Origin of the sequence: Vibrio sp. 5S239, from assembly GCF_041439575.1 — a bacterium.
GTDB classification, from domain to species: domain Bacteria; phylum Pseudomonadota; class Gammaproteobacteria; order Enterobacterales; family Vibrionaceae; genus Vibrio; species Vibrio kanaloae.
This window is the reverse complement of record NZ_JBGOOM010000018.1, coordinates 1-57,671: the sequence shown is the minus strand read 5'-3', so window position 1 is coordinate 57,671 and position 57,671 is coordinate 1. Positions and strand designations below refer to the sequence as shown.

The 57,671-nt window shown below is 42.9% G+C and carries 53 protein-coding genes and 1 pseudogene (1 of these 54 running past the window's edge); 20 read left to right on the top strand and 34 right to left on the bottom strand.

Annotation, left to right across the window (positions count from 1 at the left end; all coding sequences use genetic code 11):
• The 8 genes and pseudogenes from ACED48_RS14325 to ACED48_RS14290 form a co-directional block, all read right to left on the bottom strand.
• Nucleotides 1–93: the 5' end (the start) of a hypothetical protein gene (locus tag ACED48_RS14325; protein ID WP_139151195.1), read on the bottom strand. It extends 207 nt beyond the left edge of the window; 93 of the gene's 300 nt are visible here — the first part of the coding sequence; the start codon lies at nucleotides 91–93; its stop codon lies off the left edge, out of view.
• A 751-nt stretch (nucleotides 94–844) separates the two neighbouring features.
• Nucleotides 845–1,042, bottom strand: coding sequence for a hypothetical protein (locus ACED48_RS14320; protein ID WP_017058079.1), 198 nt, complete (start codon nucleotides 1,040–1,042; stop codon nucleotides 845–847).
• Nucleotides 1,042–1,482: pseudogene (locus ACED48_RS14315) on the bottom strand (hypothetical protein); the annotation flags it as partial. The gene ACED48_RS14320 and the pseudogene ACED48_RS14315, both read right to left, overlap by 1 nt.
• A 122-nt stretch (nucleotides 1,483–1,604) precedes the next feature.
• Entirely contained in the window at nucleotides 1,605–2,648 is a 1,044-nt protein-coding gene (locus ACED48_RS14310) for a GMP reductase (RefSeq protein ID WP_017058077.1), read from the bottom strand.
• Nucleotides 2,649–3,259: 611 nt separating this feature from the next.
• A complete protein-coding gene (locus ACED48_RS14305; protein ID WP_017058076.1) occupies nucleotides 3,260–3,697 on the bottom strand; it encodes a PAS domain-containing protein in 438 nt (145 codons plus the stop codon).
• 1 nt (nucleotide 3,698) lies between these two features.
• A complete protein-coding gene (locus ACED48_RS14300) occupies nucleotides 3,699–4,703 on the bottom strand; it encodes a response regulator (protein ID WP_029627230.1) in 1,005 nt (334 codons plus the stop codon).
• Nucleotides 4,704–5,071: 368 nt separating this feature from the next.
• Complete coding sequence (locus ACED48_RS14295; RefSeq protein ID WP_017058074.1) at nucleotides 5,072–5,317, bottom strand: hypothetical protein; 246 nt, start codon at nucleotides 5,315–5,317, stop codon at nucleotides 5,072–5,074.
• Nucleotides 5,318–5,439: 122 nt separating this feature from the next.
• On the bottom strand, nucleotides 5,440–6,792 hold the full coding sequence (locus ACED48_RS14290; RefSeq protein WP_029627229.1) for an MATE family efflux transporter: 1,353 nt from the start codon (nucleotides 6,790–6,792) through the stop codon (nucleotides 5,440–5,442).
• 100 nt (nucleotides 6,793–6,892) lie between these two features.
• Between ACED48_RS14290 and ACED48_RS14285 the strand changes: the two genes are divergently transcribed.
• Nucleotides 6,893–7,867, top strand: a complete 975-nt coding sequence (locus ACED48_RS14285; protein ID WP_017058071.1) for a LysR family transcriptional regulator — start codon at nucleotides 6,893–6,895, stop codon at nucleotides 7,865–7,867.
• Nucleotides 7,868–7,957: 90 nt separating this feature from the next.
• Here ACED48_RS14285 and ACED48_RS14280 read toward each other — a convergent pair whose 3' ends face one another.
• The gene (locus ACED48_RS14280; protein WP_017058070.1) at nucleotides 7,958–9,358 is read right to left on the bottom strand and encodes an alpha-amylase family protein; all 1,401 of its coding nucleotides are present in this window, start codon (nucleotides 9,356–9,358) and stop codon (nucleotides 7,958–7,960) included.
• Between the two features lie 268 nt (nucleotides 9,359–9,626).
• Between ACED48_RS14280 and ACED48_RS14275 the strand changes: the two genes are divergently transcribed.
• The gene (locus ACED48_RS14275; protein WP_029627228.1) at nucleotides 9,627–10,547 is read left to right on the top strand and encodes a DMT family transporter; all 921 of its coding nucleotides are present in this window, start codon (nucleotides 9,627–9,629) and stop codon (nucleotides 10,545–10,547) included.
• 144 nt (nucleotides 10,548–10,691) lie between these two features.
• Here the strand turns inward: ACED48_RS14275 and ACED48_RS14270 are convergent, their stop codons facing one another.
• Both ACED48_RS14270 and ACED48_RS14265 read right to left on the bottom strand, forming a co-directional pair.
• The gene (locus ACED48_RS14270; protein WP_017058068.1) at nucleotides 10,692–11,108 is read right to left on the bottom strand and encodes a VOC family protein; all 417 of its coding nucleotides are present in this window, start codon (nucleotides 11,106–11,108) and stop codon (nucleotides 10,692–10,694) included.
• A gap of 236 nt (nucleotides 11,109–11,344) precedes the next feature.
• A complete protein-coding gene (locus ACED48_RS14265) occupies nucleotides 11,345–13,168 on the bottom strand; it encodes an ABC transporter ATP-binding protein (protein ID WP_017058067.1) in 1,824 nt (607 codons plus the stop codon).
• A 339-nt stretch (nucleotides 13,169–13,507) separates the two neighbouring features.
• On the opposite strand from ACED48_RS14265, the gene ACED48_RS14260 reads away from it, so the two are divergent.
• From ACED48_RS14260 to acnA, 6 genes are all read left to right on the top strand, one after another.
• Entirely contained in the window at nucleotides 13,508–15,601 is a 2,094-nt protein-coding gene (locus ACED48_RS14260) for a TonB-dependent siderophore receptor (protein WP_017058066.1), read from the top strand.
• A 75-nt stretch (nucleotides 15,602–15,676) separates the two neighbouring features.
• The gene (locus ACED48_RS14255; protein ID WP_017058065.1) at nucleotides 15,677–16,462 is read left to right on the top strand and encodes an ABC transporter ATP-binding protein; all 786 of its coding nucleotides are present in this window, start codon (nucleotides 15,677–15,679) and stop codon (nucleotides 16,460–16,462) included.
• 71 nt (nucleotides 16,463–16,533) lie between these two features.
• On the top strand, nucleotides 16,534–17,376 hold the full coding sequence (locus ACED48_RS14250) for an iron-siderophore ABC transporter substrate-binding protein (protein ID WP_029627227.1): 843 nt from the start codon (nucleotides 16,534–16,536) through the stop codon (nucleotides 17,374–17,376).
• Nucleotides 17,373–19,340 (top strand): Fe(3+)-hydroxamate ABC transporter permease FhuB, encoded by a 1,968-nt coding sequence (gene fhuB, locus ACED48_RS14245; protein WP_017058063.1) that lies wholly within the window; start codon nucleotides 17,373–17,375, stop codon nucleotides 19,338–19,340. The genes ACED48_RS14250 and fhuB overlap by 4 nt, the downstream gene beginning before the upstream one ends.
• 210 nt (nucleotides 19,341–19,550) lie before the next feature.
• Nucleotides 19,551–19,949: a DUF2061 domain-containing protein gene (locus tag ACED48_RS14240; protein ID WP_017058062.1), complete on the top strand. Its 399-nt coding sequence runs from the start codon at nucleotides 19,551–19,553 to the stop codon at nucleotides 19,947–19,949.
• 271 nt (nucleotides 19,950–20,220) lie between these two features.
• On the top strand, nucleotides 20,221–22,977 hold the full coding sequence (gene acnA / locus ACED48_RS14235; protein WP_017058061.1) for an aconitate hydratase AcnA: 2,757 nt from the start codon (nucleotides 20,221–20,223) through the stop codon (nucleotides 22,975–22,977).
• 342 nt (nucleotides 22,978–23,319) lie between these two features.
• On the opposite strand, the gene ACED48_RS14230 is transcribed toward acnA, so the two are convergent.
• From ACED48_RS14230 to ACED48_RS14220, 3 genes are all read right to left on the bottom strand, one after another.
• Nucleotides 23,320–23,571, bottom strand: coding sequence for a hypothetical protein (locus ACED48_RS14230; RefSeq protein ID WP_017058059.1), 252 nt, complete (start codon nucleotides 23,569–23,571; stop codon nucleotides 23,320–23,322).
• 859 nt (nucleotides 23,572–24,430) lie between these two features.
• On the bottom strand, nucleotides 24,431–25,444 hold the full coding sequence (gene tolA / locus ACED48_RS14225; protein WP_017058058.1) for a cell envelope integrity protein TolA: 1,014 nt from the start codon (nucleotides 25,442–25,444) through the stop codon (nucleotides 24,431–24,433).
• 352 nt (nucleotides 25,445–25,796) lie between these two features.
• Complete coding sequence (locus ACED48_RS14220; protein ID WP_017058057.1) at nucleotides 25,797–26,393, bottom strand: tyrosine-type recombinase/integrase; 597 nt, start codon at nucleotides 26,391–26,393, stop codon at nucleotides 25,797–25,799.
• A 153-nt stretch (nucleotides 26,394–26,546) separates the two neighbouring features.
• Between ACED48_RS14220 and ACED48_RS14215 the strand changes: the two genes are divergently transcribed.
• Nucleotides 26,547–27,086 carry a redoxin domain-containing protein gene (locus tag ACED48_RS14215; protein WP_017058056.1) on the top strand — a complete coding sequence of 180 codons (540 nt, stop codon included), beginning with the start codon at nucleotides 26,547–26,549 and terminating at the stop codon, nucleotides 27,084–27,086.
• A gap of 98 nt (nucleotides 27,087–27,184) precedes the next feature.
• On the opposite strand, the gene ACED48_RS14210 is transcribed toward ACED48_RS14215, so the two are convergent.
• From ACED48_RS14210 to ACED48_RS14200, 3 genes are all read right to left on the bottom strand, one after another.
• Complete coding sequence (locus ACED48_RS14210; protein WP_017058055.1) at nucleotides 27,185–27,550, bottom strand: helix-turn-helix domain-containing protein; 366 nt, start codon at nucleotides 27,548–27,550, stop codon at nucleotides 27,185–27,187.
• Nucleotides 27,551–27,582: 32 nt separating this feature from the next.
• Entirely contained in the window at nucleotides 27,583–28,167 is a 585-nt protein-coding gene (locus tag ACED48_RS14205) for an NAD(P)H-dependent oxidoreductase (RefSeq protein ID WP_017058054.1), read from the bottom strand.
• A 285-nt stretch (nucleotides 28,168–28,452) separates the two neighbouring features.
• Nucleotides 28,453–28,995, bottom strand: coding sequence for a cysteine hydrolase family protein (locus tag ACED48_RS14200; protein WP_029627226.1), 543 nt, complete (start codon nucleotides 28,993–28,995; stop codon nucleotides 28,453–28,455).
• Between the two features lie 89 nt (nucleotides 28,996–29,084).
• Here ACED48_RS14200 and ACED48_RS14195 point away from each other — a divergent pair, with 89 nt between their 5' ends.
• Nucleotides 29,085–29,996, top strand: a complete 912-nt coding sequence (locus ACED48_RS14195) for a GlxA family transcriptional regulator (protein ID WP_158006795.1) — start codon at nucleotides 29,085–29,087, stop codon at nucleotides 29,994–29,996.
• Between the two features lie 344 nt (nucleotides 29,997–30,340).
• Here the strand turns inward: ACED48_RS14195 and ACED48_RS14190 are convergent, their stop codons facing one another.
• Both ACED48_RS14190 and ACED48_RS14185 read right to left on the bottom strand, forming a co-directional pair.
• Nucleotides 30,341–32,731 carry a bifunctional diguanylate cyclase/phosphodiesterase gene (locus tag ACED48_RS14190; RefSeq protein ID WP_017058051.1) on the bottom strand — a complete coding sequence of 797 codons (2,391 nt, stop codon included), beginning with the start codon at nucleotides 32,729–32,731 and terminating at the stop codon, nucleotides 30,341–30,343.
• The gene (locus ACED48_RS14185; RefSeq protein ID WP_017058050.1) at nucleotides 32,728–33,780 is read right to left on the bottom strand and encodes an extracellular solute-binding protein; all 1,053 of its coding nucleotides are present in this window, start codon (nucleotides 33,778–33,780) and stop codon (nucleotides 32,728–32,730) included. Before ACED48_RS14185 ends, ACED48_RS14190 begins: the two co-directional genes overlap by 4 nt.
• Nucleotides 33,781–34,341: 561 nt before the next feature.
• On the opposite strand from ACED48_RS14185, the gene ACED48_RS14180 reads away from it, so the two are divergent.
• From ACED48_RS14180 to ACED48_RS14170, 3 genes are all read left to right on the top strand, one after another.
• Entirely contained in the window at nucleotides 34,342–34,803 is a 462-nt protein-coding gene (locus ACED48_RS14180; RefSeq protein ID WP_017058049.1) for a carboxymuconolactone decarboxylase family protein, read from the top strand.
• Nucleotides 34,804–34,916: 113 nt separating this feature from the next.
• Nucleotides 34,917–35,648 carry a helix-turn-helix domain-containing protein gene (locus tag ACED48_RS14175; protein WP_017058048.1) on the top strand — a complete coding sequence of 244 codons (732 nt, stop codon included), beginning with the start codon at nucleotides 34,917–34,919 and terminating at the stop codon, nucleotides 35,646–35,648.
• Between the two features lie 528 nt (nucleotides 35,649–36,176).
• A complete protein-coding gene (locus ACED48_RS14170; protein ID WP_017058047.1) occupies nucleotides 36,177–36,443 on the top strand; it encodes a DUF3081 domain-containing protein in 267 nt (88 codons plus the stop codon).
• A 168-nt stretch (nucleotides 36,444–36,611) separates the two neighbouring features.
• On the opposite strand, the gene ACED48_RS14165 is transcribed toward ACED48_RS14170, so the two are convergent.
• Both ACED48_RS14165 and ACED48_RS14160 read right to left on the bottom strand, forming a co-directional pair.
• Nucleotides 36,612–37,637 (bottom strand): zinc-binding alcohol dehydrogenase family protein, encoded by a 1,026-nt coding sequence (locus ACED48_RS14165; RefSeq protein ID WP_017058046.1) that lies wholly within the window; start codon nucleotides 37,635–37,637, stop codon nucleotides 36,612–36,614.
• Between the two features lie 155 nt (nucleotides 37,638–37,792).
• The gene (locus ACED48_RS14160) at nucleotides 37,793–38,560 is read right to left on the bottom strand and encodes a glycine betaine ABC transporter substrate-binding protein (protein WP_029627225.1); all 768 of its coding nucleotides are present in this window, start codon (nucleotides 38,558–38,560) and stop codon (nucleotides 37,793–37,795) included.
• 268 nt (nucleotides 38,561–38,828) lie between these two features.
• On the opposite strand from ACED48_RS14160, the gene ACED48_RS14155 reads away from it, so the two are divergent.
• Nucleotides 38,829–39,761, top strand: a complete 933-nt coding sequence (locus ACED48_RS14155; protein WP_017058044.1) for a LysR family transcriptional regulator — start codon at nucleotides 38,829–38,831, stop codon at nucleotides 39,759–39,761.
• A gap of 145 nt (nucleotides 39,762–39,906) precedes the next feature.
• Here ACED48_RS14155 and ACED48_RS14150 read toward each other — a convergent pair whose 3' ends face one another.
• From ACED48_RS14150 to ACED48_RS14120, 7 genes are all read right to left on the bottom strand, one after another.
• A complete protein-coding gene (locus tag ACED48_RS14150) occupies nucleotides 39,907–40,293 on the bottom strand; it encodes a hypothetical protein (protein ID WP_017058043.1) in 387 nt (128 codons plus the stop codon).
• A 161-nt stretch (nucleotides 40,294–40,454) separates the two neighbouring features.
• Nucleotides 40,455–41,282 carry a Cof-type HAD-IIB family hydrolase gene (locus ACED48_RS14145; protein ID WP_017058042.1) on the bottom strand — a complete coding sequence of 276 codons (828 nt, stop codon included), beginning with the start codon at nucleotides 41,280–41,282 and terminating at the stop codon, nucleotides 40,455–40,457.
• A 51-nt stretch (nucleotides 41,283–41,333) separates the two neighbouring features.
• Nucleotides 41,334–42,173 (bottom strand): arabinose operon transcriptional regulator AraC, encoded by an 840-nt coding sequence (gene araC / locus ACED48_RS14140; RefSeq protein WP_017058041.1) that lies wholly within the window; start codon nucleotides 42,171–42,173, stop codon nucleotides 41,334–41,336.
• Nucleotides 42,174–42,237: 64 nt separating this feature from the next.
• Nucleotides 42,238–42,750, bottom strand: a complete 513-nt coding sequence (locus tag ACED48_RS14135) for a hypothetical protein (RefSeq protein ID WP_017058040.1) — start codon at nucleotides 42,748–42,750, stop codon at nucleotides 42,238–42,240.
• Between the two features lie 48 nt (nucleotides 42,751–42,798).
• Nucleotides 42,799–44,286 carry an L-arabinose isomerase gene (araA, locus tag ACED48_RS14130; protein ID WP_371692196.1) on the bottom strand — a complete coding sequence of 496 codons (1,488 nt, stop codon included), beginning with the start codon at nucleotides 44,284–44,286 and terminating at the stop codon, nucleotides 42,799–42,801.
• Nucleotides 44,287–44,295: 9 nt separating this feature from the next.
• A complete protein-coding gene (locus ACED48_RS14125; RefSeq protein ID WP_017058038.1) occupies nucleotides 44,296–45,036 on the bottom strand; it encodes an L-ribulose-5-phosphate 4-epimerase in 741 nt (246 codons plus the stop codon).
• Nucleotides 45,029–46,732 (bottom strand): ribulokinase, encoded by a 1,704-nt coding sequence (locus ACED48_RS14120; protein WP_017058037.1) that lies wholly within the window; start codon nucleotides 46,730–46,732, stop codon nucleotides 45,029–45,031. Before ACED48_RS14120 ends, ACED48_RS14125 begins: the two co-directional genes overlap by 8 nt.
• Before the next feature lie 371 nt (nucleotides 46,733–47,103).
• Here ACED48_RS14120 and ACED48_RS14115 point away from each other — a divergent pair, with 371 nt between their 5' ends.
• Genes ACED48_RS14115 through araH form a run of 3 tightly spaced genes read left to right on the top strand, consistent with a single transcriptional unit; the run spans nucleotide 47,104 to nucleotide 50,694 of the window.
• On the top strand, nucleotides 47,104–48,102 hold the full coding sequence (locus ACED48_RS14115; RefSeq protein ID WP_017058036.1) for an arabinose ABC transporter substrate-binding protein: 999 nt from the start codon (nucleotides 47,104–47,106) through the stop codon (nucleotides 48,100–48,102).
• 60 nt (nucleotides 48,103–48,162) lie between these two features.
• Complete coding sequence (gene araG, locus ACED48_RS14110; protein ID WP_017058035.1) at nucleotides 48,163–49,680, top strand: L-arabinose ABC transporter ATP-binding protein AraG; 1,518 nt, start codon at nucleotides 48,163–48,165, stop codon at nucleotides 49,678–49,680.
• A gap of 24 nt (nucleotides 49,681–49,704) precedes the next feature.
• Entirely contained in the window at nucleotides 49,705–50,694 is a 990-nt protein-coding gene (araH, locus tag ACED48_RS14105) for an L-arabinose ABC transporter permease AraH (protein ID WP_017058034.1), read from the top strand.
• A 213-nt stretch (nucleotides 50,695–50,907) separates the two neighbouring features.
• Here araH and ACED48_RS14100 read toward each other — a convergent pair whose 3' ends face one another.
• Entirely contained in the window at nucleotides 50,908–51,585 is a 678-nt protein-coding gene (locus ACED48_RS14100; protein ID WP_017058033.1) for a DNA alkylation repair protein, read from the bottom strand.
• 124 nt (nucleotides 51,586–51,709) lie between these two features.
• Between ACED48_RS14100 and ACED48_RS14095 the strand changes: the two genes are divergently transcribed.
• Nucleotides 51,710–52,333 (top strand): bifunctional 4-hydroxy-2-oxoglutarate aldolase/2-dehydro-3-deoxy-phosphogluconate aldolase, encoded by a 624-nt coding sequence (locus ACED48_RS14095; protein WP_017058032.1) that lies wholly within the window; start codon nucleotides 51,710–51,712, stop codon nucleotides 52,331–52,333.
• A 158-nt stretch (nucleotides 52,334–52,491) separates the two neighbouring features.
• Here the strand turns inward: ACED48_RS14095 and ACED48_RS14090 are convergent, their stop codons facing one another.
• The 3 genes from ACED48_RS14090 to ACED48_RS14080 form a co-directional block, all read right to left on the bottom strand.
• Nucleotides 52,492–53,295: a MetQ/NlpA family ABC transporter substrate-binding protein gene (locus tag ACED48_RS14090; protein WP_017058031.1), complete on the bottom strand. Its 804-nt coding sequence runs from the start codon at nucleotides 53,293–53,295 to the stop codon at nucleotides 52,492–52,494.
• A gap of 336 nt (nucleotides 53,296–53,631) precedes the next feature.
• A complete protein-coding gene (locus tag ACED48_RS14085) occupies nucleotides 53,632–53,859 on the bottom strand; it encodes a helix-turn-helix transcriptional regulator (protein WP_017058030.1) in 228 nt (75 codons plus the stop codon).
• 1 nt (nucleotide 53,860) lies between these two features.
• Nucleotides 53,861–54,388 (bottom strand): DUF2975 domain-containing protein, encoded by a 528-nt coding sequence (locus tag ACED48_RS14080; protein WP_017058029.1) that lies wholly within the window; start codon nucleotides 54,386–54,388, stop codon nucleotides 53,861–53,863.
• Between the two features lie 162 nt (nucleotides 54,389–54,550).
• On the opposite strand from ACED48_RS14080, the gene ACED48_RS14075 reads away from it, so the two are divergent.
• A complete protein-coding gene (locus ACED48_RS14075; RefSeq protein ID WP_029627221.1) occupies nucleotides 54,551–54,895 on the top strand; it encodes a hypothetical protein in 345 nt (114 codons plus the stop codon).
• Between the two features lie 265 nt (nucleotides 54,896–55,160).
• Here the strand turns inward: ACED48_RS14075 and ACED48_RS14070 are convergent, their stop codons facing one another.
• Nucleotides 55,161–55,316, bottom strand: a complete 156-nt coding sequence (locus ACED48_RS14070; RefSeq protein ID WP_158006794.1) for a hypothetical protein — start codon at nucleotides 55,314–55,316, stop codon at nucleotides 55,161–55,163.
• 287 nt (nucleotides 55,317–55,603) lie between these two features.
• Entirely contained in the window at nucleotides 55,604–56,527 is a 924-nt protein-coding gene (locus ACED48_RS14065) for a DMT family transporter (protein ID WP_017058027.1), read from the bottom strand.
• 84 nt (nucleotides 56,528–56,611) lie between these two features.
• Here ACED48_RS14065 and ACED48_RS14060 point away from each other — a divergent pair, with 84 nt between their 5' ends.
• Nucleotides 56,612–57,514 (top strand): LysR family transcriptional regulator, encoded by a 903-nt coding sequence (locus tag ACED48_RS14060; RefSeq protein WP_017058026.1) that lies wholly within the window; start codon nucleotides 56,612–56,614, stop codon nucleotides 57,512–57,514.
• Nucleotides 57,515–57,671 lie beyond the last annotated feature (157 nt).

The following is a 57,671-nucleotide window of genomic DNA, read 5'->3' as shown; positions in this document are numbered from 1 at the left end:
AGCACCACTCACTAATGGCCCTACTATTGGAGCTAGAGGCCCTGTTGCGACTCCTACTCCGGTACCAATAACAGTCCCGACAATTGTCGGCATAACCTGCACATCAGATCCTCCGGCTAAACTAGTGCCAACAGAACCACTTAAATTAGAAACAACTGCTACTCCTATATTAGGTAAAGACCGTTTTTTGCGACTTTTAGGAGCGTTCTCGATATATAGATAACCATCCAGTACAGTAAGTTGAATATCCTCAAAAGCGGTAATTTTGAATTGGTCTGGAACTTTAGCGCTTTCTCCAGAATAAATAAGATCAAAAACCTTTCTATTTATATCAGATAGCTCGACAATTCCTGTGCTATATTTTGAATTATGAACATATACGAATTGGTACTCTGATTCTAAGCAATACTCGACACCACCTACTAACTTATACGTAGTATTTTGGGTTAACGGAAAACAAGCAGAAGCACTTGCTGAACATAAAAAAATGACAATAAAAACAATAACCTTGACATCTCACACACTTTTAACTGAGAATGCAAATAAGAATCAATACCATATAGGTCCATAAAACAATGTCAATATATAAAATATGCAAGTACTCTCTTATCGCTCTAATCGTTTTTATTTTGAGCTTTTTGACAACTCTATTATTAAATAACAATGAATATTATGGTTTTATGAGATACAGTGCTGGGATAAATGCTGTTTTTATAAGCTTTTTTTCTTTTACTTCATTGCATGTTGTAAATTACTTGGAAAAAATAAAAGGTTGGAGTTAAATTTTTTCCGAGTATAAACGCTCGGCTTTTATATTTATTCACATTGTAGAATCTATATTCTGCTATTTCATTTTATATGTACCAGAAGAACTACCAGCATCTACAACCACAATAGCATTCTGAGTGATCTCATCGACTACAGCATTCGCAATTGCTTCTGCCATCATGCCTACCATGGCGGATTCACCATCGAGCACAAAGCCCTGGGCTTTCAGTTCGGTTTCTAGCTTCTGTATCAGTGATGTTTTACTTAATGCCATTAGTCTTTTCCCGCATAAACGGCGGATGATACATCAACATGCGGTTTACCCATGAAGGGGCAAATGCTTGCGCCGGTGCAAACGCCTTTTCCACCATTGAACTTGATGGTGTCGACGTCTTCGGTGATGTTCTTCGCTTTGATGGTTCTGGCGCCTTTGACGGTTTCGGTGTGGTTCCCATCAATTTCAGCGATTCGATTTTCTAGTATTTTGATTTGTTGAGTAAGGCATTCAAGCTTGTCGGCTTGGTCGGTCTTACGCTCGAAGTTACCTTTCTGGTCGACTAACTGATAAACACCTTTGCGCTGTTGGTAGCGGCTTTCGCCTTCTTTGATTCCTAGTAACTTGAAACCAAGTCGCAACACACAACGAATAAAGGACTTATCCGGTTGACCGAACATAAATCTGAGTTCAAACGATATTGCCGGTAGCTCTAAGCGGCAAGATAATTTTTATTGCTCTTAGCAACTCTATTCGCACAACAATCGTAGCTTTTGTCCCCGAACAAAAAAAGAGCCGCAAAAGCGGCCCTTGATTTTCGAACTATTCGAATTCGTTCAGGTTACTCTTTACCGAACACGTTGTTCTCTTGCTCTTGTACACGGATGAAAGTCGTACGCTTAGTTAGCTCTTTAAGCTTTGCTGCGCCTACGTATGTACAAGTTGAACGTACACCACCAAGGATGTCAGAAATTGTGTTGTGAACTGAACCACGGTATGGAAGTAAAACAGTTTTACCTTCCGCAGCACGGTATTTAGCAACACCACCTGAGTGCTTGTCCATAGCCGACTGAGATGACATTCCATAGAACTTCATGTATTGCTTGCCGTCTTGCTCTACAACTTCACCGCCTGACTCAGAGTGACCTGCTAGCATGCCGCCTAGCATTACGAAGTCAGCACCGCCGCCGAACGCTTTAGATACGTCACCCGCACATGAACAGCCACCGTCACCGATGATCATGCCGCCAAGGCCGTGTGCCGCGTCGCCACACTCGATGATTGCAGAAAGTTGAGGGTAACCTACGCCTGTTTTAACACGTGTAGTACAAACCGAACCCGGGCCGATACCAACCTTAACAATGTCTGCGCCCGCTAGGATTAGCTCTTCAACCATATCACCGGTTACAACGTTACCGGCAGAGATAACTTTGTTTGGGAATTCAGCACGTACTTTTTGCACGTAATCAACTAGATGCTCTGAGTAGCCGTTAGCGATATCAATACAGATAAATACGAAGTCTTCGCTAAGCGCCATGATCTTCTTAACTTTCTCAAACTCAGCTTCAGATGTACCCGTTGAAACAAATACATTGTTCAGTGTTTTCTTGTCTGCTGTTTTAGCAAACTCAGCCCACTGCTCTACTGTGTAGTGTTTGTGTACCGCAGTCATCACACCGTGCTCTGCTAGAGCAGCTGCCATTTCAAAGCTTGCTACCGAATCCATGTTCGCAGCAATTACTGGAGTACCAGACCATTGACGACCGCTATGCTTGAATGTAAAATCGCGGGTTAATTCAACTTGAGAACGGCTTTTAAGGGTAGAACGCTTCGGACGGAAGAGTACGTCTTTAAAACCTAACTTAAGTTCTTGTTCGATACGCATGGTGTTTTCCTTGATTCATAAAATGATGTGTCTCTCGCGAAATGCGTAGTAAAACCGTTGGCAGACGAGTTTACTTTTCTTCGGACACAAAAAAACCGGAGCGTTGGCAGACGCTCCGGTTTTCAGCATTATAGGTCGTGATTTAGTAACAGCAAGTCTGATATTTCATTTTTTTTTATGCTATCCTCTCAAAGATTCCATATCTGGTAAAAACCCTCAGTTACACCTTGCTACTAAATCCTTACTAATTAACAACTTAGTGAGCCTCTAACGCAAACGCTGTCGGTTTCTTGCGCAATCGTTTTCTCCCTTTCTCGCTCAATCCCCCTCTCACTAAGCAAATATGTGAAGAAAATACCTCTAAATCACATAAAATTTATACTTTTCTCCAACAAAAAATGTCTTTTTTCTTAAATAAATTCGACTTTTTTCCAAGTTTTCTTCGTTTTCGAGCAAATTCGGCAATCTCATGAACTTACATTTAGCACCAGTTTGGAAACACACCCGAAGCATAGACATCAAAAAAAATGGCTAAGGTGGGAACCTTAACCATTTTATTCGATGTTCGGAGCGCTTTTTAAAGCTATTTAATAACCGAGCTAGAAAATGTGTTAGCCCTTTTGAGACATCAAGGCTTCTGCTGTCGCATCCTGAATAGACAAGAACAATGAGGTGACTTGGCCTGTTGGCGAACGCATTGGGTTAAGCGTCACGTTCTGATACATGAAATCAGCTTGTTGGGTTACTGGCCTAACATTACGACACTTAAACAGATAAGGCCTTTGTTGCCATGTAATGAAGCTACGGCAGCCTAAATCGTAGACTGGCTTGGTTTTGAGCCTAAACCACTCCTCAGGGATCTCAGGGAACAGTTCAAAGATAGACTTACCGATCGCGTCATGCGATTGCTTACCGCTATGGTGAGTCATGAAGCCATTCCAAACTTGTACCTGAAAGTCACGGTTAATGACCACCAGCCCCATATCGACGTTCTGAACCATGTCCACCATCCAGTGGAACTGTTCAAATTCAGCAGGAAGATTCAGCATATTAAAACTCCTCCATTAAGTAGGCCAATTTGTTGTCTAGAAGAGGTAGGGATTCGTCCACGAACATAAACAGAAGGTCACAACGGATGGAAGTGCCATCTATGTTGTAGCTGACTTCAAAGGTCATGGTCTTCTTAAACGAGCCACTGGTATTTTCGATGACAGAATCAATTGAGATGTGTTGGCCGAGTAAAACAGGAGAGCTCTGGAAAAAACGGACTTCTGATTGTTCCCCTAACCCGTTAAGGAAAGAACCAACAAGGATATTCGACACATCCATCAACAGTTCTAACTCTTCAAGCTGTTCGCTATCTGTTGGTACCTTCATGAGCTTTTTAAGGTCGCTCACGCTGGAATCACTCAGCAAGACTAACGCTTCACCCGCAATGCCTTCTCCGCTGAAGCCTTGGCAAACACCCGATACTTGGTCGTTGTCTGCTAGGTCACGAAGTGCCATATGCAATTCACTCACTTCGAAGATGTTCACGTTCGGCAATGGTAAGTGCACAAATACATTAAAGTGACGCGCCAATGCATCGGCTGCACGGCCTATCGCAACGTTAGCCACTTCCATGTAGATGTCACGTCGGCGAAGTATTGGCAGCTCTAGAGGCGAAGGCGTAATGAGTTGAGGCTGTTTCGGTGGCTCAACATGCTCGCGTAAAATGGCTTTTAACGCTTCTTTATCGATCGGCTTTTGTAAAAACGCTTTGGCACCAAGGTCCATGACCTTCTGTTGCGCTTTTGGTTGGATATCACCAGAAACAACCACAACAGGCGTGGTATTACCTAAACGTTGCATCTCTTCCAATGTGCCATAGCCATCTAATTCCGGCATGGTGAGATCAAGAAACATCAGTTTAAACTGGTTTTGAGCTAACTCTTCAAGTGCATTAAGCCCATGAACAGCAAAAGTTATATCTGCATTTAGAGAACTAGGCAATGATCGAGCCATCTGCTTCCTTGCTAACGCAGAATCATCACATATAAGAACTGGGAACGACATAAATGCACCACCGACAAATTAAAGCTAATTCGGACGAGTGTAACAGATCATTATGGTATCAGGTACGGGGTGAATGGATTTATGTGTAGATTATTAGTAAGAATGATAAAACAGGCGGGTGAGCTATCATCTTGTATTATTCTTTATGTAAATCAATATGCTACAAAGACAATAACAATTATTATTAATCAACTAACTGCACTATTATATGGAGTAATAGCACTAATTCTATCAAATGATACCTTTAATAATAACTTGAATAAATGAGTATATTAAGGCTCGGTTTACTCATGCATTTATCGCTTTGATATATCCAACACGTGAGAGCTAATGACAGATGTCTTATACATCAGAGCAAATATAAAAAGCTAGAACTGATAGGTAGGCCATAGAATCAACAATGCGAAACGTATAATCACGGCAAAAACCAACAACGCGATACCGAGTCGGTACCATTTGTATTCCGCAATATTCATAGGAATACGCTTGTAGAACATCGTAATCACACCTTTCCAATCGTTACTGCGTCTTCCGTACTGCATTATGCTCGTTAAAACAAACAGTGCGCCAAGCACTAACATTCCTTTTTCAGCCCAGAACAGTCCAACTTCCATTTGTGTATTCCTTGATAAAATGATGAGCAGCTCAAATCATTTTAGCCACCTTTGTGCTCGGTTTCTGTAAGACCAAGGTCTATAATAAAAGGTTATAACTCGAGGCTAGCAGTACAAGCCACTCATGAATAAGCATGATTCGATAGCTCCGGAGACTTGCTGTTCTTTTGAATGACACGCATCAATTGGATAAGTAGCAGAATACCTGTCACGCCTAAACCCACGCCGATTCCACCCCAGATCCCTGCCAATTCAAATTTTGCCATCAAGTACCAAGCGGCAGGCAGGCCAAATACCCAATAACCAATGGCAGTCATCACCGTTGGCATCGAGACAATCTTCATCCCTCTTAGCAAATTAATTGCCAGCAACTGCCAAGCATCAACAATAAAACACAACGCCACTACCCAGATAACCGAAGCCAGTAGCGACGTCATTGCACCAGTGCCATCATTTAGCTTAAAGATAGAAGCAATCATTTCCGGCCATAGGATGAACACAGCAGACATGAACACACTCAATACCGACACCAGTATAAAGCTTTGAATCGAGGTTCTTTTAATTCCTTCGTAGTTACCCGCACCAAAATCACGGCCAACCAAAATAGCGGCTGCTTGTGAAAAGCCGAAGTTGAAGTTCCAAGTAAAGCTTAAACATTGCAGTAAGATTTGGTGTAGAGCTAACGAAGCAATACTGATAGTGCCCGCCATTAAAGTGCCACCGTATATCAAACCGTGCTCAAGTAACGCCGCCAAGCCGATAGGTAAACCCATCATTAAAAGTGGGCTCATCAGCTTAATGGAGTACTCTTCGGTATTTAGCCAAGGGGCGAACTGCTTGAATTCGTCACGTTTGAATACCCAAACCGTGTAGCCAACCATCACGATAAATGCCGCGATAGCGGTACCTAGCCCTAACCCCGTTAAGCCCATGTCTAATTGGAAGGTTAAGAAGTAGCTGACGGGTACATTCAAAATCACAGTGATAACCGACATCACCAGAATAGAACGCACATTACCAAACGCGCTGGTTAAGCCACGTAGCACCAATAAGATAAGCGAAGGCAACATCACCCATTTTAGGGCGTGCACATATTCCATCGCTAAGGTGATCACTTCTTGAGGTTGTTTAGCCGCTTCCAACACCAACGGAGCAAACCAGAAACTTGCCATTAAAGTCACGCTGAGCACGAATGCCAACATGGTTGCGCCTTTCACCGCTAGTCTGATTTGTGTATTGCCAAACTCAGGGCGTGCCACGCGCTGACCATACGCGATAGCAATTAGGTTTGCGACACAACCGACAGTGCTGCTCGCAATAATGAAGATAAAGAAGTAGATAGAGGCACCTAAGCCACCAGCCGCAAGCGCTGACACGCTGATTCGCGACATCATCCAAACATCGGTAAGGACTAAAGCCATGGATATCAGCTGTGAAATGATCAAAGGGAATGCGAGAGTGAGTATTTTTTTCATGAGCGCCTCAGTTAATTTCGCCCAAAATACGATCGATGGGGCTGGCGTTCAATTGATAAATTTGCGACTCTAACATTCCAAAAACTCATACGAAAGAATTATGACTCCATATCCTAGCTTGCCATCCTCCCATAATGGCTTAAAAGCCTTCGAAGCGGCTGCAAGGCTGATGAGCTTTACGTTGGCTGCCGATGAGCTTAACGTGACACAGAGTGCAATCAGCCGTCAGATCAAGCAGCTTGAAGATGAGCTGAACGCATCGCTGATCATTCGTAAACATCGAGCGATTGAATTAACGGTACAAGGTCATGATTTGTATGTCGCTTTGCGTGAAAGTTACGGCAATATCGAGTCGGTGATCGCCTCTTGGAGTGAACCGAAACAAAAACGTATTGTGATGAAAGCAACTCTGAGTTTCGCTACGCGAGTATTGATCTCCAAGGTACGTGAATTAAACGAACGCTACCTAGATTACGAGATCGTGATAGTTCCTGTGATTGAAGAGGATGAAGCGATCAACAGCAGCGAATACGACTTGTTAATCTTCCACACTCGATTCAAAAAACGATACAACAACGCTCCTGACATCACTTTCTTGCGTGAAGAGTTTATGGCGCCAGTCTGCTCCACGAGCTTAACTCATTCAGCCAGTTCAACGAATAAAGACACCGACCTCGATTCGATCTTAACCATGCCACGGCTGCATCCAACCTTAGATCACCATGATTGGAAAGTATGGTTGGCCGATGTCGAATTTCCACCGAAAAAGCCTGTCAGAAATACCAGCTTCTTGTCCTTGGATATGGCACTCAGCGCTTGCTTATCGGGTGAAGGTGTCACAGTGACGGATTTGCTTTTGGTTTTACAAGATCTACAACGTGGCTTCTTGTACTGCCCGAAGAATGCCAAGATCCAAAACAGTGCTTGGACCTATTTCATCCACCAACGCACTCACTCGCCTGTGATTAATGATCTCATTGATTGGCTTAAAATAGAGACAGAGAAAGAGATCGAATTGTTGAAAGCGCTATCCCATCAAAATCATTGGTCTGGTGTTATCAGCGATCAACAGTAACGGTAAGCCTTAGCCCAGATACAAATAAGCCGCAGAACTTACTGCGGCTTATGCTATCTAACAATCGTATTTCACTTTATTGCACAAGTATTAAAGCTTAAACATACGTGCACTGCGTGGTGGTAAATTAAACGTATGGTAGCGAGAAGAAATGGTTTCTGTGGCGCTGCTCAATACGTCTTTATATTGAACATGCCAATTGAACTCATGTTGGTAAGTATCAACGGTCACGCCACGCGTTTCACCACATTTATTAATACCAACTATGCCTTCTTTACCACGCTTGAACAACAAAGTGCACTGGTCGCTCGAAATCATCGTCATTGATTTGCCTTGCATTGCGTTATGGAAGCTCAGCATATTCTTCATGTTCGAGCTATTCCAAACATTGGCCCAACGACCGTTATCCTTGTCTTCAGCATCCGGTAGATCATCGCTGTAGATCAGCGGCGTCCCACCATCTTTACCAAGAATGTAAGCGTAAGCAAGCTGCTCATCTTGTGGGTCCATAATTTGGTAACGGAAGCCGTCATTGGTTGGAATGTCGTGCGTGATCGCGAAGGTGATCGAGCGATTGTCATCCAATGCTTGGCCGTACGCTTTTGGATCATGCAGCTGGTTCATACCGCCGCTCATTGAGAACGCTGATCGAATCGATGCAAACAACGGGAAATCGTACGCAGAGTGATTGGTGTTGTTTAAGTATGGCGCTAAGAATGACTCATAGCCGCTATTCCCTGCTCCACCACTGGTAATAACCTCACCAAACACGTGCATGTTCGCTGTGATCTCAGACGTAAACACTTGATCGATTTGGTACTGACTCATGTGTTTCACTGCATCAATTCGGAAACCTTTGATGCCCATGTCCTTTAACGCTTTCAGGTATAAACGCTGTTGTGACACTACCCAGTTGTTTGGGTCTAGATCTGGGAGACCCACATCACCATCGGCACCACACAAACGCCAGTATTGAACATGGCCCGGATCGTTCCAATCTGAAATACAGCCTGCGGCATGGAAATCGTTAGCCGAGACAAAACCTTGCCCTAAGTTGCCAAACAGAGTCTGGTCGGCATAGTAACTTGAACGGCTGGCATAATCGTTTAGCACTTCTGTGCCTGGGTAATCCAAGTCACTTCGCTTCCAGCTTTCATTCGCCATGTGGTTGAGTACAACATCAGCGTAAACATCAACACCTACGCCTTTAAGTGCGGTGATCATTGCGGCTAAATCTTGTTTGTTCCCCAAAGGAGAGTCAATAGTACGCAGATCTTGTGGTTGGTAACGCGCCCACCATTGGCTACCGCTGGATTTCATTGCCGGAGCAACCAGCACCTTCTTGTAGCCAGCTTGGGCAATTTGATTGGCATTGGCTGTTACGTCTGAGTACTTCCAGTTGAAAGCATGAAGGATGGTGTCGGCATATGTGGCAGAACTAAAAGAGCAAAGCGCGAGCGTGGATATGAGTAGGGTATTTATTGGTTTCATAGAACATATCTCTCATTATAGATTCACAGAAATAATATGAATGGCAGAGACAATGAAAACGACGGATAAATCAGAGTTGAATTAGCGTCACCTTCTGTTGAGGGGGATTTTATAAAACTGAGCTGTAACCGATATTATGTAGGATAAAAAGCAAATCGTGCTGAAATGAGAATTAATTGAATTAAGTTGACGGGAACCAGACAAAGCCTTTGGTCGGCTCTCCAAAACTACGTTATGATTCCACTTCCCTCAACCGATTGATATTTTTATGCCCTCTTTCTCTTTTTCACTGATCCCTGTCGGGGTTAGGTTCATGCTCCTCTCCGCTTTTGGATTCGCACTAATGTCGGCTTGTGTAAAGTACATTAGCAGCTATGGCATACCTGTATTTGAAATTGTCGCAGCTAGAGCTTTGGTGTCTTTGATCATCAGTTATATTGATGTGAAACGAAAGGGCATTTCGATTTGGGGTCACAACAAACCACTTCTTTTCCTGCGTGGTGTTGTCGGTACAGCTGCGTTGATGTGCGTTTACTATGCGGTGACGACACTGCCGCTCGCAGAAGCCGCTATCTTGCAATACGTCCATCCAATATTTACCGCGTTGCTCGGTGTGTTATTCCTGAAAGAACGCGTCCAGAAATCAACGATGATCTGCATTGCATTCTGTCTAGCAGGATTACTGGTGATGGTTCAGCCAAGCATAAACACTGGCGCGAGCAGTGAGTTACCCCTGTTCAGCATTATGGTGGCATTGTGCGGTGCGTTTGGTAGCTCGATTGCGTATGTGATTGTGAGAAAGCTTAGCCAAACGGAAGACAGCTCAGTGATCATCTTCTACTTCCCACTGGTTGCCATGCCAATATCCACAGCCTTAATTTGGAGCGACTTTGTATGGCCCAGCTTATTTTTGACTGTGATGCTGGTTCTCGTCGGGGTTTTCACACAAATAGGTCAATATGGTTTAACCAAGGCGATGCAAACCCAAGCTGCGGGTAAGGCGTCGGCTTACTCATACATTCAGATCGTATTCTCTGCACTATTAGGTGTTTGGATCTTCAATGAAATCCCATCGGCTTGGACGTACTTAGGTGGTGGCCTCATTGTAACAGGCGCGCTAATCAATGTGTTTGGCAAACAGTTGCTGACGCCCCTTAAAGCGAAAGACCAAAAGCTAGGCATGAAGTAATTTCCTACCTTTAATCCAAGTTTAAAAAGGGCATTGCGGAATAATCCACACTGCCCTTTTCTGTAAGTCTTTCCTAGCACTCTTTCTTAGTCGTTTATTTCGAACAAACTAGCGTTAGCAAACCAAGTCGATAAACGATTTTTATTACGTGGCATTGCGTAGTTTGGGATCATCACTCAGATATTCAACGAATTCAATTTCAAAGCCAGCCGGGTCTACAAAATAGACGTTTTTACGATAAGGTTCTTCGGCGCCGGGTTTGGCTATTGGGAAACCCGCATCAATAAGGCGCTCAATCACGCTATTGATGTTATGAGTCACATAAGCAAAATGCGCGAGACCAACCGAATGCCCTGCCAAGTCTCTGTTTTCTCCTTCACCGTGATCACTCAGTGCAATATATTGATATTCGTCACCAAAATGCAGCCAATTGCGTGGCTTACCTGACCACTCCCCTTTTCCCTCATCACGGACATACCAATGAGGGAACGCCGCTTTATAGAATGTCAGCATTTCAGGGATGTCCTTAACGACTAAATTTACATGTTCAAGTTGGATCATTCTTCTCTCCTTAAAGTATTCTCGTAAGCAACGTTGTATATCCTAATACCTAAAGTTAAGTTTAGGTAAAGACCTAATTTGTATTTATTTTGAGAGCGTTTTTAGTTCACAAATTATGTAATAGGCTCAACGAACCATAAGGTAACGATGCCCAAACCCGTAATCACTCAAATGAACATCTAGAAAAAACGAGCCACTTGGGCTCGTTTTGCATTCCTTTCTATAACATTTCGGCTCTAACCTAAGAAACCGCCAGTCTGATGCTGCCATAACTTGGCATAAACACCATTCAGTTCGAGGAGCTCTTGGTGTGAGCCTTGTTCGATAACTTGTCCTTGGTCCATAACAATTAAACGATCTAAAGCAGCAATGGTTGATAGTCGGTGGGCAATCGCAATTACCGTTTTACCTTCCATTAACGCATCAAGGTTTTCTTGTATTGCTGATTCAACTTCCGAGTCCAATGCCGACGTTGCTTCGTCCATAATCAGGATAGGCGCATTTTTAAGAAGCACTCGCGCAATGGCAACACGTTGACGTTGTCCACCCGAAAGCTTAACCCCACGCTCACCTACTTCTACGTCATACGCTTTATTGCCATTTTCATCTTTCAACTCTTGAATAAAGTCATGAGCATGCGCTTGTTTCGCTGCAGCAATCACGTCGTCCATACTAGCTGCAGGGTCGCCGTAAAGAATATTCTCTTTGATTGAGCGATGCAGTAATGAAGTGTCTTGAGTGATCATGCCAATATGTTTACGCAACGATTCTTGTTCAACTTGAGAAATATCTTGTCCGTCAATACGAATATGACCACTGTTAACATCATAGAAACGCAATAATAAATTAACCAAGGTCGATTTACCTGAGCCAGAACGACCAACAATACCAACCTTCTCTCCTGGCTTGATATTCAGTTCAAGATCGTTAAATACCGATTTCTCTTCATTGTAGTTAAAGTGAACTTTATTAAACTCAATTGCACCTTGTTTAATTTCTAGTGATTTTGCATTTTTAATATCTTTAATTTCAACATCATTAGAAATGGTATTCATACCATCGACAACTGTACCGATATTTTCAAATAATGAGCTCACTTCCCACATGATCCATTTCGACATGCCTTGAACTCGAAGGGCTATACTAATACCAACCGCTATCGCCCCTATCGTTACGCTGGCGTCTAGCCACAACATGATAGAAGTAGCGGCAATTGAAATAAGTAATAGGTAGTTAATTGCGTCCACGCTCAATAACAAGCATGTCACCATTCGCATTTGGCGATAAACGGTTTTCAAAAAGCCTTTCATGCTGCTTTCAGCGTAATCGAGTTCACGTTGAGAATGTGCAAAGAGCTTAACTGTCGAAATATTCGTATAAGAATCAACAATACGGCCCGTCATGATAGAGCGAGCATCCGCTTGCACTGTCGCTATTTGTTTCATTTTCGGAATAAAGTAGAGTTGAATAAAAATATACAGTACTAACCAAATTAGAATTGGCAGCATTAAAATGAGGTCAGACTCACCCATCATCCAAATCATTGAGATGAAATAAACTGAAATATACACCAATACATCAAGAAGTTTCATCACGGTTTCGCGTACTGCTAATGCACTTTGCATAACCTTGGTAGCGACACGTCCAGCAAAATCTCGTTGAAAAAAGCCAACGGCTTGCTTCAACAAATAACGGTGAATTAGCCAACGGATTGACATTGGATAGTTACCTAGCAGCGACTGGTGCATGATCATCGAATGGAAAAAGCCCAACGTTGGCATAACAACGACTACAAGAATCAGCATATTCTTGATGCTGCCTCCTTGATCTTGCCAAAATGTTTCTCTGTCTTGATTGGCTAATATATCAACCAGTTCCCCTAGGTATCGCAATAAAGCCACTTCTGAAATAGCGATCAATGCACTTAGAATCGCCATTAGTACCAAAGGCACTTCAAAACCTCGGGTATAAAAACGACAAAAACCAAATAAATTTTTTGGCGGTTTTTCGGTTTCGTGTGATGGAAATGGCTTCGTAAGGTTTTCAAACCAATTAAACATAAGTAGTAATACCTGTCTTGTGCTATCGGGGGACGGGGTCGCCATTATCAAGATTTCTTCAGACTTGTGTAGCTTTTTTTTGAATCTATCAATAGATGCGCAAACATATCAATTTGTAATTAAAAAACTAAAAAACAGTCATTAGCGCTTAGCCAATATGTTAACACCCACAATTATCAAACATTGATCACGCAATAATTTTTCAAATTGTCACCTTAATGTGATCTAGATCTAATTATGATTATTATCAACTAGGTATACTCGCAACAAAAATGAGAACCATTATCACTACTCTTTGCATTAAAAGAGCGAGTAACCAATCAGTACAGTGGAAAAATAATGACCATCCTAAAACCAAAAACGCTTAGCCTTGCTGTTAAGCGAAGCCTAGTAGTGGGCTCAATTCTTTTACTTCCGACTCAATTTGCTTTTGCGACAGACACTTCAATAGAAGAAATAGAAACGATCACCGTGACAGCTCAAGCATTGAAAGTAGAAACCCCTGCAAAAGAAACACCTAAATCCATTTCAATCATATCTGAAGATGAATTGCGTGTTCGAGCACCACAAAAACTGGATGAAGCACTGCGCTACACATCAGGTGTAATGGCCCAGCCATACGGCGCTGACAATGATACTGATTGGTTCAAAATTCGTGGTTTTGATGCTGCAACTTACCTAGATGGTCATCGTCTGTTTCGAGATGGTTATTACACATGGTTAGTCGAACCATACGGACTAGAAAGCGTTGAGGTGATTAAAGGTCCTTCTGCTGTTCTTTATGGTGAGTCTGCACCTGGTGGCTTAGTTAATGCTGTTCAAAAGAAACCAACTTTCGCACCTCAAGGCGAAGTTAAGATCGAAGTGGGCAACAATAATCATCAAGCGGTCGGATTCGACGTTGCTGATGATGCTAACGAAGATGGCAGTGTACGTTACCGTTTAGTCGGTTTAATGAAAAGTGAAGATGGCGAACTAGACGGTACAAGCAATGAACGGTTCTACATTGCGCCAAGCTTTGAGATTGATATTTCTGATCGCACGATGCTTACCGTTCTAGCAAGCTACCTTCATGATGATGGTGTACCAACGAACCCTTTCTTCCCAGCAGCAGGCACATTAATCGGCTCGAACTTTGGCAACATTGACCCGTCAACAAACCTTGGTCAACCTGACTACGACAAATATGAACGAACTCAATTCTCTTTAGGCTACTTGCTAGAGCACGAACTTAACGACACGTGGAAGCTTTCTCAAAACCTGAATTATGGTGCTAACGAGCTATACCTTCGTAGCTCTTACGCTTTCTCAAACAACGATCCATCTGTTGAAGAACTTGCGCAAGGTATTGTATTCCGTGATGGTAAAAACGAGAGTATTACCTTTGATAACAATGCAGTAGGTAACTGGATCACCAATAACGCTGAACACACGGTGTTAGTTGGTATGGATCTGCAATACCACAAAACCGATGGCCTAGAGCAAGACAACTATGCGTTTGGCACGATCAACCCGTCAAACCCAGAATACGGCAACTTCACCCCGCTTGATTCTGCAAACAACATTAAGCGTGAGATCTCGAAATCTCAGGCAAGTATGTACTCACAATACCAACTTAAATTGCACGATCAGTGGATTGGTAACGTTGGCGCTCGCTACGATTGGGTTAAAACCGAGAATACAGGAAAAGGCACAAACGTTGCTCAAAGCGAATCTCGCGATGACGGTGAATTATCGTTAAGTGCTGGCGTAATGTACCTTGCCGAAAATGGCTTATCGCCTTACGCAAGCTACTCTCAATCGTTTGAAGTTATCAGCACTATCGATGCTTCAACAAACGAGCTATACAAGCCACTTGAAGGCGAACAGGTTGAGGTAGGTATTAAATACGAACCTAGCTTTATCGATGGATTTGTTAATGTTGCATGGTTCGATATTGCTCAGAAGAATGCACTCGTTACAGACCCTTCTACTTGGGTAGCAACGCAAACAGGTGAAGTAACATCGACAGGTGTTGAAATCGACGGTGCAGCTCAGCTTACAGACTCTGTAAAACTAATGGCAAGTTACACCTATACGAAAGCAGAGACTGATGAAACATTTGGTAAAGGTAAGCAGCAAGCAGCACTTATCCCAGAGCATCAAGCATCAGCTTGGATTGATTACAGTGCACAAACGTTCATTCCAAACCTCAATATTGGTACAGGTGTTCGCTACCTTGGTGAATCAAAAGACAACCCTAAGAGCTCAGATCTAACGGTTCCATCTGTGACACTTTGGGATGCATCGGTAACTTATGACATCACCTATCAATGGCAAGCACAGCTAAATGTGAACAATATTCTTAACGAAGAGTATGTGTCTGGTTGTGATTACTGGTGTTACTACGGTCAATCTCGCTCTGTAATGCTAAATGCAAACTACAAGTGGTAACCCGCTCATAGCTCACTAAATATAGCGTCCCCCTCCTATGAGGGGGCTTTTTCGTATCTATAGACAACTAAATTTATGTACCAACTCTCTGATATTAAAGTTTGCCGCGGTGGACGTACCATTTTTCAGGTCGATGACTTATCAATTCCCACTGACGAACTCACCATCGTACTTGGCCACAATGGTTCAGGTAAATCGACACTGGTTAACCTTCTTTCTGGCCAAATGGCCGCTGACGAAGGGAGAGTGACAGTAGACGGCAGCATTCTGACCGATTACAAAACCAAAGAGCGAGCGAAGAAGATCGCTTATTTGCCACAGAAACTACCTGCATCGGCAGGCCTAACTGTGCGTGAATTAGTCAAATTAGGCCGCTTTCCTTGGCGTGGTGCCTTGGGGCGTTGGAACAGCGAAGATACCTCTATTATTGAATCAGCTATGGAACGGACGGGGATAACACAATTTGCCGACACCTTAGCTGACCAATTATCGGGTGGTGAACGCCAACGCGCTTGGGTCTCGATGCTTCTTGCACAACAATCGCCAATACTTATCTTAGATGAGCCAACATCGGCTTTAGACGTCCATCACCAGTTTCAACTCATGCAATTATTGTCGGAACTCAACAGAACTGAAAATGTCGGTATCATTGTGATCCTGCACGATCTTAACCTCGCGCTTCGCTATGCCACTCATATTGTTGCATTAAAACAGGGCCAAATTGCGTTTGAGGGGCCTGCTGATATCTTGCTGGATGAACAACGTCTTTCCAACTTATACGAATCATCGATTCAGTTGATTGACCACCCAGCGCCGGGCAATAGCGTAGCGAGTCAAAAGGTTGCGGTCGTATGCGCCTGATTAATGTTCACCTTCGTCTAGTTGTCGTCGTGGTTTCGTTGTTGGTTTCATTTTTCAGCCATGCTGCTGAGATGGTTGAAAACCGAGTCAGTTCACATCCTTTTGCCGAAACGCCAAAGCGAGTTGTGGTTCTCAATTGGGATCTCCTTGAGCAAGTATTGGCACTAGGTGTCACGCCAGTGGGCGCACCAGAGCTTGATAGTTATCGACTTTGGGTGGTAAAACCTGAAGCACCGAAAGAGATTACCGATATTGGTTCGCGCTCAGAGCCCAACCTAGAGCTGATTGCTAATCTCAAACCCGACGTGATTTTAGCGGCGTCACCACAACAAGATATTTTGCCGATCTTGGAGCAAATTGCGCCAGTGGTTTACCTGCCCAATTTCACTGAAAAAGAAAATGCCGCCAACACTGTAATAGCGCACTTTACAACCATTGGTAAGCTACTCGACAAAAAGGACATCGCAGAACAACAGCTAGCAGAGATGGAAGTGGAACTCTCTAAATTGAAGCAGAAGCTCGCCCCCTACTACGCACCAAACACCAACTTGGTCGTGATGCGGTTCTCTACATTGAATTCTGTATTCTTGTATTCAAATAACTCATCGACACAGTACGTGGTGTCAAAGCTTGGCTTTAATAACCCAATTCCCGTTGAGCCGAGAGCCTGGGGAATTCAACAAACTCGCATCAACACGTTGCAACAAGCAGGAGAGAGTTATGTTCTGTATATGAAGCCCTTTCCTCAAGAAGAAAAATTGCAAAATGCCCTCCTATGGCAATCTCTACCTTTCGTGAAGCAAGGCAGAGTCAATTCAGTGCGATCTGTGTGGAACTATGGCGGAGCAATGTCATTGCTTTATTTAGCTGAAGCCATTACAGACAGCTTAATTGAGCTGGCGGAGGACAAATGAACATCAAATTAGTCTCCTCTTCCTTAATGGCACTTGTTTGCTTCGCGATTTTCAGCCTACAGATTGATACATCACTCGCATTTAGCCAGCAATTCAGCTTAATCATGACACCAAGTTCTGCCACCAGCTTTGATGAGATCTTCTTTATTGACTCCCAACTCCCACGTCTAGCCATGGCGATATTAGTAGGTTCGATGCTTGGGCTGGTCGGAAGCTTAATGCAACAACTGACACAGAATAACCTCACCTCACCGCTCACCCTAGGCAGTTCATCCGGTGCATGGCTAGCGCTTGTTGTAATGAATGTTTGGTTTGTCGATTACGTTGCAGATTACTCAGCATTGGCTGCCATGATCGGTGCATTAGTGGCGTTTGGGTTTATTGTGGCAATTGTCGGGCTCAAGAATATGACGGGGCTTCCTTTGGTGGTTTCTGGAATGGTCATTAATATTTTGCTCGGTTCAGTCGCTGCGGCAATTGTGGTACTCAATGCTCAATTTGCCCAAAACGTATTCATGTGGGGCGCAGGCGATCTTACCCAATACAGTTGGGATTGGTTCGAATGGTTGCTGCCGAAGACGGGTATTGCGCTCGTTTTATTCCTCATTGCCCCAAGAATTCTGACATTACTTCGCCTTGGCCAAGAAGGCGCAACAGCAAGGGGGCTACCCGTAGTTCCTGCTTTTACCTTGCTAATGGTAATGGGTATTTGGTTGGTTTCAGCCTCAATTACCGCCGTTGGCATCATTAGCTTTATTGGCTTACTCACACCAAATATTGCCCGAGCGTTAGGGGCGAGAACACCACGACAGCAACTGCTATCAAGTGCTGTACTCGGCGCTGGGTTACTGATCTTTACCGACACGCTAGCCATGCTACTGACGTTTTGGTTTGAAGAAACGATTCCTAGCGGAGTGACAGCAGCGGCGATTGGTGCGCCGGCGCTCATTTGGTTTAGCCGTAAATCTTTGCACGCGCAGGATCAACTCAACCTCTCAATGGGCGAAGGCAAAAATCGCATCTCAAGATCAACGATTGGGCTTATCCTATCCGCTTGTTTGATCGGCGGCTTGCTTTATATTTTCGCGACTACGACTTCAAATGGGTTGATGCTGTCTTCTCCAAATGAATATCAATGGCAGCTTCGCTGGCCTCGACTCATAACCGTAATATCAGTAGGTTTAGCGCTGTCGGTCGCTGGTGTGATCTTACAGCGCTTAGTCTATAACCCTTTGGCAAGCCCTGATATTTTAGGGGTCTCCTCTGGCGCTACCTTTGCTATTGTCACCACAACTCTGTTTGTTGGAAGTGCATGGTCCGGTTCTGAGTGGATGGTTGCATTCCTAGGCAGTGTAACGGTGCTTATTGCGTTACTTCTACTAGGCAAAAAACACAATTTTAATCCGTCTAACTTCATTTTGTCTGGTATTGCACTTACTGCAATGCTTGAATCTTTCATCCAGTTCTCACTTGCCAAGGGAACGGGCGATAGTTACAAAACACTACTATGGCTAACCGGATCTAGTTACCGCGTAACGCAAGAACAAGCCATGCTGTTACTTACCGCTAGTGCGGCATTAGTGTTAATCGTACTGATGTTATCACGCTGGTTAACTGTGATTGCTATTGGCCGTCAGTTTGCCAACGCTCGCGGCTTGAATGCTAACCTAGTAAATGTAGTCGGTCTCTCTTTGGTAGCATTACTGTGTGCTTTCTCGACCGCAACAATGGGACCGGTAGCGTTTGTCGGCCTTGTTGCCCCTCATATGGCAATGATGCTCGGCGCAAAGAAAGCGACTCCGCAACTGCTCACCGGAGGAATCATTGGAATTACGTTCATGATTTGGGCTGATTGGCTTGGGCAAGTAGCGATATACCCATTTAATATGGCTGCCGGCACATTAGTATCAATAATGGGAAGTGGATACTTCTTATTACTAATGATGAAGAGTCGTTTTAGATAACAAGCCATATGTGAATCATTGGTTATACGATTCGATTTAAACCAATAAGGGCAAAATACTTGCCCTTACTTTGTTTAATACTCACCGATCTACTTCTAACGCTTGATTGTCAAAACCTATCACTACCATAGAATCAATCCACTTCCGTAAATGAGAATAATTATCGATAATGGTTCTATCAACTCAGATGAACCGCTTTAGGATAATACGATGATCAAGACAATCACTTTTGCAGCTATTCACTTTACCATTGCAACCTTGGTCGCTTTTAGCTTAACAGGCGACTTCCTACTCGGTAGTTTGATTGCCATGGTCGAGCCTTCAGTTAATACGGGTGCTTTTTATCTACATGAAAAAATTTGGCAAAAAGTCGCCTTTCTAAAACGCCGAGAATCCATGACTCAAGTGAAAACAGCCAGCTTTGCCACCATTCACTTTAGCGTTGCGTTTACGGTAACTTATGCATTAACAGGCGATGCTTTCCTCGGTGGTTTAATGGCAACAATCGAACCTGCAATAAACTCTGTGGCTTACTTCTTCCATGAAAAAGTATGGTTACGCAGAAGCCAGAATGCCGATTATATCAATAGAAATGTTGTCGCTGGATAGGAAGTATGGGGTATGTCGCCAGAGGCATGTTCCACGGTTCATGGCTTTTTGCAACTGTCTCTATTTAGTACAAAATCTTACTCGTGACATTCGTCAATCATCTCAACTTGATTTCAGCGAAACATCGACGTTGCTCCGGATCTTCAATAGAACGACCTACATTTTTCCTAAAGTTTGTCATACTAAATTATGAACGCGTCTGTTGGTCAATCAACAAGGCCGGCATGCTCACAAAGAGTCGTATCACGCACAGCATTATAGGAGGCACTTCATGCCAAGCGAACAATGGAGTAAAGACAGCTTGAATACACTTTCAGTTATAACTGTGGGCGGTCGGCACTATCACTATTACAGCCTGATAAAAGCCGAAAGCACATTGGGCGATCTAAGCCAGTTACCTTTTTGTCTGAAAGTCCTGCTGGAAAACCTTTTGCGTAATGAAGACTCTTTTTCGGTCACTCAAACGCATATAAATGCCATGGCTGAGTGGCTCAAATCGCGCAGGTCTGATACCGAGATCCCATTTCGACCCGCTCGAGTTCTCATGCAAGATTTTACTGGCGTTCCAAGCGTCGTGGATCTGGCAGCGATGCGGGAAGCGGTACGGCTGTCAGGTCAAGATCCTGCATTAGTTAACCCTTTAACCCCTGTTGACTTAGTGATTGACCACTCGGTAATGGTTGATCATTTTGGTGATACTTCATCCTTCAAAGATAACGTCAGTATTGAAATGCAACGAAATCAAGAACGTTATGAATTTTTAAGATGGGGGCAACAAGCTTTTGATAACTTCCGCGTGGTTCCTCCAGGAACGGGGATCTGCCACCAAGTGAACCTAGAGTATCTGGGTAAGACCATCTGGTATAAAGAATTCGACGGAAAAACGATTGCCTACCCTGATACGCTTGTAGGGACCGATTCACATACAACAATGATTAATGGCTTAGGCATTTTAGGTTGGGGAGTGGGCGGCATCGAAGCTGAGGCCGCCATGCTAGGCCAACCAGTTTCTATGCTTATCCCGGAGGTGGTCGGCTTCAAAATTACCGGAAAATTGCGTGAAGGCATTAATGCAACCGACCTTGTGCTCACCGTGACCGAGATGTTACGAAAAAAAGGGGTTGTTGGTAAATTTGTCGAGTTCTATGGGGATGGATTGAAAGATATGCCCGTAGCCGACCGAGCAACAATTGCCAATATGGCGCCTGAATATGGCGCAACATGTGGCTTCTTTCCGGTCGATGAGCAAACACTAAAATACTTAGAGCTTACCGGTCGAGAAGCCTCTCAGATAGCTTTGGTTGAGGCTTACTCCAAGGCTCAAGGGTTGTGGCGCGAGCCAAATCATGAACCGATTTACACTGACCACCTAGAACTTGATATGGATAAAGTGGAAGCAAGTGTCGCCGGGCCTAAACGACCCCAGGATCGCGTGGCTCTTAAAAATATTAAGTCAGCATTCGACCTTTTCATGAAAACAACTGAAGTGACACCACAGGAAAAAGATAAGAAAATTAAACGAAACAAAGATAAGAACAGTACCGACAATAACGCTCAACGGATAACCAACGCTAATTTAGATATCGACAGTGTGAAAACGCATCTGATGCCCGGTTCGGTGGTCATTGCAGCAATCACCTCCTGTACTAACACATCGAACCCGAGCGTCATGATCGCCGCTGGGCTGCTAGCCCAAAAAGCAGTAAAAAGAGGATTGCAAACCAAGCCTTGGGTTAAGACATCTCTTGCTCCGGGATCCAAGGTCGTCACCGATTACTTAAAAGTCACAGGACTTCAGGAAAGCTTAGACCAACTGGGGTTTAACTTGGTGGGTTATGGGTGCACCACTTGTATTGGTAACTCCGGTCCTTTGCCGCCTGTCGTAGAAAAGGCCATTATAGATAACGATCTTACCGTCGCTTCAATGCTTTCAGGGAATCGTAACTTTGAAGGCCGGGTTCATCCTCTGGTGAAAACTAACTGGCTGGCCTCGCCACCATTGGTGGTCGCGTACGCGCTTGCAGGCAATGTGCGGCTTGACCTAACTAAAGACCCTTTATGTATTGATGCTAATGGAGATAACGTCTATCTCAAGGATCTCTGGCCAACTCAGCAAGAAATCGATGAAGCCATGCTGCGCGTAAAAACCGAGATGTTTCATAAGGAATACGGCGAAGTGTTTGAAGGTGATGACAACTGGAAAGCGCTTAAAGCGTCGGAAAGTAAAGTCTACACTTGGTCCGATAACTCGACCTATATTCAACAGCCACCATTTTTCGTCGGCATGCAAACACAACCCGACGCGATTGAGAATATAAAAAATGCGAGCATATTAGCGCTACTGGGTGACTCGGTTACGACCGATCATATCTCTCCAGCAGGTTCATTCAAACCAGACACTCCAGCAGGTATATACTTGCAATCTCATGGTGTGGAGCCTGCAGATTTCAACTCTTATGGCTCACGACGAGGAAACCATGAAGTCATGATGAGAGGAACCTTTGCCAACGTGCGGATCCGAAATGAAATGCTGCAGAATGTAGAAGGCGGCTATACCACGTATATACCCACCGGTGAGCAAATGACGATTTACGATGCTGCCATGAAGTATCAGGAAAATAACACCCCTTTGGTTGTGATAGCCGGGAAAGAGTATGGAACAGGATCGAGCCGAGATTGGGCAGCAAAAGGCACCCGCTTGTTAGGTGTGAAGGCAGTAGTGGCCGAGTCTTATGAACGAATTCACCGTTCCAATCTCATCGGTATGGGCGTTATACCGTTACAGTTCCCACAAGGCACCGACAGGCTAAGCCTTGGGCTCTGTGGCAAAGAAACCATAAACATAGAAGGTCTATCAGGAGAAATTCACCCCGGGCAGACATACACCATGCTTATAAACTATCCCGATGGCACGAATAAGCGCTGCAATCTGTTATCGCGTATCGACACGAGCACTGAAGCCACCTACTTCACACATGGTGGTATCCTGCATTATGTGGTGCGGGAGATGCTAAAAGAAAAATCATAGCAAGTTAAGTCGGCTTATCTGGAATGCAGTGCCTACTGAGGCTTGAAGGTGAGCCGTTTCCTTGCTTGAGGAATAGAACTTGGTGCAATGTCCCACCAATTAAACCAGAAGACGCAAAATTGAAACCTAGAGCATACCCTCAAGCCAATTGCTTGAGGGTATTTTTAGAAGTGCCTGATGATCACAAACGGGTAAAGATTCTTCCTATGAAGGTTCTGGGCAAAGTTTCTCAGGTCTTTCACTAATCTAGCAAATCATCGATAACCACATATATTGCAAAGGAAGTTGCGTCGAGCTAGCGCTTGATTTAGGTGCTCATCGAGTACAGTTACGTTAAATGGTTCAAAATTCACCTTTTAAAACTACATACATCATCAAAGCATTAAGTAGCACACTAAAAAAAATGACTGCAAAAAGTTTTTGAGACCATTTCTTTTCAATTTTTTTTATCTTTGCCACCAAGAAAGACTTAGATACGACGTTACAGTCACTTATTGCTTGGTTTATTCCCATGGCAATGGCTGACGCTTTTTTCTCAGGAACACCAGACTCAACAAGACGCTTACTCAATGTAGGAACATCAACAACAATCATATGTCTCAACCTTTTTTCTTAGTAAATTATCTACCTTAAAGTACCAGAAAGCGCCAAAAGACCAAGCATCTTAATTTCACATCAACAATCAGTGTCACTATTCCTATTATGTAAAACCTGCGATTTAGTTATCAAAAACAGCCTCTACCGCCCCCTCAAACGCTCTTAGTGAAGGTTTCAGACACTTAATCACCATGATTTGTAATGTTCTAAAAGTGATTTGCAGGACAAAAATCGGCATGTTCATTTGAAGCAAGAATCTCACGATGGTACCCATTTATCATGTGTAATGAAATTTTGGTGTTATATGAGCTGTATTTGGGGGAATTCGTCTATCCTGCGAACACGCACTTATGGAGGACAATGTTAAAGGGGCATTTTCTAGCTCGAAAATGCCACGAGTCAAAATTCAGGTCTATGAAGCCTCTGGACAGAAATGAGTTTCGGAAATCCTAGCATTAGTAAATCATGAATTAACATAAGTACGGCAAAGTCACTTAACTCTTTGTTCTCTTCAAACCAAACCGTACAATTCAACTTAATAAGGTAGTTTCAGGCTTGTTCAAGATTCGGAATATAGTGTTTGCTGTATAACACCTTAAGTCCTTATTTGTAAGGATCGACATTTCGTATGAGCTTAACCCCTTGGTTGCACGAATAATCAAAGAATGTAGCGCTAACGAACAACATGCAATAGCGTTTATAAAAGCGATATAGATTACTCAAGTCAAACCGCATAGCTCTACAATCAAAATGCTAAGAAACCGCGAGTACGGACACGGCTTTTTGACCTACACACCAAGCACTGGAGTGTGTACGTCGATTTAAGGGTTAATATGAGTAAGCGCCATTCCCACTATTACTCAACCTCAATGATTAAATTAATATCCTTCACTTTAGATATAACCTCTGGGTCTGAAGGTAATGGATACGACCCCACTTGTGCCACAGCTCTTTTAGTCACAGCACACAGGCGACGGTCTCCATCTAAAACAGACAAGCTACCTAAAATGGCGCTAGAACCCGCTGGGATCAGACGTAAATTAATCTTACAACTCTTTCCTTTGTAAGAATTCGCCAATAATAGATTTGTCTCTATAAGTTGAGTGTATATAGCTCCATAACGTTCAGTTTCACTGGTGATATGGAGTGAACGTTCAGTAGAGGGAGCTTTGGTTTCCACTAGCAACGCTTTTTGAGCTTTACGCTCTTGTTCAAGACGAGCTTGCTCTGCTTTTATCTTAGCTTTTTCCAAATCTTTCTTTCTCTTCTCTTCCCTCTCAAGCTCTTTAGCTTTCTGAATCTCCAAGTACTCATTCATAGAGGTGATTCCAGTATTTCTTGCGTCAATAACACCTTGCTCGGGACAAATATTTTCAAATTTGAGGAGGTATTCATCTAAATTAGCCACATCAAATATCCAATAATCTTCGCCGTTCCACGATTCCGTTTTTAGTGCAAGCTTTTGAGTTTGGAGTATCGCCTTGAACAAGGCATACTCATTTTTAAATTGTAATGTTTGAGAGTTAATTGGTTTAACTCTCAAAGTGCCAGGTGTGTTTTTATCTAATCGAAGAGTTAACTCTACTTTGTGTAAGGGGTTAAAATGAGCATTTTCAAAGACTATCTCAACAGACATTGTGCGATATTGAAGATCTCCAAAACCAGCATTTTCACTTTCATAGACCTTTACAGAATCTGAATCACAGAAGAATCGAAATTCAGCTAGACCTCCTGAAGTGGAACTATGTGCTTGAGTGGTTACATCAAAAGACACCCTATCCGTAAATGGATCTATCTTCTCATGAGCTGCCCAATTTTCGGCTCGAACAAAACCTGAAAATAGCAATAAAAGCAAACAAATATATTTCATATATACCTTCTAATACGCCTAGCTCGCGACTCTCAACATTAGTACTTTAATACGTGTAGTAATTGAAAGTGAAAGCAAACACTTTATAGACGGATTATCTCTATAGTTAAATTCTGCCTATGTTACGCCAATCATTATGAAACTTAACAACTATCAATCTATTCTGTGAATGTAAAGGTAGTTTTAGAGGGGAATTGCGGAAACCCTATGCATGATTTAACAATTGCACGGATTAGATTAATTGGGTTTATTCTAGAGTATTCAGGTGAGTTTCTTTGGTGGGGCTGAGAAACTTTGGGGCAACACCTTGTCGGTGAACAATAGGAACCCTACTAAATAGGGTTCATTTCGACTAACAATCCGTGCCTTCTGAAAGTAACAATGCATCTTCTAATTCGACACCAAGGTAGCGAATAGTGTTATCTACCTTTGTATGCCCCAGTAAAAGCTGTACCGCTCGGATATTTTTAGTTTTTGCATAGACCAGTGTCGCTTTTGTTCGTCTCATCGAGTGAGTACCATATAGGTTCGGATCTAACCCAAGGTTTAACGCCCACTTTCTAACTAGATAGCGGTAGTACGAATAGCTTATAGCTTTGTGCTTACGTCTTTGACTTGGAAAAAGAAAATCTCTGCTGCCTAGTGAAGCAATCAAAATCCATTTAATTAGGCTTTGTTGAGTTCTTGTCATTATCTCAAATTGAACTTCAATGCCCGTTTTTCGCTGAATATGTTTAACGCGATTAAATATCCTATCTTGCGAAGATACATCACAAACTCTGAGAACGAGCAAATCACTCGCTCTAAGTTTGCTATCAATAGCTAAGTTGAGCAACGCAAGCTGCATCAAATTATTTTCAATTTCTAATCTGGTTCTGATCCGCCAAATTTCCTCAAGCCGAAAAGGCTTTTTGACGCCACTTCGTTTTGTTTTGTTGAAAACCACCATGATGAACTCCTTTTTGATTTGGTCATCACGATTGTAGTTGGAAGAAATGGACAGTTTCCTTATCTAGGTTACCAAAAGTATACTAGTTGAAACTATTCTGATCTTGCCCTACGTTTTGAATTACTTAGTAATAGTTAAATCCAAGGAGCCAAGATGGGATACTCAAAGAAACTGAAAGCAGGTGCTACTTTCCCTGTATTGGAAGCAACTAAAATAGATGGAACAAAAGTGAAGTTAGGTCAGCCACAAGGTGAAGCTACTTGGCAGGCTGTATTCGTTTATCGTGGTAAACACTGCCCACTTTGCACAAAATACTTGAATGAAATAGAAACTTATAAACAAGCCTTTTCCGATGCCGGTGTCGATATTCTGGCTGTCTCTGGCGATTCAAAGGAACAATTAGAACAACATCTAGAAAAGCTCGATATAAGCTTCCCGATTGCTTATGGTTTAAGTGAGCAACAAATGAAAATGCTAGGACTTTACATTTCACTACCGCGCTCTGAAAAAGAGACTGACCATAACTTTGCAGAGCCGGGGTTATTTGTAATTAATGAGCATGGAAATGTTCACGTAGTAGATCTATCAAACAACCCATTTGTGAGACCTGAACTTGGTGCACTTACACGGGGGTTAGCTTGGATTCGCGACCCAGATAATCATTATCCAATCCGAGGTACGTTAGATTACTAAATGTAGCTTGCTAGAACGAGACAGTTCCGAATAACTCTCGTATAAAAAAGGCAACACCTTAAGATGTTGCCTTTTTGCAATGTTAACTTTCATTGAAATTACTTGAGTTGGATATCGTTACTTTCCGACCACTTTCTTAACTCATCAAGAATATTCAAGGCACTTCTTCCAAACTCGGTAAGCTCATAGCTTACGGCTAGCGGCTTTTCATTTAGCACTCGACGTATCACCATATTTTCGTTTTCGAGTTCCTTTAGGCGTTGGTCTACCATCTTCTTACTTGCGCCACCGAGCATGCGTGAAAGATCATTAAACCGAACCGGACCATCTTTCAAATGATAGATAATTGAACCTTTCCATTTAGCTCCTAAAATCCTCATTCCTTTTTCAATAGCACATGGCTCGCCGCAGGCATGAATAACACTTTTGTGTCCTTTTGCATTTATTTCAACTTTTGCTTTCATACAGCCTCGCTAAAAACGAATCCAGACCGTTACTAGAATACTTCGTTGAGGTGCGCTTCAAATCGAGCGAAGTCATTCTCAATATCGGCATTCTTCATAACATCGTAACATGCAAAAGTAGGCAGTGCAGACATACCAAAAAATCGGAAATTTGCGTGCATGTGGAACATCAAATCATCCACACTTTTACCTTGGAATAGGTATTCATCTTGGCTATTAAACGATTCTTGTGGAGTATTAAATGTTAGAGAAAGCATGTACTTGGTGTTTGTAAGTGTACCGCCTGTACCATAGTTTTTAGTCGGTTCATCTTCACTGCGGCCATCGAAAGCACACAACGCACCTCCCATTCCGGCTGTGAACACTTCATCCATATATTTCTTGAAAGACCAAGGGATCGTCATCCAATTAACAGGGGATTGCAGAATGACTCGATCAGCCCATTGAAAGTGGGCCAATTGTTCATCAACAACATACTCTTCTTGCATGGTCACAACGCGAACAATATGTCCTTTTTGCTCTAAAAGTGTAACAGCTTTGTCAACCAAAGACGCATTAAGTTTGCCTTCTGAAAATGGCGATGGCTCGTGGGCATTGATGATAAGAATGTTGCTCATTGTTAATTACTCCGCATATAAAGATTGGATAGACAAGTGAAGTCATAGCTCCTTGTCTGCTGCGGTATATATTAGTTACCTAAAAAGCGAATTCAATTAGTATACTTTTAGTAACCTAGTCAAAAAATTAGTTGGATTGACTTAAGTGATAGCTTTATATAGAGATCTTAGTATTAGTTTCTTTAGTGCAAAACCTGTTTAATTCTTCAACGTAATATTCAGATGTAACTCGCCTTGGGGCAGAAGTAAGCTAGCTTTTTACACGCTAGCTTACCCATATTATGCTTACCTGCTAATAATGTCTTCACTACTTACAATATTAGCGATACTTGATACTTCCGCGAGCGCGGTTAAATGTACTTCTTTGGCAGGAATGATATGTTCGAAAATAGATAAATCGCATGTTGCACAGGCATCATGAGCAATCGTTGTATTTAACCCATACTCTAGGGCTGCTCGTGCGGTACTACTAATGCACATGTGTGTCATCATACCGGCTAATACAACATGAGTAATACCCAGCTCATCTAACACTTCGCTTAGCTCTGTTCCCGCAAATGAATTTGGGTAGTTTTTGGTGATAATACGCTCCCCATGTTTAGGCTCAACACTAGAATGAATCTTTTGCCCGTGCGTTCCTTCAAGCATAAATTTCAATTTTGGTCTCGCAGCTAGGTGCTGAATATGAATGATAGGCTTCTGTGATTCACGGTAGAAAGTCAATAGCTCCTTTGCTTTGTTTGCCACAGTCATAGGGTTGTTCAAAGGCATGGCACCACCTTCAAAGTAATCATTTTGAATATCTATAATAATTAGTGCTTGGTTCATAGTCATTATTCTCCTTGATTTGAGATTAACGACTTTACTCCGATCATTAGAACGATATAATGTCCAAAAATGACACTAAAAGGTCACATATGGACAACAGAAAAATAGCAGTCACCGTTCTTGTTACTGAGCACGCGATGCGCTCTGCTATAGCGGGGATAGAAGACATTTTATCGATTGCCAACCATGTGAATAGTCATCCACTTTTTGATGTCACGGTTACGCTACCTGGGCAGATCAACATCGCTGATACTCCAGATCTAGTGTTCATTCCTCCTAGCAATCTCGGCTCATTAAAACGGTATGATGAAAAGATACTTAAAGCACTTAAGCACTGGTACTCACAAGGCTCAACATTGGCTGCAAATTGCGCAAGCGTTTTTTGGTTAGCCCATGCAAAACTTCTCAACCAACGAGCAGTGACAACTCATTGGAAATTATGCGACCAGCTTGCTATTGATTTTCCAGAAGTGTTGGAGGTTAAACAACATGAGATGGTTGTTGATGAGGGCCGAATTATTACCGGTTCCGGCTTGTTCGCATTTCAGGACTTAACACTGCACGTCATTGCCCGTCATGGTGGTTATGAACTCGCCAAAGAGGTTGCTGATATTTGCCTGTTAGATTTTACCGGGCGACTGCAGGCTCATTATGAACGATTTATGCCTGATTATACCCACGGCAATAAGATCGTTCTGAAAGCACAAAAATATTGCGAACACACTCCATTAAACGAGCAAAGCAATCATGCAATGGCTGAGCTTTGTTATGTCAGTGAACGAACGTTGACGCGGTTATTTAAAAAGGTATTAGGTTTAACCCCTCAGCAATACAGGCTGCGTTACAAGATGGATATCGCCAAGCGCGAAATGAACATAAATAAACTCACCATCGAACAAGTGGCTTTTATGACTGGGTACAATGATGTCAGCAATTTTACGCGTGTCTTTAAAAAGGTCGTAGGGATCAGCCCCAATCAATACCGTTCACGTTTTTTATAACTTATTTTCGGACAGATCTGAGCTAGCAGGCACTTTGAGAGAAAAGTGCCACGAGTCAAAATTCAGGTCTATGAAGCCTCTGGACAGATGTGAGTCAGCGACTTTGCTAAATTAATAGAATACGGATTAGATATAGTATCGAAAACACCGCTTTACTGAAGTTGGCTCGCCTCAAATAGAGGTACATCTGGCTTTTTATCGTTACCCATGTCAAAGCTCATGATAACAATTCTAATCAGGAGGCTAAATTAATCAGGCCACAACATACAGCCATCAATCGAGCGGGCAGAGTAATATGTCATTCTAAGGCGCAGAACTAGACCATATTCTATGGTGTCACATATTTAACTGTATTTAGGCAAACTCCCTCTCTTCCATGCTGCGATAAAATCATCTTCTTTTAAGGGCTTAGATAGCAAGAACCCTTGTACTTCCTGACATCCTTTGCTTCGAACGTAATCTAACTGACTCACAGTTTCTACGCCTTCTGCAATTATATTGAGGTCGTAAATTTTGGCCATTTCTATGATCACTTCAATAAGCTGTTTGTCTGTTGATTCAGAGTCAATTGCGTTAACAAACATACGGTCGATCTTAAGCGTATCAATAGGATAATTTATCAGTTGGCTAAAGGCCGTATAGCCGGTACCAAAATCGTCAAGAGAAACCTTCACTCCGAGTTCTTTCAACGCCTTCAGTCTCTCTATATTTTGTTCATCACCGGGTATAAAGCAGGTTTCGGTGATTTCCATTTCAACCATGTGGGCTGGAATCTCATAGCGTGTCAGTAACCCAGAAAGTACATTGACAAAGTCGGAATTAGAGAGTTGCCAAGATGAGAAGTTAATCGCTAATGTACCATCAAAATCCAGCTCTTCTATCCAGACGGACAGTTTTTGAAGAGCATTTTCAAAAACCCAATAATCAATATGTTTAATTAAGCCTGACAATTCTGCTACAGGTATAAAATCCGCTGGCCCGTAGGAGAGTAGAGCCTCGTGGCTCGTTCGGATTAGAACTTCTGCACCTTTTATCTTACCTTTTTCGATATCATAAACAGGCATATAGGTTAGATAGAACTCGTTAGATTTAATCGCATCTTTCAAGTCTTCATTAATTTGAGTATGACGCTTTATTTCTCTATCCATCTCTTTTGAATAGAATTGATAATGGTTTCTTCCCGCGACATTTTTGCAGGCATACATCGCTGAATCAGCATTGTTAACCAGTTCGGTGACAGACTTAGCATCATCAGGGTAAACAGAAATACCGACACTGACCCCAATATCAAATTGAGTACCATCCACTTCGAAGCCGTCCTCAAAGAGAGAGAGAATTCGATGGGAAAACTCGGTAAGTATATCTAAGTCGTCCAATCCACCAACTATGATGGCAAACTCATCTCCAGATAGCCTGGCGAACTCAAACTCGGAGATAGTCAGACTCTCCCACTCAAAATCAACAAAGCTCTCGACAAGGCGTTCTGCAAACACTACGAATAAGTGGTCACCCACATGATGTCCGTACTTGTCATTTACGTGTTTAAAGTTATCAATATCAAAGTAGATAACGGCGCACTTTGTATCTGTTTCGGTGCAGTTATTTATTATACGCATGATATCTAAATTGAATTTTTTCCTATTTGGTAAGCCTGTCAGAGAGTCTCTTTTTGCCAGATCATCGAGATCAGTAATCAAATTAATGTACTTATTGGTAAGGATGGAGACTTCGTCGTTACTTTTGGAACGCTCTATGTAGACTAAGTCATCATAATTTACGGACTCCACGTTCTTAGTAAGTATCTCCACTGGCTTAATGATTTGTTTTACGATAAGCCACTTTAGTAGTAAGAAAGTGACAGCCGTTACTGACAAAACAATAACAGCGTAAAGAAGTTGAAAGGGCTTATACAACTCATTGAGATGTATTTGAGGTAGGCAAATTTTGATAGACCATAAGTCATGTATTAACTGAAAACCCAATTCATAGTCTGGCAGGGTAATATCTTTTATCTGTTCTTCGTTCCCCAGCGAGTACGAGGTAGTATTAGGTCTAATTATCAGTTGAGCACCAGGATCAAGCTTACTTTTCACAGACTCTTGAAATTCATTGTAGTGCCTAATTTTGGAGCGAACCACTGCAGTAAGTAATGTCTGCCCATAAGAAAAAGTTGGGACAGTAAAACTCTGCTCGGGTGTAAATGTCTTTACAACTAAAAATTCAGGGCCTTCAACACCATCGTTCAGTTTGTAGGTAGAGGCATTAACTCGAGCCACACCTTTCAAGTCTAATTCTTGTTGAATCGCAGCAAGGTGATCCGTCACAACCGTATCAGCAGAGTATTTGGCAAATGGGTCCGACGTATTAAAGTAGATAAGTTCTTCGCCATTAATATCCACTAGAGCAAAGCTCTCGATCATACCGTGATTGAGCTTTAATTGATTAATATACCCCGCCAGTTCTTTCTCCGTGTAGTACTGAGCGGTGTCATCATATATTTCAATAAGATACTTTTGAATATAGTAGTTCTCTAGACTCATTCTAATCGCAAAATCGAGCTCTCTAAGCGCTTCATTAAGGTCATGAGAGATATGAGTAAGTTCACTTTGTAATTGTTCCGATAGCGACGAGTTCAGTTGCATTTTTTGACTGGTGTACGAAAAAACTCCAGCGATGGAGAAAATTACTACCATAACAGGAAGTAGAATATAATTGATCTTTAGAGACAGTTTCATTTGTTGGTTTTATATCTTTGGTTATGAATAACAAAGAGTATTTGGCTTCTCAGGTTTGAAGCTTCTTTGCTTAGTGTCTTATAGGTAAACGATGAACCGCTGTCTAATCGCTTTGGGAACAACTCTTCATCTAACAGATAATCATCAGATGCTAAGTCCAGGACGTGTCTGTTCGAACTTGCGAACCACATCTCTTCAGCATTTAATGCCGATCTTTCAGGTGTGTTAATAAAGTTAAGGAACTCTATTGACGCTTTGCTAATAGGCCTGTCTTTATGGACACTAAAGCATTCATGCCACATCAAAGTGCCTTCTTGAGGAATGGTATAGATCCAATCATCTTGCTCTGTATACGACGCTATTTGTTCTTTTTCTCCTGAATAGATAACGGCAACTTCCATTTTAGAGCCCGATTTTGTGTCTAGGGCATAGCTAACCCCCGCTCTTATTACTAATAGCTGTTCACGGACCTTCATCAACAGTTTATACGCTTGAGCTAATTCGACTTCATTTTCGGTCATAGGATCAAATCCTAACGCCAATAATGCGATTGCAATGGTATCTACATCGTCATCAGGAATCACAACCGTTTGAGGGTGTTCTAATGCGTAGTCGAAAACGTCCATCCAAGAGGTTATACCTTCGGTAGCTCTTGAAGACCGAAAGGCGACCCCCATGGCACCATTAGAGTACGGAATGCCGTTAACTCCGCAAACTCTGCGAGACACCTCTGTAAAGTTTGCATTGCCTTCCTTCAAAGTATTAGACAAATCCCCTAATATGCCTGCTTTGCCCAGTTCGCCAATGGTTAGCCCATCAATGATAAACAAATCATAGGCTAGGGCTTTACCTGAATACACAACAGCATCACGCAACATTTCATTTTCAAAATAAACTTGAGAAACAGTATGACCGTACTGTTCTTCAAACTCTTCTATCAGAGTGTTAGAGATATAGTCTTCCCAAGTGAAAATCTTTAGCTCTTCAGCAAAACTCAAAGCTGACAAAAAAATAGAACTAGTTAAAGCAAAACAAGTTAAAAAACGCATCAGACACCTATTACTAATTGTTTTCTATGGAGTTTAACCATGACGTTAATTTTGGTCTTATTATATAAAATAATAGGTGTAATTATGCCTCACTAATAAATATATTAGTGAGGTGTATATTAGATTTTGTGCAAATAGTTGATTTGTGGGACTAGATAATTGAAAGTGTAAAATACCGTTAAGCATTATTTTTCATATGCATACTCTCTACTACAACATCACCAACTGGCAATTCCACGTCGATAGCTTGCCATGAGAAAAAGTATTGAAATTCCAGTAGCTCGATCTTCCACGGAGTAATTACGTTAACGCGGAAATGGACATTTTCGAGTTAGAAATGAGAGTGAATTTATGGCACTCCCGCCTTTCCAATATTAGACTTTAATATTCAGTATGAACTCTTATTACTGGCTTTCGTAACACCATCATAATTTGAGCCTGGTTACCTAGGGAGCTGAGAAAGTCTGAACCGAACGTTTACCTTTCCCAAACAAGTGTCGAAAATCTTCAATCTATTGCTAAGCGCGTTTTTTATCATGTGAAAAACACAGGAGAGAAACCATGCAAAAACGACTAAAATACATTGACATAGCGCCAAAGGCAATGAACATTCTGTATACTCAGGAAGCGTATTTCCATGAGCAATTTCGTCAGTCAGACACAATGAACATGACTATATGGGAACTGGTAAAGTTGCGTATTTCGCAAATCAATCAGTGTGCATTTTGTATCGACATGCACAGTAAAGATGCACTCAAACTGGGTGAAAAGCCTGAACGTATCTGGGGGCTTAGTGCGTGGAAAGACATGCATTTCTACAGCGATGCGGAACATGTTGCGCTGGGCTGGGCTGAATTGCTGACGGCTGGTCTGCCAGTAAGTGATGATACCTATCAGCTCACCTTGAATACCTTTGGAGATAAAGCTATGGTCAACCTAACGATTGCAATCAATGCCATCAACAGTTGGAACCGAATAGTGAAAGCATTCAAGCCACAGGTGGGAGTGTACCAACCTAAATAACTTAACTCGGGCTAATCTAAGCCGTAATTCACTACTTACACCTCAACTCCATACTATAAAAAGTAAATTATACGACTTTATTATTTAAGTTGAGGCTAAATAGGACAATACGTTTGAATTTGGACTTTGATATTTTCAAACCACAGGGGATGTTAGCCGGCCATATTCAAGCAATCTGGTCGGTTTCTGTAGAACCTGACACGACACAAATCGTGCGTAGGCGATTACTCAGTGACGCCGGTACAGGAGTGATGTTCATTTTGCAAAATGAGGTGCAGATAGACGGCGAGTGGCAGGTACCGGGGGTTCTTCTACTACCAGTCAGCACCCTGGCGCGTCAGATCAGTCTGCCGCCGGGCACAGTGATGGCAGGTGTGCGTTTTCATCCGGCAGTCGATTATCAGTTGTTTGGTAAACGCCTAGAGCGACCGTTGCGGATTGAGGGCGATCACCCTCTTTCTTCTTCGGCGTTCCCGACATTTGTACTTCTGCAAGCAGCGCGTTCGCCATCGGCGAGAATTTCTGCGTTATATCGCTGGACCCAAGCTCTGATTGCAGAATGTGAACCTCAGGATGTCGGTCACATTATTCATCAGCAGCTAGGGACGCTCAGCCAACGCCAGAGAGAGCGTAAATTTCAGAAATGGCTGGGGATTACTCCTAAACATTACCAGCGGATTATACGGGTGAAGCAGACTTTAGAGCAGCTTCGAGCGCAGCCAGATATATTTTTGGCGGATCTGGCGCTGGAGCAAGGCTTTGCCGATCAGGCACACATGACACGTGAATGTAAGCAGATTGCGCGCATGACGCCGAAACAGTTTGTGCGGGAAAGAAAGCCCTAGAAGGCATTAACTTTGAATATAGAATCACCATCTATGCCGCCCCTCCCCCCCTATTAGTTGGACAACCAATTATTGGAAGGATATTTATGTTCAAATATTTCGGATCACTTTCTATAGGCCAAACTCACATTGACAGGGGGGAATAACCATTTACTCCAACTGACAATTGGGCATTTCCATCTCAGTGACTTTTCTAAATCAGTTTTATTAAGCGCTGTTCTACGAAGTTCCCCCTACGCTACCATACCTCCCTGCTCGTTATCTTTAGATCCAAGAGCCAACGTCGTTATGCCTGTTTATGACATACGCTATATTTAAGGTGTATGGCAGAATAGTGGATAAACTAAAAAGCGGCCCAATGTAGAAAAAATAAAGTGAATAGTCGGAAGTAGCACCTTGTTCAATTAAGAGGTGGTTTATATAAAGCACATAGAGTTATTTTTGTGATCGGAATGTAGAATTAAGCCGTAATGATTTTAAATACAAGCACTTAATAAATTTTCATTGAATACGTAGCTGGAGCGATATATGGACAACAAAATCACAACTAAAGAGTTTCTTCGAGTGTTTGATTATATTCGTTCATCTGGCAAGCAACTGGATAACCAATATCAATTGGGAGAAATTTCTGCTCGGCACGATTATGATGGCTACACTTGTTGGTTAAGCTATAAAGACGTAACAGTGACACTGATGTTCCACGGTTCATTGAAAATTGAATACGATAAGGCATCTAACTATGAAGACTTCATCAACCATTGCTTAGCAATACTCGCTAATAAATCTTTGCATTAAGTTTATTCCAGCTTCAACTCAAGAAGGTTCTAGAAGCAAAGTGAATGACAATAAAACAAAGCCCCTGTTGAAGTTTCGATCAGAAATCAATTCAGTTCAGAGTTCAGGGGCTTTTCTATTCGAACTGACCATTATTTAACTATCAAGATAAGTATTTAATTATCAAGATCAGTATTTAATAGCCGTTTTACCAATAGATGCACTACTTTCAATACGCTGGTGTGCTTCTTTAAGTGTCTCGACGCTAAAGTCATGCAACGTTGTCGTAAGCGTCGATTTAATGCGACCCGCATCAATCAGATTAGCCGTTTGGAATAGGATATCTTGCTGCTTCTGGATATCGTCTGTGTTGAACAGTGAACGTGTAAACATAAGCTCCCAAATAAAGCCTGCAGATTTACCTTGTAATGCCGATAGGTTGATTCCGCCATCGAACTCAACAATCGAACTTATCATGCCTTGTGGTGCAATCAGTTCTACCATTGCATCCCAGTGCCCTTTGGTATCGGCGACATTAAATATGTAATCGACATGCTGAATGCCTTGCTCTCGCACCGACTCGACAAGGTTACGGTGGTTCACCACATAGTCCGCTCCCATATCCCTTACCCACTTTTCGGTTTCAGGTCTTGAAGCTGTTGCGATAACATCTAGGTTGGTCAATTGCTTAGCCAGTTGAATCATAATTGAACCAACACCGCCCGCTCCACCAATGATCAGGATAGATTTTTTCTCTTCAGGGCGAACTCGCAGGCGGTCAAACAACGCTTCCCAAGCGGTAAGTGTTGTTAATGGCATAACAGCCGCAGCTTGGTCAGATAAGCTCTTAGGCGCTTGAGAAGTAATGCGGTAATCTACGGCTTGATATTCTGCGTTAGCCCCCATACGTGTTACGTCGCCCGCATAGTACACACGGTCGCCTACTTCAAAACCTTCCACGTCTTGGCCTTTGGCAACCACTTCTCCTACTGCGTCATAACCCAGCACTTTTGGCTGCTCAAGAGTTTTATCTTTGGCATTACGAATACGAATTTTTGCGTCGGCAGGGTTGATTGAAGTCGCGCTTACTTTTACCAGTAAGTCATTATTTTTTAGTTCTGGCAGACTCGTTTCAAACTCAAATAAACTGTCTTGTTCTGTAATCGCAAGTGATTGAGTAAATCCGATCGCCTTCATTTTTGATGGTACTGACATTGTGCTTTCTCCTTGAATTAGACGAGTTAATCTTAGTGAATTTCCATTCCAGATAAACCGCCTAATATTTGAATTATTACCAATTAATATTTGATAATCGTATTACCATTATTAGGTAACATAAAAATGTAACGGTATTGCAGACGACATAGCGACTAGATCAGGTCCTTCTCAACCAACCAAGCATGTGTTACGGCATCTTGTGACTTACCTTCACGGCAAACTTTATAATCCAACTCGGCAATAATATCGTTTGAGAATCGCAATGAATCGAGCTTCTGAATCTGTTCTTCGCTAAACAAATGCTTCTTGTCATGTCTTAAAAGAAGTACCGCTCTGTCAACAATTCCGAGCAAACCTTTAGGCTCTTTAATCTCCCGAATGTCATAGCGATAATGCAGGAATTGTGGTTTCCACAGTGGCACTACCACCCACTCTTTGTTTGCGACTGCACTTTCAAAAGCATCGAAGCAATCACCTTCGCTACCCGTGAAAAACTCATAACCCGAATCACTAAGCCCATACTCTTTCATCATCTGGATCGAGAAACGCGTTATGCCAGCACCTGGGTTAATGCCCTGAATTTGGGCTTTCATTCTCTTTGCTACTTCAGGCTTCAAAAGATCGGCGACTTCAGACACCGCTTCTTTGGGTACATAGTTAGGTACCCCCCACAACGCATAAGGTTCATAATGAAGTCCAAGCTCGATCAATGGCTCGACTTCCTCAACACCAGCTTTGTAGATACCATGGCTTGATGGAAGCCAAGCCGAAGAGAGCATGTCAACTTCACCCGCTTTCAGTTTCTCAAAGTTTTCTTGATGAGGAGAGAAAATACGCTCTACCTCGAACCCCAACGCTTTCAATACATTGGTAACCAGTGATGCCGTTGTACGGTGGAACGACAAATCCGTTACACCCATTGTGATTTTCTTAGTCATCTTGTCTCCCTAGATCGTAGATTTCGTCCATACAATGTGTATTGCGCTACGTTGTCGATATGGAAAAATGATAGTGAAAAGATTGCTAATGAAAAACAGCCTCACATTTGAATTATTATCAAATTAGTTTTGAAAATTAACTGTTTGAAGCTAACTTAGAAGAGATAAGTAGAGATAACCCATTTGCAGATTGGGATAAGGAAATATCCCAACTCCATGTTTAGAATATAATTCAATACAGGTAGATAATATGCTTCTTGAAGACTTACAGGTCATTTTAAAAGTAGCGGAGTTTCGCAGTATCACCGCAGCAGCAACCAATCTTGATATGCGCACTGCGACTGCAAGCGCCGCCGTGAAACGTGTTGAAGCCGCGTTGGGCTCTGAATTATTTGTAAGAACGACTCGCCACCTAAGGCTCTCTTCAGCAGGTGAACGTTATTTACCGGAATGTGAACAAGCCTTAAAAATATTAGCTCAAGCTAAGATCAACATCCGCGAAGAGCTTGGTATTGTCGATGGTGAAATTCGTATTGCGCTTTCATCCGATCTAGGCCGAAACTTAGTCACACCTTGGCTTGATGAGTTTTTACTTGAATACCCTAACGCTGCACTCCGCACTAACATCAGTGATAGTAATATAGATTTTTATCGAGATTCTGTTGATATGGCGCTGCGTTATGGCTCCCCGACTGACGCCAATATGTACGGTTTTAAAATTTGTGATGTCCCCAGAATCCTGTGTGCTAGCCCTGATTATTTAGCTGAAAAGGGAGCACCAAATGAACCCAAAGACTTGTCTCAACACAATGGGTTGCTCTACCAACTCCATGACATTTTGCAAGATGAGTGGGTATTTAATGATGGAATTCATGACCATAAAGTGAAGTTGAAAGGAAATAGAGCTTCGAACGACGCCGACCTTGTGAGACGTTGGTGTGTTGCGGGAAAAGGGGTTGCGATAAAATCTTGTCTAGATATGTCAAGCGAGCTACTTTCTGGTGATGTCATCAATGTGATGCGCACGTTTAAGCCAACACCTACGGAGCTATGGTTAGTGTGTCCAAGCCGACAATCGATCACACCGACCGTACGCTTATTAAGAGATTTATTCAGAGAAAAAACTGCGGAGATCATTTCCCAACTGAATGCACAAGGTATTGTAGAAAGTAAGACACCATAGGATCTAACTCAGCTTAGAAATAGGTCATAGAGATACAAAAAAGCGTTAGCGAACTTCAATCCGCTAACGCCTTCCATCATTTAAACATCATACGTGTTTGATAAACACGCTGACTTTAATGCGAGTGCCTAGTCTAATACGAGAGTTAGTTTGACTCTTCTTCAACGTCGCAGTCTGCACAGCACTGCAGTGCGATTTCATGTTCAAAGGTGATGGTATCGTTACCTTCTTCTAGCAACTCGACGATTTCATCCGCGACTTCTTTCTCATCTTCCGCTTCGATCCCACTCTCTAGCTCTTCTTCCGAATAACCGAAAAAATTCAGTAATAAGTAATCACGAGCTTCCTCTTTAGTACATACCACGTTTGCTGAAAGATCAGGCGTAACCTCACCTTGCGCAAGCGTCGCCGTTATTTGTGCGATAGCATCATCTTTCATCGCAGGCGTTAACCAACCCAGATCAGTACTTACGGTTGTTTTTTTACAATCGAAGCAAGGCAGTTGGTGAAAGTAGTATTGAAAGGTAGTCATAGGTAATTTCTTCTTTAGGTGTTGTATAGCAAGATTATGCGCGTTTTCTTGTAAAATACTATCTCAATAGACACCGAAGACCAAATACTTACTACGTCTTCATACAAGACATGAGAAAAAGTGCTACAAAGCGAGTCATTTACTAGTTAACTCTTAACGCTTCACTTCAATGGAAAAAGTTCTTTTAATAATAAAGCTAACCCTTCTCCTTGATTGTCCGTGCTTGTCACCCGATCAGCGGAGTTTTGTACTTTCTCGCTAGCATTTAGCATCGCGACACCACAACCCGCCATAGAAAGCATTGAAACATCGTTGAAATTGTCTCCGATCGCAACAATTCGGTTTATATCAAGCGACATATTAGATGCATAGTCCAGTAGCGCTCGGCCTTTACTGTGTCCTTTAATGGCTAAATCAATTCGGTTGGTTCCTGAAATAGAACCCGAAAAATGAGTGGTAATTAGCTCTTCTTGCAAAAACTGGTTGAAGTTATCCGTACTGCCTTGAACCACAAACTTCCAAATGCACTCCGCTCTTTGCTGTTCTTGAACTAGGTTTTCCACAAAGTAAATTTTAGGTCGTTTATCGATGGGATAACTATCAGCCCATTGTTTTAGAGGTAAGATATATGGCATGGGGTCTTGGTCCCAAACCGCCATACCAGAATCAGTGTACATCACTATTTTCAAGTCATAGTCAAAAGCGAGTTGCAGGAACGCATTAGCCAAGGTTGGGGGAATTGGTGTCCCGCTTTCAACCTGCTTATTTACATAGTTGTATTGGTAAACACCGTTGCAACAGATAATCGGCAAGGTAACACCCAATTGGTCATAATAAGGTTTTGCTGCGGTATGGTGGCGCCCTGTAACAACCACAACATGATATTTATCTACAATTTTTTGAACATAGTCTCTGACCCAAGGGTTTAAAGTATGATCATTTCTGAGTGCCGTACCATCAAGGTCCAAAGCGAGCAATTGGTAATTCATGCGATATACCGAGTTTATTATGTGGGAAAGCAAGATATTTTCTTGCCGCGACTAAGTGATTTGCTCTCTATAAAGCTTAGGGCTAACACCAGACTTGCGTTTAAAGACTCGTGAAAAATAGAGGGGATCGGTATAGCCGACAACCCTGCCTATCCTGTTGACCGAATAGTTAGTGGTCACCAAGAGTTGCTTAGCTCGGCTGACTCGTTGGTCGTCTCGCCATTGAGTAATCGTCATACCAACTTCATCACGAAATAGGTGACCTAAACGTGAAGCGGATAAACAAGTAAAATCCGCAATGTCTTCTAGAGAGAAACTTTGACTTAAATTTTGTGCCATATAGTTCATCGCCTCAATCACACGTGGGTCGAGAGGTTTATTGACGACATCTGGCTGGATACTTTTACAGCGAATAATCAGTTGTTCAAGAAGGTTGATCGCTAAATCATCGCGATAAGGCATATCGGATTTGGAAATATATTCTATATCGATAAACAGCTTCTCTAACATTGAAACCGTGCTGCTTTCTATTCCCTTGGTGAGATATACCCCTTTATGCTGTTCGTGCCAGCAAAGCCATTCGTTCCAAAATGCACGTGGACGAAAATAAATCCATCGGTGGAACCAAGAGGCATTGTCTTCTTTACGATGATAAAAGTGAGTCGCACTCGGTGGAAAGAGCAGTAAGTCACCCGCTTTTACATCAAAAGCCTCATCGCCATGGAAAATAGTACCCTCTCCTTGGCTGGTGAGGTTAATAATGAAACCTTTCATCCCATTTGGTCGGTCAATGACAAAATCTAGCTCATCTCCTTCAATAATAGGAGTGAGGCCAGCCACAAGGTGAGCGTCAAAGTTATACCCGGGCTTTAATGGATCGTTGTTTTGCATGCATTATCTATATTGAGGTTTATGTCAGTCTATTCTGGCTACGAAATAGTGTCACCGTGATTCCTCACAGTTTATCCAGAATAATCCACTGTTTAGCAGAAAACGCTTCTCTGAAAAAATCGGTCTTCTCCGTTTTGGATAGAAAGTCACTCGGCAGACCGTCTCTTCTATGTTGCCAAGGGAAGTGAGGTTTAGGGGGGGCTTCCTTATCAATAGGGCGCGGTAGATGTCGAATTTCATGGCGGATATCTAAACGTGTAGGTACGCTATTGCGCGCTAGGTATTCAATCACCAGAACATCGCCAGAAAAATAGTAATTCATGTTAATCGACAACGTTTCTGAATGTTGCACCTGACACCATTGCTCTAGCCGATCCGTTTTGTGCCGAAACTTCCAGTTAGCTTCCGATACTGAAATCAGGTTTCCGTTATTCATAACCTCAATAACACCAACATAATGAATTTCACCATCGAATTGAAGTTCAAAACTCGTGGGGTGCGCACTGTCGAGCTTAAGTACCCAGCATGATTTATCCAATTGATAAATGGGCGTAGCAACTACATCTGTATCATTCACAAATTGACTCCAAAGTGCTCCCTTGTAGGAGCACATTATTGAGATTAATTAGCGGTAGTAAACGCCGTTGTGACGTAAGTCTTGTTTGAACTGACGTAAGTTAGTGTCATTATCAATCACGACCATTTCGATGCCTAGAATTTCTGCGTAGTCAGCCAGTGTAGACAAGGTTACCGCTTGGCTATAAACCGCATGATGCGCGCCACCAGCGTGAATCCAAGCCGCCGCTGCCACATTAAGGCTAGGTTGTGGCTCCCACAATGCATGAGCAACAGGAAGATGCGGTAATGATGCTGGTGGAGTAATAGTATCAACCATATTCACCACCATTCTAAAGCGATCACCAAGGTCGATAACAGATACATTCAGTGCTTCACCAGATTGACCACTAAAAATCAGACGTGGGATATCACAACGACAACCTATTGTGTGACGGTGGATCTCTAGTTTAGGTTTCACCGCGGCGATAGATGGACAGACCTCGAGCATATGAGCCCCCAAAACCTGACCTTTCCCGCCAAAGTTGTAGGTGTAATCTTCCATAAATGAAGTTCCGCCTTCCCTACCTTGCCCCATTACTTTAATAATGTGAGTCATAGCAGCCGTTTTCCAGTCACCCTCACCACCATAACCAAAGCCTTTACTCATCAATCGCTGTGTCGCGAGTCCTGGTAGATTCGTTAGGCCCGTTAAGTTTTCGAACGTATTAGTGAAAGCGCTCGCACCAACCGAATTGAGGAAAGATTCCATACCCAACTCGAGACGAGCTTCTTGCACCATCAATATCTTTTGGTCTTTATCATTTAGAAGCTCTGGCGCCATCTCATAGGTTGATGCATATTCGTCAAGCAAATGATTTACATCTGATTCTGATACCGAGTTGACTACATCACTCAGCTCACCCAGCCCATAAGCATTCACTTCGTAACCAAATTGAATTTGTGCAGAGACTTTATTGCCTTCCGTTACGGCGACTTGGCGCATGTTGTCACCAAAGCGTGCAACTTTAAGTTGTTTGCCGGCTTCTACACCAATTGCGGCGCGACACCATTCATCAACATCTTTATGCACTTGCTCGTCTTTCCAGTGGCCCACAACCACTTTTCGCTCAATATTCAGACGAGTACCAATAAAACCGAACTCGCGACAACCATGCGCACTTTGATTGAGATTCATGAAATCCATGTCAATCTCATCCCATGGCAGTTGCGCATTAAACTGTGTATGTAGATGTAGGAATGGTTTGTTAAGTTGAGTTAAGCCTGCAATCCACATTTTCGCGGGAGAGAAGGTGTGCATCCAGAGCATTAAGCCGACACAATTCGGATCGTTGTTCGCTGCACGGCAGACAGCAAGGATTTCGTCAGGCGTTTTTACTGTGCCTTTGTTAGCGATGTCTACAGAAATTCCTGGAGCTGCATTTAGACCAGCAATGATTTCTTCACTGTTATTTGCCACACTTTCTAAAACTTTTGGGCCATACAGATGCTGAGAACCTGTCACAAACCATACTTGTTTCTCATTGAAAATATTCATCATGTATCCTTATTTTTTGGTTTGACCGTAGTAGGCGTTTGCGCCGTGCTTACGTAAATAGTGTTTATCCAAGAGCGATGGATTAATCGAACTTACGCTCGAGTTGATTTGTAATGTTTGTAATGCCATACCAGCAACCACCTCCACCACCACAGCATTATGTACAGCTTGATGTGGATCTTTCCCCCAAGTAAACGGCGCGTGCTCTTTAACAAGAATACCGGGAGCAGCCATCGCGTCTCCGTCACCAATGGTTTCAACAATCACTTTGCCGGTGTTTAACTCATAATCTTCAGCAATCTCTTTGTCACTCAATGCTCGAGTACAATCGATTTGACCATAGAAATAGTCCGCGTGAGTGGTACCCAGTGCCGGAATGGCGCGACCTGCTTGAGCCCATGCTGTCGCTTGTGGCGAATGAGTATGGACAATACCGCCAATATCGGGATATTGACGGTAAAGCTCTAAATGCGTCGCGGTATCTGAAGAAGGATTCATCTCTCCCTCAACGATTCGGCCTTGTAGATCCACAATTACCATGTTGTCGGCGCTGAGTTCGCTGTATTCAACACCACTCGGTTTAATGACGACCAAACCTGACTTACGGTCGATGCCTGAAACATTCCCCCAAGTGAAGGTCACAAGGTTATGGCGCTGGAGGTCCATATTGGCTTGCCAAACTTGATGACGAAGTGCTTTAAGGCGTTCTGTGGTTAGATCAACGTCGCTCCATACTGTTTGTTCAGACATTGTCACGCTCCTGAGATTGATGAAATTCAGCAAGCTGCTCCATGTGCTGCCCTAATTGACGATAGGTCGCATATCGCTCCGCTCTCATCGCTTGTACTTCTGGGTGTGGTAAATAGGCTTGACGAACGGGGCTGGCCATCACACTTTGTGCTGCTTTGGTATTTGGGTAAACGCCCGCGGCTACTGCAGCAAATATCGCAGCTCCCAAGGCACAACATTGCTCCGACTCTACGACGACGATTTCGCGGCCTATCACATCAGCACACATTTGCATTACATACGGTGATTTCTGAGCAATACCACCAATGGCAATCACGCGTTCAACGGTTACGTCTTGTTCAATAAAGCAATCCACAATCGCTTTTGCACCATGCGCTGTCGACTCTACAAGCGCTGAGAATATAGCGGGTGAAGCACTGCCAAGATTCAAATCGCAAATTGCACCTTTTAAACGCTGATTTGCATAGGGTGTACGTCGACCATTAAGCCAATCCATTGCCACTGGTGTGTACTGATCAATGCCTTGCTGCTCTGCCGCTTCCGAAAGCATGGGCAGTAAGTCAGAAGCGATCTCTTCCGCGGTCAACGCAAAGTCTGGGTTACGCTCTACATAAGCCTGCAATGGCCACATCAATACGTTTTTAAACCAAGCGTACATATCACCAAACGCTGATTGCCCCGCTTCTAAAGCGAGCAACTCGGGCATAGCACTGCCTTCTACTTGGCCACAAATCCCATGAATAGTGCGGTCACCGACCTGCTCTGCTTCCACCATTAAAATGTCACAGGTCGAGGTTCCAATGACTTTCACTAAGTCATTGGCGCCAGCACCCGCTCCAACGGCACCCATATGGCAATCAAACTCACCAATGGCGATGGCAATACCTTCCGGTAGTCCCAATCGCTCTGCCCACTCTTTCGAGAGATACCCAGCCGCTTGATCTGATGTGAATACATCCGAAAACATGCGGTCACGAATACCATCGAGTGTTGGAGAAATTGCGCTTAAGAACGCTTGGTCAGGCAAACCACCCCAGCTGTCGTGCCACATGGCTTTATGCCCAGCAGCACAAATACTACGGCGTAGTTTTTGAGGATGTTGATTACCGGAAAGAGTGGCTGGAATCCAGTCACAAAGCTCTACCCAGCTATAGGCTCGCTTTGCAATTTGTTCATCTTGTTCACTGACCCACGCAGCTTTAGCCCAGAACCATTCCGATGAATACACCCCACCGATGTAGCGGGTGTAATCGGTATAGGTTCCCGAGTGTGCTAGCTCATTAATCAAATCGGCTTTAGTTACCGATGTATGGTCCTTCCATAAAACGAACATCGCATTGGGGCTGTTTTCGAACTCTGGAAGTAAAGCGAGAATGGTACCGTTTTCATCAATTGGCGCAGGTGTCGAACCAGTTGTATCAACACCAATACCCACGACAGAAGAAGTTACGGTAGGTGAAACTGTACTCAACACTTCTTGGATAGCGTCGGTCATCGCATCCAGATAATCTTGGGGGTGATGCCTGAACTGAGATTGATCAGGCTGACAATAAAGTCCTTTGATCCATCTTGGGTAATAGACAACAGACGAAGATACTTCTTTGCCTGTGTCTGCATTAACGACAAGAGCACGTACAGAGTCCGATCCGAAATCTAAACCAATTACATGCTGCTGATGTGTTTTCAATGTGTCCATAAGAGCTCCAACTTTTGGTCAGCAAACTAAATCCTCTTGCAGTTATAGCGAGAGCGAAGCCGTTATCCCATAAATAGGCTCGCTAACTTTATGGACAAAAACGCCACGAGACGTTTTTTGTGTTCTCTCTAACACCTGGGGAAATCGAGCTAGAATCACACAACAATTAGCAAATTTAACATTTCAAGTGCTGACAAATTAATCTCAAATCACGAAAAACCCACCAACCGAGAGCTACATCATAGTCTCTGCGGCTAAATAAATGGACAAAAACGCTACATTCCTCAGCTGTGATTCTTATCACTAATAATTATTCCAAGATCCACAAATATGTAGGGCGAACACTCACCTCTACCAGCGGATGGATAACAATGAAACTAAAAAAACTACTCACAGTCGCGGCCTTATCTGGCATTACTTTACTAAGCGCTTCTGCCAATGCCTTTTTCGGCTCTAACGATGAAACTCGATTAGGCTACCTAGTTAAGCAACCGGAGGAACCATGGTTCCAAACAGAATGGTCATTCGCTGAAAAAGCAGGTAAAGATTTAGGCTTTGAAGTCGTAAAAATGGCTGTGCCCGATGGCGAAAAAACCCTTAATGCTATCGACACACTGGCGGCACAAGGTGCGAAAGGTTTCGTTATTTGCACACCTGATCCTAAATTAGGTCCTGCAATTATGGCGAAGGCAAAAAGTTATGACCTGAAAGTTGTGACAGTCGATGACCAATTCCTGAATGCGAAAGGCGAGCCGATGACCAACGTTCCATTGGTTATGATGGCAGCAACCGCTATCGGCGAGCGCCAAGGAACGGAGCTTTACAGTGAAATGCAGAGACGTAACTGGGATGCCTCTACAACAGGTGTAATGGCAATCACCGCTGACGAGCTTGATACAGCACGTCGTCGTGTAGATGGCTCGATTTCGGCACTAGAACAAGCTGGCTTCCCTGTCGATCAGATCTATCGTGTACCAACGAAAACCAACGACATCCCAGGTGCGCTAGACGCAGCAAACTCTCTGCTTGTTCAATACCCAACCGTTAAGCAGTGGCTAGTTTTAGGCATGAACGACAATACTGTACTAGGCGGTGTACGAGCTACTGAAGGTCAGGGGTTCAGTGCAAACGACGTAATCGGTATTGGTATCAATGGCGTCGATGCAGTGAACGAACTGGCTAAATCTCAGCCGACAGGGTTCTACGGTTCACTGCTACCTAGCCCAGACGTACATGGCTACAAAAGTATCGAGTCACTTTACAAATGGGTGACCGACGATATCCAGCCAGAGAAGTTTGTAGAAGTTACAGACGTTGTACTTATCACGCGTGATAACTTCAAAGACGAACTAGCTAAGAAAGGGCTATAAGCTCACTTTCGGTGGCGACCTTATGGGGTCGTCACCACCTGACTTAACGGAGAGAATGTCATGGCTAAGTCCCCCTCTTACATAGAGTTTCGCAATATCTCTAAGCACTTCCCCGGTGTTAAAGCATTGAACAACGTTAGCTTCCGCGCCGATGCGGGCAGTGTTCACGCTTTGATGGGCGAAAATGGTGCTGGTAAATCAACGCTTCTCAAGACTCTCAGCGGATTTCATCAACCAACTGACGGTCATATCGCCATTGACGGTAAAGAAGTAGCGCTAAACTCAACTAATGATGCCCTTGCTCACGGTATTGCCATTATTTATCAAGAGCTCAACCTCGTTCCTGAGCTGACGGTTGCCGAGAATATTTATCTTGGACAGTTGCCAACCAAGGGCGGCCGAGTGGACACCGAAACTCTAAACAGAAATGCACGAGTTCAGTTAGAACGCTTAGGTGAAACCTTCGATCCTTCATGCCAACTAAAGGATCTTTCTATTGGCCAATGGCAAATGGTTGAGATTGCCAAAGCATTGAGTCGCAATGCACAAATTATCGCTTTTGATGAGCCAACCAGTAGCTTATCGCAACGAGAAATTAAGAATCTATTTAAGGTTATTCGTGAACTGCGTGATTCTGGAAAAGTCATCATGTATGTATCACATCGTATGGAAGAAATATTCGACCTTTGTGATGCAATTACTATCTTCAAAGATGGTGAGCACGTGCAATCATTCCATGATATGTCAGAACTGACTCATGACCGCTTAGTGGAATTGATGGTAGGTCGCGAAATCAACGATATCTACAACTATCGTTCACGTCAGCATGGTCAAAGTGGCCTGCGTATAGAAAACTTCGAAGGCCCAGGGTTAAGCCAGCCGCTATCAATGGATATCAAACAAGGTGAAATTTTAGGGCTATTTGGCTTAGTGGGAGCTGGACGAACCGAGCTAACTCGCCTTATTTTTGGTGCCGATAAGAAAAATGCAGGAGACCTGTTTCTTCACAATATCAAAATTGGCGTGAAAACCCCGCAAGATGCCATTCGAGCTGGCATTACGCTGTGCTCGGAAGACCGCAAAGCCGACGGCATCGTTCCTATCATGTCGGTTCAAGAAAACACCAACATTAGCGCTCGCCCTTGGAATCTAAAGTTCAAAAGCTTGATTGATTTCGACTGGGAGAAAAAAAACGCTTCGAAGCAAAAAGAAGCACTTAATGTAAAAACTTCTTCTTTAGAACAACCTATTGGAAAACTGTCCGGTGGTAACCAGCAGAAAGTCATTCTTGCCCGTTGGTTGTCAACAGCAATGAGCGTCATCTTGTTAGATGAGCCTACCCGCGGTATCGATGTTGGAGCAAAGTCAGAAATATACGAACTCATTTTTAAGCTGGCGGAAAACGGGGTGACCGTACTCGTCGTTTCCAGCGACTTACCGGAAGTATTGGGTATCTCAGATCGCGTCGTTGTCATGAAAGAAGGCGCTGTGACCGGTGAATTACAACGCGACGAATTTAACGAGCAAACTGCGCTTCGTCTGGCAATGTTAGACCAAGAAGGTTCGGCCGCCGCTTAACGCTTAAAATTAAGGAATATTATTATGTCTGTAACAAGCTCTACAAAACCTCTTGAACCACAGGACGCAAAACGCTCCTTTAATTTGGCCGGAATTTGGGACCGATTCGGAATGCTGATCGTGTTCGCTGCCCTATTTATTCTATGTGCCTTATTTGTGCCTTACTTTGCGACTTTCATCAATATGAAAGGGCTTGGTCTGGCTATTTCGATGAGTGGCATGGTGGCATGTGCGATGCTGTTCTGCTTAGCTTGCGGTGATCTCGACCTGTCTGTCGCTTCAATTATCGCCTGTTCAGGTGTCGTGACCGCAGTAGCAATTAATGCAACGAGCAGTTTGGTACTTGGTATTGGTGCTGGCTTATTGTCTGGTGCAGCATTTGGGCTACTTAACGGTTTCGTGATAGCGAAACTGAAAATCAATGCGTTAATCACTACGTTAGCAACCATGCAGATCGCTCGTGGTCTCGGCTACATCATCTCCGACGGCAGAGCAGTAGGTATCACAGAAGAGAAATTTTTTGCTTTGGGTAACTCATCCATCCTAGGAATTCCGACACCGATATGGCTGACCATGATTACTTTTGCTCTATTCGCTTTTCTTCTCAATCGCACTGTTTACGGTCGCAATACGTTAGCGATAGGTGGTAACGAAGAGGCGGCGCGTTTGGCTGGTGTCAATGTGGTCAAAACTAAGATGATCATTTTCACCGTATCAGGGTTAATCTCAGCGCTTGCAGGGGTTATTTTGGCGGCGCGTATGACAAGTGGTCAACCAATGACCTCCGTAGGTTTCGAATTGGTCGTCATTTCAGCTTGTGTGCTCGGGGGAGTATCTCTCAAAGGTGGCATAGGCAAAGTGTCCTATGTTATTGCTGGGGTATTGATTCTGGGAACGGTAGAAAATGCGATGAACCTGCTTAACATGTCGCCGTTTTCTCAATATGTCGTCCGAGGCATTATATTACTAGCCGCTGTTATTTTTGACCGTTACAAGCAGAGTAATCAAGGATAAGTTGATAAGATCTCAGGATCATTAGGTTATTCATGTATAACACGGTAAGGGGTTAGACATTACATTTAGTAGCAATGCCAGTGAATCCTCGCTGGCATTCCTCAATGTTTGACTGGTAAAAAGCATAAGGTAATTGGCCCTGAGGGACAAGTATTCAATCTAGGTCGAAGAATCAGGAAAATCATCTCAAGACTTACATATGAAGGATTGAAACTAATCATCACAATTCAGCCATTTCAGTCCTTCTCGCCTTGCCAACCCTTGAATGTTTTGCTGGTCAATAAACGACTCCACAGAATTTGCGTTAGTTTTCGAGAACTCCCGTAATGCCCAACCTATCGCTTTTTGTATAAAGAATTCCTCATCAGCCTGATTTTCTTTGATTACTTCAAAAAGAAGGCTTTCGTTAGTCTGCTGTTTGAACTTTAATTGATAAAGCAATGCGGACCGCCTTAACCAGATATTATCAGAGACGCGCCAACGGCTTATATAGTCTTGAGTTTGAGCAGTATGGTTGATATGCAGGGCGGCAACAATGTGTGAAGCGAGCAAATCAACTGTGTCCCACCATGATTTCGTTATGATCAACCACTCTACTTCAGCTAAGAATGTTTCTGGAAGCTGCTTTTTGCGTTTAATGAGCAAGTCGACAGCAACCATTTGAAACTCCCTTTCAGGAAGTAACCATAGCTCTCTGATAATACGAGGTAAGTCAGCGATATTGGGGAGCTGTTCTTTTGTAAAAAGAGGCTTCAAAACCTCTCTTCTTTGTGTTGCCTGAATTCCATAGAAATGAAACCGATGACGCATGTAAGCTTGCATCTGTAGCGCTTTGTCACTATTTGCCAAAGGTTCAAGTGCTGTTTTTATCGCATTATTCCAAGTATGCATTTAGTCGGTATCCCTAAGTATAAACAGAGTTCAACTCTAAATAAAAATGGCATTTAATCATAGCGTTAGGGCATTTTTTAATTCATATTATTTCGACAAACTTCGATTAGACTAAGGACAAGCCATGACCACTGTTAAACAACGTTTAAGTGACATAAAAGTCGTCCCTGTAATTACTATTAAAGATGCAAGTAAAGCGGGTAAGCTCGCAAAAATTCTCGTTGATAATGGCCTTCCTTGCGCTGAGGTGACTTTCCGTACTCCAGCCGCGCCACAAGCGATTAAAAATATGCGCAAAGCTTACCCTGACATGCTAATCGGCTCGGGAACGGTCATCACCACTCAGCAAGTAGACGAGTCAATAGAAGCAGGGGTCGATTTCGTGGTAAGCCCAGGGCTCAATCCAACAACCATCAAATACTGTCAGCAGCGTGGCGTACAAATCGTACCAGGTGTCAATAACCCTAGCCTTGTTGAACAAGCTATAGAACTCGGCCTCGATACATTAAAATTCTTTCCAGCTGAGCCTTCAGGCGGTGTGAATATGCTAAAAGCACTCACAGCGGTTTATCCTGTAAGCTTTATGCCAACGGGCGGGATTAGCCCTAAAAATGTCAATGACTATCTAGCCCTTCCTGCCGTGTTTGCCTGTGGCGGAACATGGATGATCCCATCAGATCTTATCGATGACGAAAAATGGGAGGAACTTGGTCGTTTAATCGCAAATGTTGCTGACATTATTAAATAGCGACTCTGAATCCAACCATTTACAAATGAGATAGCAAGCAGAGCATTAGACACATGCTCTGCTTACTAACAATACATACCCTCACTGTACAACTATCTACCAGTCACTCATGACTTACCCGGCTTTGTTACACAATGAGATGGACCTTGCTGTCTGGCTTAATTAGCCGCTTCGATGGTGCCTTTAAAGGTAGCATCTAAGAAGTCATTCATTTCTTTAGAGTGATAAATCGAGAGGATTGTTTCAAACACTTTTTTGTTTTTATCTTCATTTCGTGCAGCAACAACCATTACCGCCAAGGGTGCATTTTTGGGTTCCAAGTAAATCCCCTGTTTCTTCGGGTCAAGTCCAGAAGACATCACATAGTTCATAGTAATTGCTGCTGCATCTACATCATCAAGTGTACGTGGCAGTTGAGCAGCCTCTACTTCAACAAATATAATGTTTTTTGGGTTGGCGACGATATCTTTCAAAGAGGCGCTAAAGCCAACGTCTTCTTTCAACGAAATCAATCCTGCATCTTCAAGTAGCAGTAACCCACGGCCGCCATTAGTCGGATCGTTCGGGATCGCAATACGAGCATTCTCAGGGAGCGCGTCAAGTGCAGTGTATTTGTTGGAGTAAACTCCCATACGCATCAAAATTGAACGGCCAATCGAGACTAAATTACTGTTGTGATTATCGTTATAGTTATCGAGGAACGGCTGATGTTGATAGCTATTAAGGTCAATACTTCCATCGCTTAACGCAGCATTCGGGGTGATATAATCCGAAAATTCAACCACTTCAATGTTAATCCCTTGCTTTTCTGCTTCTTTAGCGACCGCCTCTACAACTTGAGCATGTGGACCCACCGTTGCACCAATTTTGATAACCGATTCGTCTTTTTTCTCGCATCCTGTTACGCCCAATACAAATGTTAATGCCAGTAGCAATATTGCGATTTTTTTACAGCTTCTCATGGTCACTCCATATAAAAAATAAAGACACTTAGATATCTAGACGTCCATAATATCGAACGGTGTGATTGGGTCAATAGGCTTGTTAAGAATTAAGTAAAGTATTGTTACTTATAAGTAAGGCAGACTTGTTTTCTAATGATTGGAATGAGTGAATAACTATAAATTGATATTCACTATAAATATGGACAAGATTCGCTAGAAACTAATACGGAAATGCACAGGAATACGTTTCGACGTTAAGGATACATTGCTTCGGGAGCAATAGTGGCTCAAGTAGACAAAGGTAAAGAGATGTTGAAACTCCTCACCTTTGAGATTAATTTTATCAGCGATACGTCACGATGGTGAATCCTCTTGGCTATTCGGTACATATTCTAAAATGTCTCCCGGTTGACAATTTAGATGAGTACATATAGCTTCCAGCGTCGCTAATTTGACCGCCTTTGCTCGCCCATTTTTGAGAACGGATAAGTTTTGTTCAGTAATACCAATGAGCTTGGCTAACTCGTTTGATCGCATCTTCCGCTTTGCCAACATGACATCCAGATTGATTATAATCGCCATACTAAATTGTCAGCTCGCTTTCTTCTTGTAGAACGGCTGCTTTTTCCATCACAACTGCAATTACTCTCACAATAAAACCGATGATCATCATAGTTATATCGCTATCGTCGATTGTAAACGACATGTTCCAATTACCATCATTGAAAGATAGAGCTAAGCTAAGAAGTACGTCCATCAGAAGTTCAACAAACGGCGTAGCAATTAATAGATAGCTGAGTTTTTTAAAGCACTCAGAGTTCTGAAGTTCAAAAATAATTCCCTTCTCGTACAAACGAAATAGCACAATTAACTGCCACAATAATGCCACTGTAAGTAGTGTAGAAATCATGCTAGGGAAGTAACCGATCAAAGAGCGCCCTGTAGATAAAGGGAGTGACACTTCAATCGGAAAACTGGCATTAAACCATTCTGCATTGAACATAGTAGCGCTAAACCAGAATACGGTATTCAGCACAACTGAAAACACTATAGAAAACCAGAATAGAGTAAGAAGTTTACGGCTAAAGTTGCTGATGGATTGTTTCGACATGATAGACCTTATAATTGATTAGCTTTTTAGCAATACTAATCAGTTAAAAATAAAAATCAATAATAATTTATCGTAAAACGATAAATTATTATTGATTTTTTGATGGCTACTACTTAACATATACCACCTTAGTAAACAGAATGATGAATAAAAATGACCATTATGAAAAAACACATTTTCCTATCCATTGCATTATTTATGACCGCAGAGCCTAGTATAGCCAATGGCATATTTGTGGATAACCTTGATACTGAGTACAAGATCGCAAACGACAACTCATGGGGAAACTCCCCCTATGCTATTGACGCGACATCCGAATCAAATGCTTTTACTGGAGACAAATGCACACAGATAAGCAAAGAGCAGCTTGGCTCGCATCCAGACTCGACTAAAAACCAAGATGTAAAATGCTACGTCACTCACTTTCCGAAAAGTGATATCAGGACTCGTATGCAGTCGAATGAGGATGGTGATGTGAGTGTTGGTTTTTCTTGGGACTTTGATTGAGCGTGACTTGACCCCGCCGATATCCGACAGGCGACAATCCATAAACACGCTCAGCGAGATAGTGCCTAGATCCATATCCACCTTGACTGTCATAAAAGGATAAATAGGCTAAAGAGGAACGTGTATACTTTCACATGCAATAATGAAGAGAGTCGATATTAGCCATCGTTTCACATTTCTCTACAATCATAACCCTACATGCTAAAGCCGTTGCTGAGAGGCCTAATACGAAGCAACACAACAAAGCTCTTTGATCAATCATGGTTCACTGAGGTTCAGGGGTGATGGAGAAGTAAAATAGGACAACAATAAGAACAAGTAGACGGTCATAATAGAATACCAGGTTCTCTATTATGACCGTCTCGATGAAACCTGTCTTACCCGCTTCGTGGTCGACTCGACAGTATCCAGTGTTGTTCACACCCTATCCGATACCTTCAAGCCATCGATAAATAGCTCACCTGATTCTAATACAAGAGAGCAATTAAGCCTCAATATCTAAAGCCCTCAAATAACACCATTCTTATGCTTTCATTTAAATTATGATTATTAGAACTAAAACTAAACAGCTTTGAACAGAACTTAATGCTCAGACAGCACCACTTACACAATCAAGATGCAGATAATTCGAGAATTTCGTATAGCTTTTGGTAAGGAAAAGAGACCTCCTGCCTTTGTATATTGATAGATTAAGTTCCTGATTTAAAATTAAGTGCAGGTTCGCGACGTGCGTTTAAAACTTTGAATACATGGTAGCAGTAGGCCTGCAATAACAATCGCAATACCGATCAATTGTAACGGAGTGACTGCCTGTCCGAGCATAAATGAAGTCAGCGCAGAGAAAATCGGTACAAAGTTAAAAAACAGTGCAGCATTCGCCGAGCCGAGGTGACGCACACCATTTAACCACAGCAAATAACCAGCAACCGTACCAAAAACTCCGATATACACCACTTCCGATACTCCCAACGCGCTACTATTCCAAAGCTCAGTGAACGGAAGTACTTCTGGCGATGCCAGACACATCGCACCAATCACCGTCGCTCCGCTTAGCATACCGACAAAAGTATAAGAAATAACAGGCATCCAGCGACTGATACCCTGACTGAAGTAAGTGTACAAACTCCAAGCCAACATGCCGCAAAAGATGAGTTTATCACCGTGGTTGATTTGCATTGAGAGCAGTTCTTTCGGATGCCCATTGGTGATTACGATCAGTACGCCGGTCAAGCTAACTAGCAGACTAAAACACTGGGCGAAAGACGGCAGCGTTCTCAAAGCAATACACGTAATCAGCGAAGTCATCAGTGGGCTGAGCGCCATGATTAACGAGCCATTTGTCGCATTGGTGTAAGCTAATCCGGTAAATAAGCAAAGATTGAGCCCACCCACGCCCACAACGCTAACGGCGATGACCCAACACCATTGCCACAAACTTAAGTAAGGCTTGGGCATCCGCGCCGCTTTGAGGTATATCGCCAGACACGAAGCCGCAATTATAAAACGCCAGAACACTAGTGTCAGCGCGTGCACTTCGTTTAATACGAGTTTACCAATAGGAAAACAACTGCCCCAAAAGAAAGTACAGATAATGAGCAGAACAGCGGCTTTAAAAGTTGAATCAAATTTCATCGTCACTCCGAATGACTTGTCAAAATGTGTTCTCTAGTGTATTGATTTCAATAGTTAGATAAACAAGCAAAACTAAGACGGTAAATGCCATTTATGAAACCTAATTATTCGTTAGACGATCTGCGTTGTTTTTGTGCTGTAGCACGTTCAGGCAGTTTTAAAGACGCAGCACTATCTTTGGGTATGCCGCTCTCAACCTTAAGCCGCCGCATCCGTCAGTTAGAGGCCGATTTGCAACTTCGCCTGCTCAACCGCGACGCACACCGGATTGTCCTGACCAGTACTGGCGAGCAATACTTTCAACGTTCAGCCTTATTATTTGATGAACTTGATAATATCGACGAAGACCTGCATCGAGATAAACATCAACCACAGGGAAAAATTCGTATATCCGCGCCAATCAACGCAGGTTCGCAATTTCTGCGCACGATTTTTTATGATTTCTTACTTCAGTATCCGGATATTAAGCTGGATCTGAACCTATCAAATTCATTGATTGATATCGAAGCCGAAGGAATGGATGTGGTTTTTCGTGTCGGAAACGTAGTAGTCGATAACTGGATTGCTCGGCAGTTAAAACACATTCACTTCATCTTGTGCTCTCATCCTGATTACGATATTTCGACAATAATCACACCAGACAAATTATGCGATCATCCAACAATCATTTGCCATCCGATGACACCATGGCAACTGATACACAAAGAGAGTGGCGAAGAATTCAACTATTACTCGCAAAAAAGCGTCAGACTGGAATTGGATGAAATTGTGATGCTAACTCACGCTATAAAGACGGGCTTAGGGATTGGGTATGTACCGGATTATTTTGCGTTGCCAATGATCGCGCAGGGTGAAATGAGCCATGTATTGCCCAACTGGCGTAGCAAAGAACGCACACTGTTTATGCTCTATCGCGATCGGGATCATCTGCCGATGCGGGTACGCCTATTTATCGAATTTGTCATGCAGCGCTTTGAAGCGAATTAACCTCATTAGGTCAATTTTTTCACACATTCATTGCTAAACTTGGTAATGAAAAGTGGCTTGAATAAAATTCAAATAGTCACGTCATTTAAACAACTGTGGGGCGTGCGACGTGAAGTCGTATGAAGCGCTGTTCACCGCTAAACGAGTGAATCATCTG

Bases quoted from the DNA above. Each gene is read 5' to 3' on its own strand.
- ACED48_RS14155 (WP_017058044.1), top strand. From the start codon at position 38,829: ATGCTTCTTGAAGACTTACAGGTCATTTTAAAAGTAGCGGAGTTTCGC.
- ACED48_RS14270 (WP_017058068.1), bottom strand. From the start codon at position 11,108: ATGATCCAACTTGAACATGTAAATTTAGTCGTTAAGGACATCCCTGAA.
- ACED48_RS14185 (WP_017058050.1), bottom strand. From the start codon at position 33,780: ATGCGTTTTTTAACTTGTTTTGCTTTAACTAGTTCTATTTTTTTGTCA.
- ACED48_RS14305 (WP_017058076.1), bottom strand. From the start codon at position 3,697: ATGCTGAATCTTCCTGCTGAATTTGAACAGTTCCACTGGATGGTGGAC.
- araA (WP_371692196.1), bottom strand. From the start codon at position 44,286: ATGAATATTTTCAATGAGAAACAAGTATGGTTTGTGACAGGTTCTCAG.
- ACED48_RS14080 (WP_017058029.1), bottom strand. From the start codon at position 54,388: ATGTCGAAACAATCCATCAGCAACTTTAGCCGTAAACTTCTTACTCTA.
- ACED48_RS14090 (WP_017058031.1), bottom strand. From the start codon at position 53,295: ATGAGAAGCTGTAAAAAAATCGCAATATTGCTACTGGCATTAACATTT.
- ACED48_RS14300 (WP_029627230.1), bottom strand. From the start codon at position 4,703: ATGTCGTTCCCAGTTCTTATATGTGATGATTCTGCGTTAGCAAGGAAG.
- ACED48_RS14295 (WP_017058074.1), bottom strand. From the start codon at position 5,317: ATGGAAGTTGGACTGTTCTGGGCTGAAAAAGGAATGTTAGTGCTTGGC.
- ACED48_RS14060 (WP_017058026.1), top strand. From the start codon at position 56,612: ATGCCATTTATGAAACCTAATTATTCGTTAGACGATCTGCGTTGTTTT.
- araH (WP_017058034.1), top strand. From the start codon at position 49,705: ATGTCTGTAACAAGCTCTACAAAACCTCTTGAACCACAGGACGCAAAA.
- ACED48_RS14290 (WP_029627229.1), bottom strand. From the start codon at position 6,792: ATGAAAAAAATACTCACTCTCGCATTCCCTTTGATCATTTCACAGCTG.
- ACED48_RS14260 (WP_017058066.1), top strand. From the start codon at position 13,508: ATGACCATCCTAAAACCAAAAACGCTTAGCCTTGCTGTTAAGCGAAGC.
- ACED48_RS14150 (WP_017058043.1), bottom strand. From the start codon at position 40,293: ATGACTACCTTTCAATACTACTTTCACCAACTGCCTTGCTTCGATTGT.
- ACED48_RS14215 (WP_017058056.1), top strand. From the start codon at position 26,547: ATGGGATACTCAAAGAAACTGAAAGCAGGTGCTACTTTCCCTGTATTG.
- ACED48_RS14250 (WP_029627227.1), top strand. From the start codon at position 16,534: ATGGTTGAAAACCGAGTCAGTTCACATCCTTTTGCCGAAACGCCAAAG.
- ACED48_RS14230 (WP_017058059.1), bottom strand. From the start codon at position 23,571: ATGATTGTTGTTGATGTTCCTACATTGAGTAAGCGTCTTGTTGAGTCT.
- ACED48_RS14200 (WP_029627226.1), bottom strand. From the start codon at position 28,995: ATGAACCAAGCACTAATTATTATAGATATTCAAAATGATTACTTTGAA.
- ACED48_RS14265 (WP_017058067.1), bottom strand. From the start codon at position 13,168: ATGTTTAATTGGTTTGAAAACCTTACGAAGCCATTTCCATCACACGAA.
- ACED48_RS14205 (WP_017058054.1), bottom strand. From the start codon at position 28,167: ATGAGCAACATTCTTATCATCAATGCCCACGAGCCATCGCCATTTTCA.
- araC (WP_017058041.1), bottom strand. From the start codon at position 42,173: ATGCAAAACAACGATCCATTAAAGCCCGGGTATAACTTTGACGCTCAC.
- ACED48_RS14085 (WP_017058030.1), bottom strand. From the start codon at position 53,859: ATGGCGATTATAATCAATCTGGATGTCATGTTGGCAAAGCGGAAGATG.
- ACED48_RS14195 (WP_158006795.1), top strand. From the start codon at position 29,085: ATGGACAACAGAAAAATAGCAGTCACCGTTCTTGTTACTGAGCACGCG.
- ACED48_RS14285 (WP_017058071.1), top strand. From the start codon at position 6,893: ATGACTCCATATCCTAGCTTGCCATCCTCCCATAATGGCTTAAAAGCC.
- ACED48_RS14275 (WP_029627228.1), top strand. From the start codon at position 9,627: ATGCCCTCTTTCTCTTTTTCACTGATCCCTGTCGGGGTTAGGTTCATG.
- ACED48_RS14115 (WP_017058036.1), top strand. From the start codon at position 47,104: ATGAAACTAAAAAAACTACTCACAGTCGCGGCCTTATCTGGCATTACT.
- ACED48_RS14075 (WP_029627221.1), top strand. From the start codon at position 54,551: ATGAAAAAACACATTTTCCTATCCATTGCATTATTTATGACCGCAGAG.
- ACED48_RS14145 (WP_017058042.1), bottom strand. From the start codon at position 41,282: ATGAATTACCAATTGCTCGCTTTGGACCTTGATGGTACGGCACTCAGA.
- acnA (WP_017058061.1), top strand. From the start codon at position 20,221: ATGCCAAGCGAACAATGGAGTAAAGACAGCTTGAATACACTTTCAGTT.
- ACED48_RS14160 (WP_029627225.1), bottom strand. From the start codon at position 38,560: ATGGGTGTAACGGATTTGTCGTTCCACCGTACAACGGCATCACTGGTT.
- ACED48_RS14210 (WP_017058055.1), bottom strand. From the start codon at position 27,550: ATGAAAGCAAAAGTTGAAATAAATGCAAAAGGACACAAAAGTGTTATT.
- ACED48_RS14320 (WP_017058079.1), bottom strand. From the start codon at position 1,042: ATGGCATTAAGTAAAACATCACTGATACAGAAGCTAGAAACCGAACTG.
- ACED48_RS14220 (WP_017058057.1), bottom strand. From the start codon at position 26,393: ATGGTGGTTTTCAACAAAACAAAACGAAGTGGCGTCAAAAAGCCTTTT.
- ACED48_RS14125 (WP_017058038.1), bottom strand. From the start codon at position 45,036: ATGTCTGAACAAACAGTATGGAGCGACGTTGATCTAACCACAGAACGC.
- ACED48_RS14280 (WP_017058070.1), bottom strand. From the start codon at position 9,358: ATGAAACCAATAAATACCCTACTCATATCCACGCTCGCGCTTTGCTCT.
- ACED48_RS14170 (WP_017058047.1), top strand. From the start codon at position 36,177: ATGGACAACAAAATCACAACTAAAGAGTTTCTTCGAGTGTTTGATTAT.
- ACED48_RS14180 (WP_017058049.1), top strand. From the start codon at position 34,342: ATGCAAAAACGACTAAAATACATTGACATAGCGCCAAAGGCAATGAAC.
- ACED48_RS14095 (WP_017058032.1), top strand. From the start codon at position 51,710: ATGACCACTGTTAAACAACGTTTAAGTGACATAAAAGTCGTCCCTGTA.
- ACED48_RS14310 (WP_017058077.1), bottom strand. From the start codon at position 2,648: ATGCGTATCGAACAAGAACTTAAGTTAGGTTTTAAAGACGTACTCTTC.
- tolA (WP_017058058.1), bottom strand. From the start codon at position 25,444: ATGAAATATATTTGTTTGCTTTTATTGCTATTTTCAGGTTTTGTTCGA.
- ACED48_RS14165 (WP_017058046.1), bottom strand. From the start codon at position 37,637: ATGTCAGTACCATCAAAAATGAAGGCGATCGGATTTACTCAATCACTT.
- ACED48_RS14240 (WP_017058062.1), top strand. From the start codon at position 19,551: ATGATCAAGACAATCACTTTTGCAGCTATTCACTTTACCATTGCAACC.
- ACED48_RS14065 (WP_017058027.1), bottom strand. From the start codon at position 56,527: ATGAAATTTGATTCAACTTTTAAAGCCGCTGTTCTGCTCATTATCTGT.
- ACED48_RS14100 (WP_017058033.1), bottom strand. From the start codon at position 51,585: ATGCATACTTGGAATAATGCGATAAAAACAGCACTTGAACCTTTGGCA.
- ACED48_RS14190 (WP_017058051.1), bottom strand. From the start codon at position 32,731: ATGAAACTGTCTCTAAAGATCAATTATATTCTACTTCCTGTTATGGTA.
- ACED48_RS14255 (WP_017058065.1), top strand. From the start codon at position 15,677: ATGTACCAACTCTCTGATATTAAAGTTTGCCGCGGTGGACGTACCATT.
- ACED48_RS14120 (WP_017058037.1), bottom strand. From the start codon at position 46,732: ATGGACACATTGAAAACACATCAGCAGCATGTAATTGGTTTAGATTTC.
- fhuB (WP_017058063.1), top strand. From the start codon at position 17,373: ATGAACATCAAATTAGTCTCCTCTTCCTTAATGGCACTTGTTTGCTTC.
- araG (WP_017058035.1), top strand. From the start codon at position 48,163: ATGGCTAAGTCCCCCTCTTACATAGAGTTTCGCAATATCTCTAAGCAC.